A 57,671-nucleotide genomic window follows, 5' to 3' on the forward strand; every position below is an offset into this window, starting at 1 on the left:
TGGACCAAAGGTTGGCCCGAGTGGTGGACCTGGTGGCTTAACCTGCCGATCTGGGCATGAGGGGAGACTGAGATATGGCTACCTATCAAAACATCTTCACTCAGGTTCAATTGAACCATCCGCCAGAACTGGGTGTTCCGCTACCTGACGGGCAACACGAGCCGCGTTTCAACAACACTTTCATCAACCGCTGGATGGGAATGATCGGCCACGCGCAGATCGGCCCTTTCTACCTTGGCTGGACAGGCATCGGTGCGCTGACATTCGGATTGCTCGCTTTTGCGATTATCGGGATGAACATGTTTGCATCAGTGGGCTGGGATCCGATCCAGTTCGTCCGTCAGCTGTTCTGGCTGTCTCTGGAGCCGCCAGGCCCGCAATATGGTTTCTCGCCATTTGTGCCGCTGGCCGAAGGGGGCTGGTTTATCCTGACCGGTGCATTCCTGACCATCTCGGTACTCCTCTGGTGGCTCAGGACTTACCTGCGCGCGAAAGAGCTGGGCATGGGTATGCACGTCCCTTGGGCATTTGCTTCGGCGATCTGGCTGTTCCTGGTGCTGGGCTTTATCCGCCCGATGTTCATGGGATCATGGGCCGAAGCGGTTCCTTATGGCGTTTTCTCTCACCTTGACTGGACCGCAGCGTTTTCGATCCGGTACGGGAACCTGTTTTACAACCCGTTCCACGCGCTATCGATTGCATTCCTATATGGATCGACCCTGCTCTTCGCGATGCATGGGGCTACGATCCTGGCGGTCGGACGTTATGGCGGCGAGCGGGAGATCGAGCAGATCACCGACCGCGGCACCGCATCCGAGCGTGCGGCGCTGTTCTGGCGCTGGACCATGGGTTTCAACGCAACGATGGAATCGATCCACCGCTGGGCATGGTGGTTCGCAGTGCTGACAACGCTGACTGGCGGCATCGGCATCCTGCTGACCGGCACAGTCGTCGACAACTGGTACCTCTGGGCTCAGGAGCACAGCTTTGCCCCGGCCTATCCGGATACCGGAACCATTGATCCAGCGGCTGTAGCCGCAAGTGCAGGGGAGTGAATAGCATGAGACGCTCAATCAAACTGATTGCATGTGCTGCCGCACCACTCGCGCTTGCTGCTTGCGAGATCGGGCCCAAGGTTTCCGAGCAGAATGGCTATCGCGGCACTGGCATGAATCATGTCACGCTTACCTCAGTGGCCAATGCGGAACAGGATGTACCCGCGCCGCCATATGAGCTGACTGTGTCCAGCGATCAGACAGCTGGCGAGGTCTATGAGAATGTGCAGGTGCTGCAGAATGTCTCGGTTGACGAGTTCAACTACATCATGGCGGCAATCACCGAATGGGTCTCACCTGAAGCAGGCTGCAATTATTGTCACAACCCGGCCAACATGGCTTCTGATGAAGTCTATACCAAAACGGTCGCGCGCAGCATGATTCTGATGAACCAGAACATCAATGCCAACTGGAAAGATCACGTTGCGGACACCGGTGTGACATGCTGGACCTGCCACAGGGGCAACAATATCCCTGAAGCGATCTGGTCGATGCCCGACAATGAAGACCAGCGTTTCACTGAACGGTTGCGGCGCGGGCAGAATCAGCCGGTGGCTGAAACCGCTTATTCGTCATTGCCGGTGAATGCCGTTGCCCGTTATTTCGGTGATCCGGAAAGTGCGGACAAAATCAGGGTGGCCTCCACAGGGCTTTATCCCAGCGATGCCAACACCACTTCGACGATGGAAACCGAGTATACCTATAGTCTGATGATGCATATGTCTGACTCGCTCGGGGTCAACTGCACGTTCTGCCACAACACGCAAAGCTTCGGTGCCTGGGACCTCAGTCCTGCGCAGCGCGCGACTGCATGGCATGGCATTCGCATGGTTGGTGACATCAACAGCGGTTACATTACGCCGATCACTGCGGTGTTCCCTGATAACCGGTTGGGTGATGCTGGAGATCCTTACAAGGTCAATTGCACTACATGTCACCAAGGCGTGAACAAGCCAATGGGAGGTGCGCAGATGGCGAAGGATTATCCATCGCTGCTAAGCGCGCCGGTTGGTGACGTGATCGCAATGGAGCCAGAAGCGGAGGATGCCGGCGAAGAAGCTACGAGCTGACAGGCCGGTTTCCGCAGACCGGGCTTTTCGGGTCTGCCGGACGCAAATATGGACGGAAGTGATTGAGCGTGGCCTATCGGGGGTCGCGCTCAATTTTTTTACGGCGTCTAAGGTCTGCAAGGTGTGCAGGGAAGGCCAGAGCCAGCGGCGCTACGATCCATATCCAATGTGTATCAAGAATGGCAGCGCGCACCGCAATCAATATAAAGGCTGCAGGTAACAGCAGCACCAAGGCGTCATAGAACTTCCATCCGTTACGACATAGGATGACCAGTTCGATCGCCAACACACAAAGTACGACATCGACTGCCAGACCGCTGCTGACGAAGCTCTCCATCAGTTGTTCGAGATTGCTCACCCGAAGGGGCCGTTAAGCTCGATCACTTGCCAATTGAGCGCGCCAGCCACGCTGACCCAAATGAGATAGGGCACCAGCAGCAAGCCTGAAAGTTTGGAGATCCGTGAGCAGAAGACGACCAGCAACAGGATCGAAAGCCAAAGCAATAGCAGCTCGGCGAAGGCAAGATCGGGGCGCTGCAAACGGAAGAACAGCAGGCTCCACAAAATATTGAGGAAGGCGTTCAATGCAAACAGGCTGATAACCCAATCCCGTTGCGCAGGAGTGGCGGCTTTCTCCCAAGCAGTTACGGCGGAGGCGCAGGCGAGAGCAAATATCGTGGTCCAGGCAATCGGAAACACAACGTCTGGAGGGTTCCAGCCCGGTTTTTCGAGCGATTGATACCACGGGCCCAGATCGGTGATAGTTGCGCCAAGGAATGCGACACCCATCGCCGCAATTGCGGCAACGACAAATGGAATAACCCAGTTCTTGCTCATTCAGTGACCGGCCTCAGTCCCAACAGATGGGCGGTATCCTTCAGGAAAATTTTTATATGCGCAAGCGGCTTTGCCCGTACCAGCCGCTTGTTCATATAGGCCTGCCAGGTGAGTTGCTGGACGTCCATGTCGTCGCACATGTCCACAAAACGCTCACGCCGCTTGTCGCTTGAATACCAGAAATACTGCATCATCCCCAGAATCCAGAACACGCGCCCATGCTCTTTCATGAAGCGCTTTCTCGCCTGTCTCAGAGCCGCAGGCTGACCGCTCAGCACGAATTCATTCGCGGCCTCAGCCGCAATCCGCCCACATGTCATTGCATAGTAGATGCCTTCACCCGAAGCTGGCGCGACGACGCCAGCTGCATCGCCAGCAACCAATACATCGCGGCCATTGTCCCAGCGCTTAAGGGGCTTCAAGGGTATCGGCGCACCTTCCTTGCGAACGGTTTTACATGCATCAAGACCCAGCTCGTCACGCATGTCCGAAACGGTTTCGCGCAGTGGAAAGCCCTTGTTCGCACTGCCTAACCCGATGCTGGAAGTGTGCCCGTGCGGGAATATCCAGGCATAGAAATCAGGCGATAGTTTGCCTTGATAGAAGACGTCGCAGCGTGCCGGATCAAACCCCAAATCATTAGCCGGCGGGCTCTCGATAACCTCGTGATAGGCAAAGACGCATTTCATCTTTTCTGCGTCTTTGATGTTTTGTCGGGCAACCTTTGATCGTGCGCCATCTGCACCAATGACCAGCTTTGTCCGGACCTTTTGAAGCTCTGCACCTCGTCGCGCGCGATAGCAGACGTGCGTGCCTGCACCATCGCGCTCAACGGACTCGAAAATACCCGTTCGCCTCTCCGCCCCGTCGCTCGCGGCGCGTTCACGCAGCCACTCGTCGAAAACATCGCGATCGACCATGCCCACATAACCAATCTCTCCAACCGGCATGTCCACTTTGCGCCCTGAAGGTGCGATCATTCGCGCAGAGCGGGCTTTGGCGACCAACAGCGATTGCGGTATGTCGAAGTCCTCAAGCATGCGAGGCGGTACCGCGCCACCACATGGTTTGATCCTTCCATCGCGATCAAGTAACAGGACGTTGCGGCCTTCCTTGGCAAGTGTGCTTGCGGCAGTCGCGCCTGCCGGCCCACCGCCGACGACTACGACATCATACATTGTCTCGCTCATGTTCTGGCTACCTCCCCCTGAAAGCCCGCACTTCGCTTGGTCGCTCGTAAAGCGAGAATGGCGGCGAGCACGAATGCTGCAGCTTCGATTGCGAAGATAAGCTGGAACGCGGCCGCATCATTACCGCCAGACCGGCGCGCGAAGTCGACGCCCAGTGCGCCAAGCAACCCGCCCATGCCGAATGCGATGGCTTGTGATGCCCCCCATACTCCCATGCGCACACCTTCGCGGGTGCGCTCGCCTGACCCGGCAAGCCCCATCATCGCGCCGATGGCCGCGACTGCGAATGCGCCATTGCAGAATCCAAGTGCGAAGACATTGGCCTGTAATGGCCATCCCGGTCCGCTCACAGCGCCGAGAGCCAAGCCAACCAAAGCCAGGGCTGAGCCAATGCATCCTGTTACGATCCAGGTGCGGAGCTCCACAGGCATTCGGCCTTTGAAAGCGCTGCCGCCAACTCCGGCAGCGATCATTCCGGCCAAGACACCGCCATGCTGAATACCTGCGAGCGAGGTTGATTGTCCGGGCGTCATTTCGAAAACGAGCCCGGCAAAAGGCTCCAGGATCAGGTCTTGCATGCTGTAAGCCAGCATCGAGACGAAGATAAAAAGTGTAAAACGCCGCGCGGCTTGCTCATGCAAGATTTCGTCGATCGCTTCACGGAAGCTGGGCGCAGGAGCACTGCGGGTTTCAGGTGCCTCTACCAGCGCCTGACGCTCAAGCCGGTAGGTCGCAACGATTGTAAGGATCAATGCGAACAAGATTACGCCACCAGAGACAAGCGCGAGCCTTTGCTCGCTGAACGGGTCGAGCAATGCGCCAGCTGTTGCAGCGGAGACAACGATCCCCGCCACCATCATGATCCATGTCACCGCAGCTGCAGCTGCGCGGCGCTCGCGCGCCACACCGGATGCCAGCAAGGCCAGTAATGTTGTACCGGATGCGCCAACGCCGATACCGATCATTGTGAAAGCGATCACCGCGAGAATCCCACTCCAGATGGGCGATCCCGCTATCATCACGGTTGCATTGACCGCCATCAATGCGCCCAGCGCGAGCACTGCCATCCCGCCGATGATCCACGGTGTTCGCTCCCTGCCTTTGTCAGAGCCGTGGCCCCATATTGGACGCGATAGCTGGACGGCATAATGCCAAGCCACGAGTCCGGCAGGGATCGCGGCGACAAGGCCGTATTCGACCACCATGACACGGTTAAGCAATGACGTAGCGAGCATAACGATCGCGCCGATCGATGCCTGCACGGCACCCAGCCGGACAATTGCGAACCAACTAAACCCCTTGCTCATACAAGGTATCCCCCCAGTCCCAATGCCGCTGCCAACATGCCTGATACGTAGAGCGTAACACCGGTGGCGCTGTACCAAGGCGCGTGGCGTTTCGGATCGCTGATCAGCCGCGGCATCAGCGCGATTTGGGCGAGCAAGACGACACTGACAATCGCAGCGGACCAGATCATATCGCGACTGATAAGGAGCCAGATGACCGCAATCTGCGGCAAGGTCATGGTAGCGCAAGCGAACTTTGCTGCCCGATCTACTCCCAGCGTGACTGGTAGCGAACGCAGTCCGGTCGCGGCATCTCCTTCAACTGCCTTGAAGTCATTCAAAGTCATAATTCCATGCGCGCCAAGACTGTAGAGCCCCAGGACAATCAGCACATCTGTGGGTGGCAAAGACCCCAGCATGACGGCTGCTCCAGTAAACCACGCAAGACCTTCGTAGGTGAGACCCACAACCGCCGGACCTGTCCAACCGCTGCTTTTGAAGCGGAAGGGCGGGGCGCTATATCCCCAGGCACAAGCGAGGCCAAAGATGGTCGCGGCCAAGACCCATGGCCCTGTGGCCCATGCCACCAGCAATGAAACCAGTGTCCACAGAATTGCGATTCTGAGCCCCCAATTCCCAGCGATACGTCCGGACGGGATTGGGCGGTGCGGCTCATTTATGGCGTCGACATGCCGGTCGAACCAGTCATTCACCGCTTGGCTGGTTCCGCAAACCAGAGGCCCGGTAAGCGCGATCCCTGCGATCAGAAACAGCCAGCGACCATCCACTGTTGCCCCTGATGAGACAACGCCACACATAAATGCCCACATCGGCGGGAACCAGGTGATCGGTTTGAGAAGCTCGACAATATCGCGCAGGGCCGGAATCGGCATATGTGTTGTCGAGGCGGCGGACTCGGCCATTTGTGCAGGCTATGCCTGACACCCCTAACCGTCAATTTATTTTGACACTTTCTTGTGTCCAGAACGTCAGTCTGGCTCTGAAACCAAATTCCCAAGATTATACCGGTGCAGCTTGGAGTAGAGGCTCTGACGGCTCAGTCCCAATATCTCAGCGGCTGATGCACGATTGTCAGAGGTATGAGCGAGAGCGGCTTCGATACAGAGACGCTCAATCAGGTCTGTACTCTCGCGAACGATATCCTTCAGCGACATCCGACCAACGAGTTCTGTCAACTGCTCGACCGAGCGCGGCATGTCACGCGGCGTAGGCGGCAGATCGCGCAAACGCCGCGCAGTTGGGCGGATGACCAATCCATAGTGCGCATTGTCCTCACCGGTAACTACAGCGGAAAGTTCGATAGGTTCGCCTTCAGACCCCTCGCCGGCGCCGATCACGCTGCTGACATTTCGGGCAAACCCCTGCTTTACCAGCTGATTCTGGATCAGTTCGAGGTCAATTCCTGGCCGACCGACAAATTCCCCTAGCCTTCTCCCACGCACTTGATCGATGCTGGCGGCGCCTATCATCTCCGCAAATGCAATATTTGCGGTAACGATCGACCAGTCTTCATCAGTCAACACGAATGCATCTGGCATGCTCTCTACGATGCCAAGTGTCGCGCTCGTCTCATCGCTTGTCGGAATTTCACCCGCATCCAGACGGACCAAGGCATACAGCTTGCCGCGCTGTCGGAAGCCATTGGCCGTAAGCCAGAGCTCCTCCTCGTCATCTGCAAGCCGAACATTCAACGGCGAAACTTTGCTCGCAGAGATCGCCCCGCCTAAAAAGCCGATCAGATCCTCGCGGGCACCTCGATGGAACAGGGACAGGAACTTGGCGCCAACAAGTGTCCCGGGCTTTGCATTGAGGATTGCGTGCGCGGCGGGATTCGCTTCGACGATGCGCCGGTTTTCGTGATCAATGATCAAGACCGGCTCACCGGACATGTCGAACAGCAAGCGATAGCGAGTCTCAAGCTGCCGAAGTCGTAAATAGTCGCGCTCAAGCGATTGCTGGGCCTGCAATAAACGCTGCTGAAGCGCCGCGGCTTCTCTCAGATCGCGCCCGATCGCCAAGTGGCCTTTACCGCCACCAAGATCAACCAGGACAAAGCTGACCGGAATATCTCCGTTAGGTCCGATCAGATTAACCTGCCGCGGATGCATGGCGTCGCCAGATCTGGCCGCTTCCAGCATCGCATCGATCTTGTTCTGGCTTTCAGGAGTGACGATATCACGCCAGTTCTTGCTGACCCAACCGGGGACCTCGGGAATGGCCTGAAGATCGGCCGACCCATCGATGACCTTGCCATCCGCATCCAGCACCAGAACCAGATCGCCCGCGCTCATGGCAAGCGCAGCCGCGCTATCCGCCTCTATAGATCCAAAAAGCGAAGCCGTATCGGTGAAGCTTTTGTGCTCCGCGATACTGCGCTTCTTGGGGGGCATGCGCTTCTCCAATTCAAGTGACAGGCGTGCCGGCGAGCTCCGTTTGCGCGACAAGGCTGTTGGCGAGAGCGAGTGCGGATCGTGCGTTTGGCGCGGTCCCGTCTGCTCCGGTTTTGACTGCGATGGTCTTGTCCCCATTTACGAACCGACCGCCGATGAGGACATGAACTTCAGGATTCTTTGAAACACTTCTTATTGCCGTGATCAGTTCAGAGATTTTTTGGCTAGGGTAATCACAGCTGATGGTCAATCCAACGACATGAAAGATTCGTTCGGCAAGCAGATGCAGCAGTTCGTGCCGATTGGGCTCAAGCAACACCTCAGTTTGCCAGCCTGCATTCGCAAAGACCTCCTCAAGCATCAAGGCGCCGAAATTGTGCTGGTCACCAGGCATGGGTGTAAATAGCGCCGAACTTGGGGCACCTTTCGATTCGGATTCTGCAATGGAACGCAAGGCGCAGTCCCGCATAACCTCCTGCAGGCGCCAAATGCCAAGCGTGACTTCTACGAAATCACACTCGTCATCTTCCCACATCTGGCCCAATCGCCGTGCAGAGGCGGCCAGCAAATCAACGAAAATGCTCTCGGTGCTGACACCCGCCCGCCTGAGTCTTTCCACTTCCGCCAGCATGAAATCCGCTTCATTCGTAAGGGGGAGCTCAGCAAATTTCTTCGCCTCTGCTTCTTTGGCCCGGCGACCCTGAAAGAAATCGGTGCGTGCGCCGTCAATCGAATGAGACATCAACAGGCGAGGAATAACTTCCTTTTGAATCAGGCTATTAATCGGGCTTTGCGCGTTGTCATTGCCCGCTTTTGAACGGCTGGTAGCTCCAGCCGTTTTGCGCGCAGGCGACACGTCGCTGCCCGCACTTTTTGAAACCGTTCTGCCAGCGCCAGATTTACTAGTCATATCAGACCCCCTCAGTCTGCATGTGGCGCATTTCGCGCCGCCCAAGCTTACTCGGCTGCAATCTTCGAGTCGCTTGGATTCATAAGGAGTACGCCTATCGGAGGCCTTTAGCAAATGCAGTTGTCAACTTTGCCTGTCGTCAAGGCAGATTGACACTTGGGGGTGTCAAGGCGTACGCTCCTCCTCAGGATCAAGTGGAGTCGCAAAGGCTCTGCAAAACCGAGGGGATACAAGAATGCCCCATACCGCAGCAGCATTTGGCGGAAACGGGTATCAGGGGAGTGCGCTCTACACACCGGAAGAGCGCAAGCGTCGTGATGAAACATATTGGACTGTCGTCCAAGGCATCTTGGCGCCAGTCCAGTTCTTGGTGTTTGCGATCAGTCTCGTACTTGTTTCGCGTTATCTGATGACCGGCTCAGGCGAGGTGTCCGCCGATGCCTCGATCGTCTTCAAAACGCTCATTCTTTACACCATAATGGTAACAGGCTCGATCTGGGAAAAGGTCGTGTTCGGCAAATGGCTGTTTGCAAGACCATTCTTCTGGGAAGATGTCTTCTCAATGCTGGTGTTGGCACTGCACACCGCATATCTGATCATGCTGTTTGGCGGCATAGGCAGCACGCGGGAGCGGATGCTGATCGCGTTGGCCGCTTATGCAGCCTATGTGATTAACGCCGCGCAATTCCTGTTGAAGCTACGCGCTGCGCGTTTGCAGGCAAGCCAGGATCTGGCGGTGACCGGGTGACGGGTTCCGCACCTGCCGGGCTAAAGTCCATCGAATGCGTATCTTCGCAGCGTGAACCTATACTCCGGCAGCGGGGTCAGCGCGAAGTCTTCTGCGGCCTCACAGGTATCATATGGCTACATAGGAAGATGCAGGACGCGTTCTTCCTGGTCGTTGGCTCAAGGACTTGCGCGCATTTGCTGCAGTCTGCGGCGGGCGTAATGATTTTCGCGGAACCGCGCTTTGCGACGGCTATCATAGAAGAGCGCGATCTGGCCGGGATGGCGGATTGCCATGAAGAGCTGGAACGGGTGGTTGAGCGGTTGCTTTCTCGCCGACCAGAAATCAAGACGCTCTTTCTCGTGGGGTCCTGCCCCTCCGAAGTCATCAAACTCGATCTTGCCAAGGCCGCCGAAAAGCTGGGCGCGCGACACGCAGGTGATGTGCGTATCCTGAATTATTCGGGCAGCGGGATCGAAACAACTTTCACACAAGGCGAGGACGCGTGTCTTGCTTCGCTCGTTCCAGAGATGCCAGCAGCAGCTCCGGATGCTGCTCCGGAGTTGTTGCTGGTCGGATCGCTTCCCGACATTGTTGAGGATCAGTTCCTGCGCCTGTTTGCGGATCTGGGTATTGAGCGTGTGGGCGTTCTTCCCGCACGAAAGTCAAGCGAATTACCGGCAGTGGGCACCAATACCCGGTTCCTGCTGGCGCAGCCGTTTCTTGGCGAAACCGGGCTTGAGTTGGAACGTCGCGGCGCTGTGCATTTGCCGGCTTTGTTCCCCTTTGGCGCGGAAGGAACCACCGCTTGGCTAAAAGCGGCAGCTGACGCGTTCGGAATTGATGAAATGCATTTCAATCGCGTGATCGCGCCCGGACGGGAACGGGCGAAGCGCGCGCTTGCCTCATTGAAAGAACGCCTCGATGGCAAGCGCATATTCTTCATGCCTGACTCGCAGCTGGAAGTTCCGCTGGCGCGTTTTCTTTCCAATGAATGCGGAATGCAGCCGTTAGAAATCGGCACGCCTTATCTGCATAAAACCCATCTCGCTGACGAATTGATCGCCTTGCCGGAAACTGTCCGGCTCAGCGAGGGACAGGATGTCGACAAGCAGCTTGATCGGGTACGTGCTGAAAAGCCCGATCTGACTGTTTGCGGGCTGGGCCTTGCCAATCCTCTGGAAAGCGAAGGCCTCTCCACCAAGTGGGCAATCGAACTCGTCTTCTCGCCAATCCATGGTTTTGATCAGGCGGCCGATCTTGCTGAACTCTTTGCGCGACCGCTTCGGCGGCGTGATGTGCTGGAGGTATAGCGATGCAGCTGGCCGTCTGGACATATGAAGGACCACCGCATGTCGGTGCGATGCGCGTGGCGACTGGCATGAAGGACATGCATTACCTGCTGCATGCGCCGCAGGGCGATACCTACGCTGATCTGCTGTTCACCATGATAGAGCGGCGGGGCAAGCGCCCGCCCGTCACCTACACGACATTTCAGGCGCGCGATCTGGGCAAGGATACAGCGGAACTCTTCCAGCAGGCGGCACGCGACGCGCTGGAGCGGTTCAAGCCGCAGGCGCTGATGGTTGGTGCGTCTTGCACCGCAGAGCTGATTCAGGATGATCCAGCCGGATTGGCCGACGCCATGCGGCTCGATTGCCCGGTTATTCCACTCGAACTGCCTAGCTATCAGCGCAAGGAAAACTGGGGCGCAGCTGAAAGTTTCTACCAGATTGTGCGCAAGCTCGCCGATCAGAGCGTTCGCCCGCGCGGGCATGAGCGCAAGCTTGCAAATATCCTTGGGCCTACAGCTCTCGGCTTTCGCCACCGCGATGATGTTGTCGAGGTCCGTAAGATCCTTGAGGCGCTGGATGTCGAGGTGAACCTAGTTGCGCCCATGGGCGCTACACCGGCCGACATTACACAAATCGGTCGTGCGGATTTCAACATCGTGCTCTATCCCGAGATTGGTGATGAAGCAGCGCGCTGGTTGGAGCGGACATTCAAGCAGCCGACAATACGCACTGTGCCGATCGGCGTCGGCGCGACGCGCGAATTCATCATGGACATCGCAACCATTGCAGAGGTTAATCCGGGGCCACTGCTGGCTGACACCAATTCGCGCATGCCATGGTGGAGCAGATCGGTCGACTCGACATATCTGACAGGCAAACGCGTCTTCATCTTTGGTGATGCAACACACGCTGTGGCGGCTGCCCGGATCGCCAGCGAGGAGCTGGGTTTCGAAGTCTGTGGTCTGGGTTGTTACAACCGCGAATTCGCGCGCGAAGTTCGCGAGGCTGCAAAAAAATACGGTGTAGAACCGTTGGTCACGGACGATCATCTGGCGGTTGAAGAAGCCATTGAAACCGCTGCACCGGAGTTGGTGCTTGGCACACAGATGGAGCGTCACATTGCCAAGCGGCTGGGTATGCCGTGTGCCGTGATCAGCGCTCCTGTGCATGTGCAGGATTTCCCCGCACGCCATTCCCCGCAAATGGGGTTCGAGGGGGCGAATGTGATCTTCGACACCTGGGTCCATCCGCTGGTGATGGGTCTGGAAGAGCATTTGCTCACCATGTTCCGTGAGGATTTCGAGTTTTCTGATGAAGCGGGGCCATCGCATCACGCCGCGCATGCACCCAAGGTTCAAGTTACGGCAGTTGCTCCTGCCGATGGCCCGGTCGGAGCCGCTGAGGCGCACTGGACGGAAGAGGCCGAGCGGGAGCTGAAGAAGATACCATTCTTTGTACGCGGCAAGGCACGCCGCAACACGGAGGCCTTCGCAGTGCAGCAAGGACTGGCTGAGATTGACCTTGAGACGCTCTACGACGCGAAGGCGCATTATGCACGGTAGGGGACGGCCTCCGGTGCGCGTCGCGATTGTGACGCTGGACAATCACCTGAAAGGGGCGGTTGAACGTGCGAACATTGAGCTTTCGCAGGACAATATAGCGGTCAGCCTTCATGCAGCGTCCGATTGGGAGCGAGAAGACGGAGCATACGACCGGACTCTGGACGCGATCGGGCAGGCCGACATCATCATAGCTACGATGCTGTTCCTTGATGATCACATCCGCATGATTCTGCCGGCGCTAGAAGCCCGCCGCGATCAATGTGACGCAATATTAGGCCTCATGTCTGCAGGCGAAGTGGTGAAGCTGACCCGTATGGGCGGCTATGACATGAACAAGCCTGCCAAGGGCATGATGGCACTGCTGAAGAAGCTTCGCGGCTCAAGGAAGGCAGGGGCAAGCTCTGGTGCCGGGCAGATGAAGATGCTGCGTCGCCTGCCCAAAATCCTGCGCTTCATTCCAGGCACCGCGCAAGATGTGCGCGCTTACTTCCTCACCCTTCAATTCTGGCTGGCAGGATCGGACGAGAATGTTGTGGCCATGGTGCGCAATCTGATCGGGCGATATGCTTCTGGTGACCGACTGACACGTCGCGGCATGATGGAAGTCGATGCGCCGATCGAGTACCCGGAAGTCGGTGTCTATCACCCGCGGACCAAGCAACGCATATCTGAAAGTCTGCGATTGCTGCCGCGTAAGAAGGGTGAGCATGGAACAGTCGGATTGCTGCTATTGCGATCCTATCTGTTGGGCCGGGATGCGGGCCATTATGATGCCGCAATCGATGCGTTCGAAGCGGCTGGACTCAAGGTTGTTCCGGTCTTTGCAAGCGGGCTTGATGCGCGTCCGGCAATCGAGAAATTCTTCGTTGATCGCAGCGGCAAACCAACCGTTGATGCGATCGTCAATCTGACCGGCTTTTCGCTGGTAGGTGGACCCGCCTACAATGATGCTGAGGGTGCGGTTGACGTTCTTGCCAGCCTCGACATTCCTTACATCGCTGCGCACGCTCTGGAATTCCAGAGCGTGGAGGAATGGCGCGGGCGACATCAAGGATTGTTGCCGCTTGAGACCACCATGATGGTCTCGATCCCCGAACTTGATGGCGCGATAACGCCGAGCATCTATGGCGGTCGGTCAGGCAAAGGTGCAGAGGTTTGCGACGGTTGTGATCGCAAGTGCCAACTGCCGGAAAGCAACGGTTTGCGCGCGATGCAAGGCTGTCCGGAGCGCGCCGAAGCGCTGGCCGCGAAGGTCGTGAAGCTGATTGGATTGCGTCGCTCGCAGCGTGCAGAGCGCAAACTTGCGATGGTGCTTTTCAACTTCCCACCTAATGCGGGGGCGACCGGCACAGCGGCTTTTCTGGCGGTATTCGAATCAGTGCATGCGACGCTGAAACGGCTGGCGGCTGAAGGTTACTCGGTTGATGTGCCGGAAAGCGTTGAGGCGCTGCGCGAGGCCATCATCAATGGAAATTCAGAACGTTTTGGCAGCGATGCCAACGTAGCCGGCAGGATCAATGTGGACGACTATGTTCGCACGGAGCCGCACCTCGCCGAAATTGAGGCCCAATGGGGACCCGCACCTGGCAAGCAGCAGGCAGACGGATCGGGTATTCAGGTGCTGGGCGCGCATTTTGGCAATATATTCGTCGGGATTCAGCCAGCCTTTGGGTACGAGGGCGATCCGGTGCGGCTGCTATTCGATGGCACATTCACACCGACACATGCATTTGCTGCCTTCTATCGTTGGATCCGTGAAGATTTCGGTGCGCATGCCGTACTGCATTTCGGCACACACGGCGCGCTGGAATTCATGCCTGGCAAGCAATCTGGAATGTCGGGCGATTGCTGGCCGGAACGCCTCATAGGCGATCTGCCAAACTTCTATCTTTATGCGGCCAATAACCCTTCAGAGGGGATTGTGGCGAAGCGCCGCTCTGGCGCGACATTGATCAGCTATCTAACGCCGCCTCTCTCTCAAGCTGGACTGCACAAAGGCCTTGGCGAACTGAAGGCCAGCCTTGAACGCTGGCGCGGTATGGAAGCCGGCGAGGAACGTAAAAAACTGGAAGCCCTGCTGGCGGAGCAGGCGGAAGATATCGGTATCAGCCACGTTGCACCTGAACAGATGGCTGAAGCACTCTATGAGCTTGAGACTGCTCTCATTCCCAACGGCCTGCATGTCTTGGGTCAGCTGCCGACCGATACGGAAATAGGCGATTGGGAAGCTTCGCTGACAGAATTCGATTCTGAGGCCGATACACAGGAATTTACCACGCGCCTTAAAGCGTGTGACGAGATTGGTGGACTTATCCATGCATTGGATGCCGGATATGTTTTACCAGCGCCCGGCGGTGATATCCTCACCAACCCCGAGGTTTTGCCGACCGGGCGCAATATTCACGGGTTTGACCCATTCCGCATTCCCAGTCGATTTGCGTGCGAACTGGGCGCCACGCAGGCAGAAGAACTGCTCGCGCGTCATGCCAGCAGAGGCGGGGCTTTCCCGCAGAGTCTCGCAATGGTGTTGTGGGGCGCGGACAATCTCAAGAGTGAAGGCGTGCAGATAGGGCAGGCGCTTCGTCTGATCGGCGCGCGGCCACGGATGGACGGCTATGGCAGGTTGGCTGGAGCTGAGCTCATCCCGCTCGAAGAACTGGGTCGCCCGCGCATCGACGTGGTAATGACATTGTCAGGCATCTTCCGCGACCTGCTTCCCCTGCAAACCCGGATGCTGGCCGAAGCCGCCCTGCTGGCCGCGCAAGCTGAAGAACCGCTTGAGATGAATTTCGTGCGTAAACACAGCCTGGCACATCAGGCCGCGCACCAATGTGATTTTGAAACCGCCAGCTTGCGTGTCTTCTCCAATGCCGAAGGTGCCTATGGCGCCAACGTTAACCAGATGATTGACGGCGGCGTCTGGGCCGATCCGGACGAGCTGGCCAATGCTTTCGAGACGCAAAAGGGCTTTGCTTACGGGGTCAAAGGGCAGCCTGTCGCACGCCGTGCATTGCTGCGCAGCGCGCTGGCGGACGTCGAGCTGTCATACCAGAATCTCGAGAGCGTCGAAGTCGGCATCACCGACCTTGACCAGTACTTTGACGGGCTGGGCGGTATCAATCGGTCTATAACGCGTGCGCGCGGTAGCGAAGCGCCGGTTTACATCGTCGATGCGACGCAAGGCCGCACGAAGGTGCGCACCTTGTCTGAACAGATCGGGCATGAAACGCAGACCCGGACGCTCAATCCCAAGTGGTTCGAAGGCATGCTGAAGCATGGCTACGAAGGCGTGCGGCACATCGAGGGCCATGTCACCAACACCATGGGCTGGTCTGCTACGACCGGCGAAGTTGAGCCTTGGGTCTACCAGAAAATCAGCGAGACCTTCGTGCTCGACAAGGAGATGCGGGAGCGTCTTTCCAAACTCAATCCGAAGAGCTCCGCGCGCGTTGCCAACAGGCTGATCGAAGCCTGTGAGCGGCGTTTGTGGGAGCCCGATGAAGAAACACTCGAAGCGCTGCACGAAGCCAGTAACGATCTTGAGGACCGCCTTGAAGGCGTGATCCCGGCTGAATGAGGATTATGACATGAACCTTCTCGACCCAAAATCCTCGTTCAGCCCACCCGATGGTGAAGGCTCGGTACAGGTGCAACTCGATCCGCGCGACGAGATCAAGGGGGCCAAGGTCTTTGCAGTCTACGGCAAGGGTGGGATTGGGAAATCGACAACCTCGTCGAACCTTTCCGCTGCATTCTCGAAGCTGGGTCACCGCGTACTGCAGATCGGCTGCGATCCCAAACACGACAGCACCTTTACGCTGACAAAGAAGCTGATGCCGACAGTAATAGACGTGCTTGAGACGGTCGAGTTTCACGCCGAAGAGTTGCGCCCTGAGGATTACATGTTCGAAGGCTATAACGGCGTAATGTGCGTTGAGGCCGGCGGCCCACCCGCAGGTACAGGATGCGGCGGCTATGTGGTTGGTCAGACGGTCAAACTGCTCAAGCAGCACCATCTGCTCGAAGATACCGATGTTGTGATCTTCGATGTCTTGGGAGACGTTGTGTGCGGCGGTTTTGCGGCCCCGCTACAGCATGCCGAACGCGCGCTGGTTGTTGCCGCGAATGACTTCGACAGTATTTTTGCAATGAACCGGATCGCGGCCGCGATCAAAGCCAAATCCAAGAATTACGACGTGCGGCTGGCAGGCGTTATTGCCAATCGCAGCCGTGAAACCGACGAGATCGATCGCTTCGCTGATGCGACCGGCCTTAAGCGGCTGGCCCATTTCCGCGACGTCGATGCGATCCGACGCTCTCGCCTCAAGAAATGCACGCTGTTTGAAATGGACGAGAGTGACGAAGGCGTTGCCGAAGCGCAGGCAGAGTATCTTCGGCTGGCACAGATGCTGTGGGACGGGGTTGATCCATTGGAAGCGGACCCGATGAAAGATCGCGACATCTTTGATTTTCTGGGGTTTGAGTGATGGCGACGCAGGCTCCCACCAATTACGACGCGCAGCGCGAAAAGCTGGCCGAGTATTTCGACCGCACTGCGCGCAAGGCATGGATTGATCTGACCAGCGATGCCAAGGTCAGCGGGATCCGCGCGACGGTGCGCGCCGGGCGCGAGCGGATGCGTGAAACCCTTTTGAGCTGGCTGCCCGAAGATTTGCGTCGTACGCGAGTGCTCGATGCTGGCTGTGGTACAGGCGCGCTGAGCGTCGCAGCAGCCTGTCGCGGCGCTGAAGTCACCGGGGTCGATGTCGCCGCTGGGCTTGTCGATATTGCGCGTGAGCGCACACCAAGCTTCATCGGGCATGGGCGGATCGATTGGCATGCAGGTGACATGCTTGACCCTGCATTCGGGGAGTTCGAGCACGTCGTGTTGATGGACTCGCTGATCCACTACCCGGCGGAAGATATCGTAGCGACGCTTGCGAAATTGTCCGAGCGATGCGGGAGGTCCATCGTATTTACCTTTGCCCCGCATACCGCAGCACTGGGGGCGATGCACAAGATCGGTAAGATATTCCCGCGCTCTGACCGATCACCGGCGATTATCCCTGTCGCAGAAGCTGAATTACGCCAGCGCCTGGCGAGTATATCCGGCTGGCAAGCCAGGCGGACAGAGCGGGTCTCCAGCGGTTTCTACACCTCGCAAGCGATGGAGTTGGTGAAGCTCTGATGGCAGCAAGCGATCCTCTTTTCCTGAAATGGAGCCGGGTAGCGATGACCTGGCTTCCCTTTGCCGACGCGGCGAGCGCTGACCTGCCGTTGTCGCGCTTGCTTCGGCTGGCGCTGTTCCAGGTCAGTGTGGGCATGGCAACTGTCCTGCTTAACGGAACACTCAACCGCGTCATGATTGTTGAACTGGGTGTACCGACCTGGCTTGTCGCATTGCTGATCGCGCTGCCGTTGCTGATTGCGCCGATGCGCGTGTTGATGGGGCACAAGTCTGACACCCATAGATCAGCCATCGGGTGGAAACGCGTGCCATACATCTGGATCGGCACCACGCTGCAATTCGGTGGCCTTGCAATCATGCCATTCGCGCTGGTGCTGCTTAGCCGGCCTGACACTTTCCCGATTGGTATCGTTGCCAGTATCGCTGCCTTTATCCTGACCGGTACGGGCATCCATATGACGCAGACCGCAGGGCTCGCGCTGGCCACCGATTTGGCTGAGCCTGACAAGCGCCCGCGCGCTGTTGCGCTGCTTTATGTCATGCTGCTGGTGGGCATGATGTTCGCCGCGCTTGTGATGGGCGCCATGCTGCGTGATTTTACTCCGACTCGATTGGTCCAAGTTATCCAGAGTGCTGCAGTTCTAACCGCAGTCCTCAATTTGATCGCCCTGTGGAAGCAGGAAGGGCGCAGCGCTGCTGTAATTTCCAAGGAGACGCCTCGTCCGCCATTCAGGCAGATGTGGCGAGAGTATCTCGACCGCCCGGATACTGGCCGCCTGTTGCTTGCAATCGGGCTCGGCACCGCGGGATTCTCGATGCAGGATGCACTGCTTGAGCCGTTTGGCGGCGAGATACTTGGCATGTCAGTGGGTGCGACCACCAGCCTGACGGGGGCATGGGCGTTTGGCGCACTGTTGGGTTTTGCCTTGGCCGCCCGTGCGCTTGGCAAGGGCCGAAACCCGCTGCGCATGGCAGGGTTTGGTGCGGTCGCTGGAATTTCCGCTTTTGCAATGGTCTTGTTTGCAGCGCCGTTGGACGCGCCTGCTCTTATTTACACCGGTGCATTGGCGATTGGTTTGGGTGTTGGCTTGTTTTCGGTCGGCACTCTTGTTGCCTCGATGGCGCTCGCTCGTGATGGCGGCGCTGGCTTGGCATTGGGGGCCTGGGGCGCTGTCCAGGCCAGTTGCGCGGGTTTGGGTATCGCTGCGGGCGGCCTGATCCGTGACTTCACCACAGCGTATGCGATGGCAGACGGTTTGGGCGAAACACTTGCGGTTCGTTCAACCGGGTACGGCACCGTCTACGTTCTCGAGATACTCCTCCTCCTGGGCACCATCATTGTGCTTGGGCCACTGGTCGGGCGCGGCCGGTCGGAGGAGTTCCTGGGCCAGAAAGGCTCGTTCGGATTGCAAGAGTTTCCGACCTGACAGCGCGCGAAAGGAAGTTGTGATGACTGACGGCAATATTGTAGGAACGATCGATGCGGCGGAATTGGCGCTCGCTCTGTTTTTCCTCTTTTTTGTAGCATTGGTGTTTTGGCTAAGGCGCGAAGATCGACGAGAGGGCTACCCGCTCGAAGACGAGCTGACCGGCCTTGTTCACTCAGAGGGCGGCCCGCTGCACACGGCGCCGACGAAGACGTTCAAACTGCCGTTCGGCAAGGGCAGTGTGACTGCGCCTACCAAGGGCCGCGAACCAGTTGACATCGCTGCCAAGCGTTTCGAACCGCATGCCGGCGCCGGATTGATCCCGACTGGTAACCCGCTGGTCGATGGTATTGGCCCAGCCGCCTATGCTGAACGTTCGGATTTTCCTGACCAGTTTGCAGATGGGGCATTGCGGATTGTTCCGATGAAGAGCGACGATCATTTCTCCGTCGCAACATTCATGTTCAGCCGTGACCCAATTGGCATGAAGGTGATCGCTGCGGACGGCAAGGAAGCCGGCACCGTTACCGACCTTTGGGTCGACCGGGCGGAAAGTATCGCGCGGTATCTCGAAATCGATACGGGATCAGGCAGCATTCTGGCTCCGATCACCATGGCGGTGGTCCACAAAGACAATGTCGAAATCGATGCGATCAATGCGGCGGACTACGCCAATGCACCCAAGCTGGCCAATCCGGGCCAGGTCACCCGGCTCGAGGAAGACAAAATCTGCGGCTATTTCGGCGGCGGTTACCTCTACGCCAATGAGGCGAGGCAGGAGCCAATCATATGATGGAATACGATGCAGAGCCGATCCGCGGGCTTCCGGGTGAATTGCCCGAAGGTGAGCGGATCCTGTGGCAGGGCGCACCTGACTGGCGCGTCTTTGTCCGCAGCGCGCTCTTTGGCCGATGGATCGCAGGCTATTTTGCGCTGTTGGCGCTGTGGTCTGTCGCCAATGGTGGTTTCGGTGGTGCGATTGCGAGCGTGGTCGCGGGTTTTGTGACTTACGGTCTACTCGCGGGGTTTGCGGCTCTGGTCGGCAAGACAACAGTCTACACCATTACCAACCGCCGCGTCGTGTTGCGAGTTGGTATCGCGCTCAACAAATGTATCAACTTGCCATTGCCACTGATCGGCTCGGCCAATCTTCGTCCGCTTGGCGGGGAGCATGGCGATATTGCACTAAGCATGACGGAGCGTCATGGACTTGGTTATCTGATGCTGTGGCCGCATGCGCGCCCACTTCGTCTGTCGAAACCCGAACCTATGATGCGCGCCCTTCCAGACGCAACGGAGGCTGCGACAATTCTGGCTGATGCTTGTGCAGCTTTGATGCCGACCGAACACACGGCAGCAGATGCATTGCCTGGTCATATCGGAGGAGCTGCCGTCTGATGAGTCAGACCTTCACCCCGCCGCCGCTTCACGCGCATAGCCATGAGAATACAGTGCCGCGCCCGGCGCTGGCCATGGCAGGTGCGCTGGTGGTGCTCTCTTTGCTGCTGACGGCTGCTGTCACGTTTGGCTTTATGGACCGCGAAGCTGTGCCCAGCGCCGCGCGTAGTGAAGCAGCGATTGCTCCGGCTCAAACGCGCGCGCTGCGTTTTGCCGACACAGAAAGCGGCAATGTACGGGTGAGTGATGCGGATACTGGCGAGTTGATCTTGCTGGTCGAACAGGACACGCAAAGCGGCGGTTTCATTCGCGGCGTCATGCGCGGGATGGCGCGCGAGCGGCGTATGGCCGGCATCGGATCGCAACCATACTTCGAACTCACGCTTTGGCAGGATGGATCGCTGTCCTTGCGCGACAGCGCCACGGATCGCCAGATCGAACTCGGCGGGTTCGGGGCGGATAACCGCGCAGTTTTCATGACCCTTTTGCAGCAGGGAGGCGCCAAATGACGCGCAGAAAATTTGATGTTCCATGCGAGATTGCCGTCGAGCAGTCCGAAGACCATTTTCACGCGCACGTTGAACTTGCCGACGGCATCGAAATGGAGCCGGGCGACAAGGTTCTCGTGCATGGTGATCCCATCTCCATACCCTTCGGTCGGCGCGAGGTGTTTCATCGTACCGCAACCGTGACCAGAGCCCTGCCGCTGGAACGCGCGCTGACGCGCCTCGCGGCCTATTTCGACCTCAAGGAACTTTACGAGGTCAGCTTCAACCCAGGGAGGATCAAATGAACGCGCCTGCAAAAATCAACCCTGCCCACACTGACGGGATGATGACCAGCGAGGAAGCAATGGCCCTCGCGACAAAGGACACTGTGCTGACGCCGCGCTTCTACACCACTGACTTCGATGCGCTTGATGCAATTGATGTGTCGCCGGTGCGCGAAGAGTGGGACCAGCTGATCGCGGACATGGTTGGCGATCCCAACAAGACACACTTTCGCCACAAGAACGACTTCGCCGGCATCATTGAAGGACTTGAGCCTGAGCTGCGTGCGGAATTTACCGATTTTCTCGTCAGTTCGATGACCTCCGAATTTTCCGGTTGCGTGCTCTATGCCGAAATTGCGCGCCGGACGAAAAACCCGGATGTGAAGCAGCTGTTTAAGTTGCTCGCTCGGGATGAGAGCCGCCATGCCGGCTTTATCAATGAGAGCCTGAAGGATGCTGGGATCGGGGTTGATCTGGGCTTTCTCACCAAAACCAAGAAGTACACTTACTTCAAACCGAAGTTCATCTGGTACGCGGTCTATCTTTCAGAGAAGATCGGATATTCGCGCTACATCGCGATTTATCGTCACCTTGCTGCGCATCCCGAGAATAAGTTCCACCCAATCTTCGATTGGTTCGAGGAATGGTGCAATGACGAGTTTCGCCATGGTGAAGCTTTTGCGATGCTCATGCGGGCCGACCCCAAGCTACTGAAAGGTCACAACAAGCTTTGGATCCGGTTCTTCCTGCTTTCGGTCTACGCCACGATGTATGTGCGCGATCATAGCCGCCCTGTGTTCCACAAGGCTTTGGGTGTCGATCCGACCGAGTATGACTACAAGGTCTTCTCGATCTGCAATCAGATTTGCCGCCAGGTCTATCCGGTCGAGCTCGACATCGACAGCCCGAAGTTCCGGGCCAGTATGGAAGCGTTACGTCAGGCTGCGCTGCGGATCGAGGAAGGTAAGGCACAAGGTGGTATCAGCGGCTTTGCCAAACGTCTGAGCGGCATGGCAGGGGCGGGCTTTAACTTTGCGCGCATGTATTTCCATCGGACAAAGCGCAATACGCTGCCTGCAACAATCCGGCTGCAACCTGCATGGTAAGCTGGCAGGGTCATATCCTGCCGGTGATCGTAACCGTGGCGGTCTGGTTTCTTGCAACCGGGCTGATAGCTTGGCTCGATAACCGCCAGCGCGCTACATTCCCGCGGAGCCTGTTGTTATCAGGTGCAGCGGGTCTGGCTGGCTTAGTCGCAATACTGGTCGCGATGCAATATGCTCAAGTTTGGGCGGTATATCTGGCGTTCTTGGGAGCGTTGTTGGTGTGGTCATGGCAAGAGATTGCATTCCTGACCGGGGCTGCAACCGGCCCCCGCCGAGAGGAAATCTCGCCAGGCATTACCGGGTGGCAACGTTTCACGGAAGCAAGCGCCACGGTGATCCATCATGAAATTGCGTTGGTACTGTCCGCCCTCATGCTGATCACGCTGACGTGGTTTGCGCCCAATCAGATTGGCGCGATGACATTTGTTCTGCTTTATGCGCTGCGCCTGTCTGCCAAGCTCAATATCTTTGCCGGAGTGCCCAACTCGGCCACCGATATTTTGCCGGCACACTTGGCCTATCTTAAATCGTATTATGGCCCAAGGCGGCTGCGGCCAGCGCTGATCGTTTCAGTTGCGGCGATTTGCGCCTTTGCCATTTGGACCGGTTCGCGCGCGATGGAAGCGCCCGCTGGCAGCGCCGAAGCAGTGGGTGCAAGCCTGCTCTTCGCACTCGCAGCGTTGGGCGCGATCGAACATCTGTTTCTTGCGCTGCCATTTCGCGATGGCGCGCTGTGGGGCTGGGCATTGCCCAATAGAATTACGCTGGAAGAGGAAAGTTAAGCCATGGATTTCGATGCCTTTTTCAAGGAGCAGCTTGACGAGATTCGCGAAGACGGGCGTTATCGCGTCTTTACCGATATCAAGCGGCACCGTGGGTCTTTCCCGCATGCAACACGCTTTATCGAAGATGAAACCCAGGCTGTAACTGTTTGGTGCTCGAACGATTATCTGGGCATGGGGCAGCATCCGGTCGTGCTCGAGGCGATGCACAGTGTGATTGATGAATGTGGCGCTGGCGCTGGCGGCACCCGTAATATCTCAGGCACCAACCATTACCATGTTGAATTAGAGCGCGAGCTTGCCGATCTGCACGGCAAGGAAAGCGCCCTGCTGTTCACTTCGGGCTATGTTTCGAACTGGGCAGGGCTGGGCACGCTGGCATCCAAGATTCCCGGCTGCGTGGTGTTCTCGGACGCTCTGAATCATGCTTCGATGATCGAAGGAATTCGCCATAGCCGTGCGCCCTACAAGATATGGAACCACAACGATGTGGAGGATCTGGATCGCAAGCTGTCTGACTTCGGACCGGACGTGCCCAAGCTGGTTGCATTCGAAAGCGTCTATTCAATGGACGGTGATATCGCGCCGATCGCGGAAATCCTTGATGTGTGCGAAAAGCATGGCGCGATGAGCTACATCGATGAAGTTCATGCAGTAGGCCTTTATGGTCCGCGCGGCGGGGGTGTCGCTGAACGTGAAGGTTTGATGGACCGGATCACTGTCATTGAAGGTACGCTGGGTAAGGCTTTTGGCGTGATGGGCGGCTATATTGCTGCGTCAGCAGATCTGGTTGATTTCGTACGCAGCTTCGCAAGCGGTTTCATCTTCAGCACAGCGTTGCCACCTGCGGTTGCTGCGGGTGCGGCGGCAAGCATCCGCCACCTGAAAAACAGCGATGAAGAACGTGAACAACAGCGTGAGCGGGTTGAAACGGTGCGGCGCAAGCTCGACATGCTGGGAATCCCGCACTTGCCCAATCCCAGTCACATAATTCCGGTTATGGTTGGCGACGCCAAGAAGTGCAAAATGATCAGCGATTGGCTGATGGACAACCATGGCATCTATGTACAGCCGATCAACTATCCGACAGTGCCAGTTGGAACCGAACGGCTGCGGCTCACCCCGTCGCCAGTGCATAACGATGGTGACATCGACCGCCTGATCCATGCATTGAGCGATATCTGGTCTCAGTGCGAGTTGGCACGGGGCTCAATCGCCGCCTGATACGCAACTCAATCATGCAAAGAGAAAGGGCGCGCTCCCATGTGGAACGCGCCCTTTTCTTTCGATTGGTGCTGAACTTAGTTCGCTTGCAGATATGCAATAATGTCTGCGCGGTCCTGTCCATCCTTCAGACCCGCAAATGCCATTCGCGTACCCGGAATCACCCGCTGCGGGTTTTCCAGATACTGGAACATCTTTTCAGGGGTCCAGGTGATGCCGCTGTTCGCGTTCGCATCGGTGTAGTTAAAACCTTCAACAGAGCCAGCGGTGCGACCAACAATACCCGCGAGCGATGGGCCGACACGGTTCACGCCTTCATCAAGCACGTGACAGGCCTGACACTGAATGAAAACCTTCTCACCAGCCGCTGCGTCGCCGGTAAAATCTGCCAACGTAGTGCCGTCAACGGTTGCCACATCGTCAGCTGCAGGAGCAGCTGGCGCTTCTTCTTCAGCTGCTGCTTCAGTGGTGGTTTCTGCCGGTGCTTCGGTTTCTGCTGCCGGTTCTGATGCGTCATCGGTGGCACCGCCACCGCACGCGACTAGGAGAAGCGCAGATGCGCTAGCTGCCAGACCAAGGTGAAATTTCTTCATCATAATCCCCTTTCCAGTTCGCCGGAGGTAACCCGGATACAACGCTGCAACGCGTGTACTCAGGTTTTGTGCCCGATGGGAAGAAATTTAAGCAGATAACTTGCGAGTTGAAAGCCGGGGTCGGTAAGCGTGGGGGAAGGGCATTTGGAATTTCGTATAAGGCATTGATACCAAGCGATATTCTACCCCCTTTTGATGCATCCTGATCTGGCTCAGCGACATTGCTGATGGTTTGCCTTCAAGAGTTTTATCTCTCAGAGTCGCCGCAAAGTCGATCAAACCGGAATTTAAGCTCGGTGAGCTACACCCGGCAATGCTGCAAGACGCTATGGTGATCTCCGGGCTCATCCACGGCAACTCCCGTGAAACTAGTCAGCAAAGCCAATTTGGCTCAACAGGCGGTTGAACTCCGGATGATCCCGTAGAGGGTCGAGCAGCGGATCGTTGTTGATTTGCGTCAGCCCCGCATCACGAACGCGCCACGCCTCATTCATTGCAGCGAGGGCCGCCTCCCTCTCGCCAAGTTGCGCGTGTATTTGCAGATACTGATAATTGCTCTTGTCTTTCTGTCGGTCCTTTAGCTCGGCCAGGTGCGCTCTCGCTACCGACTCATTACCTAGTTTCGCCTCGACCACCGCAAGGCCCGTCTTGTTCCAAACAAAGAAATCTTCCGCCTCGAAGTTTCTCTTTGCTTTTCCAAGATCACCCATCGCCAAATGCGATAATCCGACAAGATAATGAAAGCTGGATAGCGGATTTTGAAGTGCTTGCGCGTTCTCGTAACTGCGGATTGCAGCTTCATAATTACCAGAGCCGTATTCGATGTTGCCGAGAAAGCGGAACACGCGGGCGTTCAAAGGATCAAGGCTGATCGCGGCGTTGATTGCTTCTCGAGCCAAAGCAAACTGCCCGCATCTGCCACAGAAGTTGGCATATCTGCTGAGAATATCCGCGTCACCGGTGCCCAGTTCGAACGCGCGTTGGTAAGGTTCCTTTGCAGCTTTCACGTCCAGTTGGCGGTTGAATCGGATAAAACCCAACACCGCATAACCATCGGCAAACCGGGGAGCGATTTCTATCGCACGCTGCGCTGACGTAATCGCTTGATTGAACACTGTATCGTGATCATCCGGACTGCCATAGAGATTGCCGATCAAGCCCAAGGTACGGCCGCGCATTGCGAATGCAGCTGCATACTCGGGATCAAGCCTGATTGCATTTTCGAATTCTGCGAGTGCGGCGCGGTCTGTCGCTTCGCTTGTGCCTGCTTCGTAAAGTTCTCGCCCACGCAGAAAAGCATCATAAGCCGCGACGTTTGTCGTCCCACCCGTTTCTGTCTTGGAAATGCCGGCATTCTTCGCGCCTGACAATCGCTCAATGATTTGCGATGCGATCGATTGCTGAATTGTAAGAAGGCTGTCTAAAGGAGCGTCGATATCAAAGGGCCGGACAATTCGCTCGGCCGCACCCTCGGCCAGTTCAGCGCTTCCTACAAGTCTGCCTCCCGAGACGCCGATATCGCCATTAAGAAGATAGTCGACGTTCAGTTTCTCGCAAATCTCGCCCGCTGTCGCTGTTTGGTCGCGAAAGGCATCCGATGAAACCCTGGCCGCGACATGTAATAGCGGATTGCGTGCCAGGATTGACCTGATTTCAATCGCGAACCCTTCGGCCAAACGGCTTTGTGCAGCCCCGTCGCCGATCACGCGGAACGGCATAACCGCCAGCCTCTTGCTTTCCCCGGTCCCGCCGATCAGTCCTGAAGACCACATCGCGTAGCCGCCCGCTGCGATGACCAAGCTTCCAACCCCGCCCATGGCGAGCGCACTTCTGCGCGAAATGCGCTGGGTTGGGATCGAACGGCTCTGATAGGGAGCTTCAGCCCCACGATGCGCAAATGCGTCGAGCAGTTTTTTCCAGCCTTCGGAATTGTCACCATTTCTGGAGATCCGGATTTGCTCGCAGTGGAATTGGTTGAACGGAAGGGGCGGCAACGTCCCATCAATGCTCGCTTGCACGAGCTTCTTGTTATGACGTGCAAAGTCGGCTTCCGCTCTGACCCATTCCGACGCAGCAGCGTCCTTTGACCAAAGGACCAGCACCATATCCGAAGCGTCAAGTTGCTCTTCGATTGCGTCAGAAAACGACCTGTTGGCCAGTAGATGACGATCCCACCAGACATCATAACCCGCACCTTCCAGCCAGCCGACAACAGTCCGTACTTCAGCCTCGGCCGAGCGCGCATAGCTTATGAAGATCTGCGGCATTTCATCTCCTGCATCCGGGCAAGATGTAACTGCAATCAGATTGAGTTGAAAGGCTGATCAACCTTTTACGCAAAACGTAGACTCATCGTTGGCTTGGAGCAGCAAAAGGCAAAGGTATGCTCTTGTGCCGGACACAAAGTTTTTAGTGACTGTCGACGCGAGTTTCATTCGCGGCTTCTCAAGCTCTTGAGGTTAACGGTCTGATTTGCCAGCGGCAAATCGCTCGACTGGCCTTGCAAAACCATTTTCGAAAAGTACACTCGTTAGCGGGGACGCTTAATTTTGGCTTGGGGCTGGGAATGACAAAATATTTGGGTGCAGCAGTAGCTTCGCTGGCGTTGGCGGGCTGCGGTATGAGTGTGACCCGCGGAATTGAAGATTCGACCGAAAGGCTTGAAAGCTATTTCGAAGCCAAGAATGATTTCGCGAATGCCCTTCAAGAATCGATTGGCGGCAGCTCTGGTACCAACTCTTATCGTTTGGTCGCCTTGAACGGACCGGCCTATCCGGTCGGCTCACTCATTTCAGTAAACAACAGTCTGGACCTTGAATCACGCGATTGCGTGATCCCGGAAGATGAATTGCCCGCTCCTGAAACCTGGGGCGGTATGCCGAGGTGGCAAAGCAACAATACGCTTGATGTCGGCCTCGGCCTGCCCAGCATTTGGCAATCGGCCATTTCTGGGGGTGAGAGCTCGCTTGATGCCGGCATTTCAATGGAGAAAGAGAGCATCTTCCAGATCGAAGATATCTCTCAAATCGTGCTGTCCAAAGGAGAGGTGCGACGCGCGCTGGCCAATCGCGAGTGTCAGGAAACCTTTGCATATATTCCGGATGACAGCGTGGTTTTCGTCAGAGGGCTTGTCTACGGACGCGAGACATTGCGGTCAGCGAAGTCATTCGGGATTGGGGCCGATGTCACAATCATAAAGGAAGACTCTGCAGACTTTTCGTTCTCCTACAGTTCGGACGGTGCCTTCGAATTGCAGGAAGATCAGATTCTTCCGAAGTTTGCGATCGTGAGCTTACTGTCCATCTCTGACTCCGATACGGCCGACCTTCGGACCGGTACGGATGACCGGACCGGAACCGACGACAGGTTCTTTGATTTTGTCGCACCGAGCGATGACGACCTGCGAATGCTGGAGGCTAAGGAGCCGAACTAGTGGGTCTGGTCTGCATGCGATCTCGGTTCCGTGCTCTCGCGAAAAAGGTTGGGCAAGTCATATCGGTGCTTGCCTGCGTGCTTTACTTGCAGGCGCCAGCAGCCGCTTCGTCAGAACCACGCATTCATGCAATGTTTGTGGGCATAGCTGATTACAAGCACGGCGAAAAACGGGAAGAGGGCGGGCCAAGGCCGGTTTTTGAAGACCTTGCAGGCGCGCCCGCTGATATAGCGGCAATCACCTCTGCGTTTGAATCCCGTATTACCCTTGCCCAGTCGAAAGTGCTTCTTGACGAACAGGCAAGCCGCGAAGGAATTATATCCACCTTCAACACGCTGGCCACCGATGCAGAACCAGGGGACTTCATCCTGTTCTACTACAGTGGGCACGGCGCGCAGGTCTATGACCTTTCGGGCCAGCAGCTGAGCGGTTACAGCAGCACTATTGTGCCATGGGATGCGCGCGATCCGGGTCTTCCAATGAGCGCAGCAGGCGACATCCTGGACAATGAACTGCGCATCTTGATCGATTCAGCGCGCGCGCGTGGAATCAACGTGGTTACAATCTTCGACAGCTGCAATTCAGGCACTGCAACACGGGACCCTACATTCGACAGCACCATGATACGTAATCGCGGCGCGCCTGCCTTGCGCGTGGAAAACCCGATTGAGCCCAATGTAAAGACGGTAGCGGCAATGGCGCGCTCTGCCGGTGCGCCTGTCGCACAAGGTTACAGTGTGCACCTGGCTGCTGCGCCTGATGGAGCCGAGGCGCTAGAAAGATACGTAGATGGCCGCTGGCGCGGAGATTTTACCGAAGCGCTCACGAACGCGCTCGATGAACTGTCTGCCAATGCGACATATCGTGATCTGCTTGATGCCGTCCGCTTCAATCTGCGCAAGTGGCTTCGTTCTGATGGCAACGGGCGGGTAATGTTGGACATCAGGGGCGAAGGCGACCTTGATCAGCAGTTTCTCGGTGCCTGGGACCCGATTCGACTTCTGGACGGGTCTCGCGATGAAGATGGTTCATGGTCTCTGCAGGCTGGAACCTTGGCAGGCGTCACAGTTGGTTCGCGATTTGCCGGATACGCTAGTGGCGGAGATGCACGTAGCGACAACAAACAGCCCCTTGCCGAAGCCGTCGTGTCAGCGACTTACCCGTCTTATTCCGATTTGCAGGTGGATATTGCTTCGTCGGCCAGCGCAGTTCCGGGCATGCTGGTCTGGCGCGAAACTGCGCGCGGAGCCGGTCAGACCGATCTACTGAAAGTTGCTCTACCTGCCACCGGAACACAATTGCCGGAGCCCGCAATTTCCACCTTGAGGGGCCTGCAGTTTGTAGAGCTGGTTGAAAAGGCCCCTGATCTGCTTCTTCGGAGGCGCGCAGACGGCCTGCTCGAGGTCGCGCGATGGGAAGACGATACAACGATTACTGCTTTTGACGTTTCTGACACCGGTCAATTGAAGGACGTTTTGACCCAAATCTCCCGCTATCGTCAGGTGCTGGGTTTGATTGGGGCGGGTAACAAGATTGATATCGATTTCAGGATTAGCAGCACCGATTGCTATGGCGGCAACCCAGTTCCCGAAATTCAGTATGAAGATGGAGAGCCTAAGTTCATTGTGGGTGACCCTGAGCGTTCGCAGTTTTACTTCACACTCTCGCATCGGGGGGGCGGCAGCTTGTATCCGCATCTGATCAATCTGACGGCAAATTACGGTATCGCCCTGGTTGGAACGACTGGCCAGAATGCCGAAGAGGACAAGCTTCCCCCTGGTGCCTGCTGGAATTACGGGCCTGCGAGCATTAGCGGCGACGGGCGCGAGCATATGCTGCTGGTTATTGCGGATCGGCCCTTGCCGGGGCTGTACAATCTCAATGCGACGGATCTCATTGCGCGCAATATTACCGATCCGCTTGACAGAATGCTCCAGAACGCAGCGCGTGGCACCCGGTCTGCTGCAACAAACGCGCCTGGGGGTATCTGGTCAGTGCGGGCAATTAGTTATGTTATCGAAGGAGAGAATTGATGGGGCAATTGAAACTACGGACGGGCTATCATGCATTCTCAGGCGCGGTGCTCGCTGCAGCTATGATGATGCCGACTGTCGCGCTGGCCGATCATCATCAAGATGAAGAGGTCTCGATGGCTGATGACCGTCAATCAGATGAAGAGGCGACAGAAGCGAGCGAGGTTTGGTCTGATCCGCGTGCGGAAGAGGGACAGATCGCAACTAGAATCGTGAACGGTATTGAAGCGCCTCCTGGTCTGTTGACCTGGCAAGTCTCACTTTTTTCAGCGGCATTCGGTCATTACTGCGGTGGAACAAAGGTCAGCGACGAATGGGTTATTACCGCAGCACATTGCATCACCCCTCAGGACAAGCGCTCGCCACAATTCTGGGTAATGCATGGGACGAATTCACTCCTGGACGGCGGCGTCGTCTACGAAGTCGAAAAAGCCATTCCTCACCCGCAATATAGCTACAATGGCAACATGCATGATATTGCGCTGATCAAGATCGTACCGGGCACTGCCGTGCCGCGCTCAGCCGCAGAACGTAGCAATCGGGCGATGGGGGAAAAAACCATTTCACTGGCAACCGAAGCAGACGAAGGCAACAGAACTGTCTATCCGGAGAGAGTGACCATCAGTGGCTTCGGCCGGACCAGAGAAGGCGGAAGAATTTCTGCAAAACTGATGATGGCAGAAGTGCCGCTGATTTCGAACGCGGATTGCAACGCACCTAGCGTCTACAATGGCCGTATTGCGTCGAGCATGTTGTGCGCCGGGCAACTGCAGCCTGATAGCCAAGGCGACATCGTCGACTCATGCCAGGGCGACAGCGGAGGGCCGCTTGTCTCAGGTGTGAGAGGAAATCCAAAGCTTGTTGGCGTAGTCAGCTGGGGCCGCGGCTGTGCACGTCCTAACAGCCCGGGGGTCTACACTCGCGTAGCGTCATATTACCCTTGGATCATGGAAACCATGCGCCAGGAACAGCAAACTGCACCTCAGGGGCAGTGATCCGTCAACAGGAAGCGGGAGCCGGTCCGAGACTGTAGAACGTAGGCGCTTCAAGCTTGGAAAATTGGGGATACTGAAGATGATGCTTCGGATGCTCGGCAAGATTTTTGTTGCCGCAAGTTTGCTTTTTGCACTGTTACCGACCGCTGTGACCGCGCAGGAAAAAATGGCGCTGCTCATAGGCAACTCCAACTATGAGCAGCACCCTGATGGATACAGTTGGAGCGCCCTTCCGAATCCTGTGAATGATGTTGAGGTTGTTGGGGAAGCGTTAGAGGCCATCGACTTTACAGTCACTGTGGTATCGAACGGGACAAAGGCAGAGATGTCTGAAGCGCTGGATCGATTTAGTGCCGAAAGTGCCGATGCCGAAGTGGTTATTTTCTATTTTGCCGGTCATGGATTTGAATATGATCGGCGAAACTTTCTGGTCCCGATCGATGCGCCAATAAAGGTCGGTGAGCACGAACTAGAAGAAGAATTCGTCGACTTTGAAAAGCTTGCTTCGCGCCTCTCGCATGCAGGCACAATGCTTTTCATTCTTGATGCTTGCCGGACAGGCAGCGACTTCGTGGGTCCTGGTCAAGGGGTAGAGGATTTCCAGCCCACATCCCGCAGCGCACCAACACCGATTGTTATGACGCGAGCCACAACTCTGGGTGGAGGCCAGCCTATTCAGCCCGCTTCGGCAGGAGTTAATGACTACGACTTTCCTCCCGGAGCCAATGTTGCGGTTCTCTTTTCCACTGGGCGCGGAGTTCCTGCCTATGACGCCGCACCTCCGCCAACCCATCTCAGTCCGTTTGCGCTGGAGGTTTCTCGTTTTATTGGCCTTCCCAAGATCGAAGTCAGCAGCACTTTCAACGCAATCCGGCAAGGTGTGTATGACCGGACCAAAGTGTTTTCGCCGCCTCAGGCGCCCTATACTTACAACTCGCTCCCCCCCCGGGTCTATCTGAGCGAAAACGATGCCCGAAACCGCAATATCGATCTTGAGCAGACGGAAGGATTGAACGTCACGCTTGAGGAAATGGCGAGAACTGACGAGAATATCCTGATCTTGCGGGTTCTGGCTGAACATACAGTCGAGGAAATTCAGTGGTTGGCGGACAATAACGATCCAGTTGCCACCTATTTCTTGGGCTATATGCAGGAATTTGGCATCGGGGTGCCGCGCGATCTGGAAAAAGCCCGCGCCACACTGGAAAAGGCGGCTGCGTACGAGACACCCTATGGTGAGCTTGAACTAGCCTACTTCCTCCATCACAACGGCAAGAACGCAGCAGATCGGCAACGCGCAGTCAGTCTGTATGAATCGGCTGCAGGCAGGGACTTCGCCAAGGCGCGAGCCCACTATGCGCGGGTCTTGATGGCTGGTGTTCTTGTTGAACAATCGCCAGAGAACTACCTCGCGGGTCTGGAACAGCTCAAGCAAGCGACCGAGAGCAAGTATCCATATGCATTCTATGCTCTTGCTCTTGCTGATGGCGCGGAGAACCAGGCCAAATGGATTGGCAGCCTAGAAGCGTTGCGCCAAGACGGCGATGTCGATGCAGATCATTGGTTATGCGTCTTCAATGTTCAGAAAACTAATTATGACATCGCCTTACCGCTTTGCGAAAACGCGGCAGAGGCCGGGTATGCGGATGCGCAGGCCTATCTTGCCCGCGCAAACCATGAGGGGTGGGTTTCAGAACCATCTCCACGATTGGCAAAGCACTGGATGAGGCAGGCCATTTCCAGCCCCGACTTGCCAGCCGGCCTATGCGCGCAATTGCTGACTATGCAGATGGAACTCGGCGATGTTGGCTTTGAGACGCCTTGCTCGCGTAGTAGCTGATCGGTTCTTGCCGGGCTATACTCTACTCGGCTGCCGTCAAAGCGTAGGGATCGACGTTAACTGCTGCCAGAATTTTTGGCTGCTGATTCTTGGCTCCCGTCAATTCCGGCACTCTTGAGACCACATAGTTCTCAAGTTCCTTTACATCCACAAAACCGTTCGCTTGCGCGTTGCGACCACCAGCAAGCCCGTCTGCCCGGCCTTCCAGCGCCTCAAGGACTGCGGCGGTAAACGCGCCGTGGCCGCCATTCCCATAGTCAGGGGCTTCATAAGCTGGCGCAGCGCCAGTTGACGCGGAGAACACGATCGTCCCGCTGCCATCCAACTGAACCGCGACGTCTTCCGCTGTCACTTGAGATGCGCCGCCCAAAGTGGTTGTGCGTGCGCCTTGATTGATGAACTGCAACGTACCCGAACGACACATGTCCATGAACAGAATCGCCTTTTGTGATTGCGGCCTGCGCCTGAGGTAATCCGCAAAGATCGACATTTTGAAACCGGTAAATGGCCGGTCGAAATCGGATTCATGCGTCATCAGGAACAATTCACCATTGCGATGCTGCGCCCCATGACCGGCGAGATAAATGATGATCACATCATTGGGTGAGGCATAGTCTAGGAATTCGTATATCCCGCGCTCTTCAATATCGTCCTTCTTCGCATCTGCATTGGTCAGGATCAGTTGACGGACTTCACTGAACACAAGGCCTTCTTGCCGCTCGAGCATCTTCGCGACTTCAGTTACGTCTTTATCTGCGAAATTCAGGTCCGCTTCGTCCTCAAGATAGTCTGATATTCCTACGCCTAGGAAGAACAGTTTCGGCTTTTCCGCAGCGCGCCTTGCCATGCTTGCCTGATCCGCTTGATACGTCACGGAAACGCTTACCGGTTCAAATCTGGCACCGCGGTAAAGTATCTGCGCCAGGATGGTATTGTTGCCTGGCGCCAGTTGGAAAGAGCGGTTGAATGTGCCATCCGGTCCTACCTTGCCGGCCACATTTTCGGGCGGCAGCACGCGGCCATTGATCCAGAATTCGATAACCGGTTCTGCCTCGCCCTCTTCGGCAATGTCTAGCTTGTATGCCAGTTTAATTGTCTCGCTGGAAACCCTTGGCGGTATCGCGCTCGCGGCCGAGAGAATAAAGGGAGCCGTGTACGCGCTTGAACGCGCCCTGACTTCAGCAGCTGCTATGAAATTGCCGGTTTCGCCGCTGCGAACGCTTGCAAGTTTTTCAGCCACGAATTCGCGCGATTCTAAGCTACGGTTGTAGGCTTCGAGTGGACGGACCAATGATCCGAACGACAGACTGGCACTCTTAGCCCCTTCAAGCGATGCGGCGTATAGACCGCTTGGCGAATAGGCCAGCCATTCCGAGCCACGCAAAGCAGCGATGGTTAAAGCCAGTTCCCCCGTTTGCAGGTCGTGGAACGTGAAACTGTTATCCTTGCGCGTAGAGACAAGCAGGTTAAGGTCTGGAATAGCGTGATAATCCAGAAGGTTATCTCCCACATCGACGCGAATTGGCGGCTTCTTGTCACTCAACCAATCTACTTCAAGCGTTCCGGTCCCAACTCTAACAAGCGTGAACTCCTGCCCATTTCGCGAAAAGCGCTGCTTGTTCTCGCCGCGATCAAACCGCGAAACATACTGTCCAGCGGCGTCATAAAAATTGGCAAATGGGCCGCGCGATATGATGAAACCGTCCTTGCCATCGCGGTTGGCAAATCGAGCAGAGTCGATCTCTCTATTGGGCCTCATGCTGAATGCCAGCGATCCATCGTCGATATCGAAAACCCTGGCTTCCTGAGCTGTCCTGTCCGCATATTTGATGTGTTCACGCCAGCGCGTGACAGCGACAACTTGCCTGCGCTCGTTATCTAGATCCAAGTCGACGATCTTCGCCCGGTACGTGCCGCCAAAACGCCTCGCTTCGGTCACAACTGGAAAGGTGATCCGCTTGACGAGCCGCGTGTTTCGCAGGTTCTTAACCTCGACTACCGCTTCATCGATGCCTTCTCCCCGTATCCCGCCAATGGCCAGTATATCTCCGTCGACCCGCACCAATTGAGGTGTGCCCAATCCCTGAAACGCCGGTCCAAGATCTTCCGTCGTGAAATCGGTCAGATCGAATCTGATCAGACGCTCTTCCACCAACCCAATCATCGATCCGTCGCTGGGGTTGGCAACAAGGCTCTCAGCCAATTCTGCGAAGCGATGTCGTTTGCGTCCAGTGGAAGCATCCCAGACATGAACGCCGTCGGCATCTTTAGTCGCGATGCATGCGCAGCCATCCGGGGCAATACTAAAATCCAGCCCTGTTGACGGCAGGGGCATACTTTGTGCCAGCTCAAGCTTGTCGGCTTGCCACAGTTCTATCTCATCACGCCCAAGCAAGACATGTTTGCCGTCATGGGAAAATGCAAAGCTCTGCCGATCGAGCGGCAGGCTGTCAGCTATCTCCATCGCCTGCAGGTCGATCTTTAGAAGTTGTAGGGTGTCTTCGGTTTCAGAACTCCGGCTGCCAACGTGGAGAAAGGCGAATTTTCCAGATGGATCAATCTCGAGAGTACGGTTGGGATGCAAGGGCAATCGCATCTGAACACGATTACCTGTCGCGACATCCCAGCGGTATAGGATGTACTGATCATCGGCCGAATAGACGTACTTGCCATCCGGGGACCAAGCCATTGCCCTGACCCATGACCCACCTTTTAGCTGATTAAGCAGCGCTCCCGTTTCCCCATCGAGCAGAGCCACATAGTCGGCTTTGGAATATCCGACGGCTATCGTTTTGCCATCGGGCGACCAGCCAACCCGGGCAGAGATGTAACTCTCAAAAGCTCGCGTCACCCATGAAAGCTTGCGAGTGGCCAGATCATAACGCATGATCGCGCCGCCATCATCTACGAACACCAATGCCGTGGAATCGGGCGACCAGGCATAGCTGCCGCTGTCGATATTCTGAGTATCGAGTTCGATTGAATGTACGCGCAAGCCTGTAACAGAGTCATATATGTAAAGTCCCCGCGATACGTGCCCACCGGTCTCTTCCCATGCAGACTTCATCGCGATCAAACGGCCATTGGGGGAGAACCGTGGGTATATGCCCCGGCCCAATTGCGCACGCACCCGGCCAGTTGCCAAATCAAAGATACGCGGCGATTGCCCAACCAGCGCAAAACGCCCGTTCGGAGAAAGGCCCAGAGTGGTGTCCGATCTTCCTATGGGCGCTATAACTTCTGGATTTCCGAATGCGAAAAGAGGCGTGACTGTTACTTTGCCTTGGTTGTCAGTGCCAACGGCGATCGTCGGTGCCGCAGAAGCAACGACAGTAAATCGATCTGCCGGTAGACCGCTGCGTTCAATCAAGGCTGCTCTTACCGACTCTGCTCTGCTGAGTGCCAAGGCATCCGAGTTAGGCTCTTCAGGTGACGCGAACCCAGCGACCTCAACCACTTCGAATCCATTGCCGCCTCGGCCCAATTTTCTGGCCATTTCCGCGATATTGGATTTTGCCGATGATGATAGCTCGGCGGAACCCGAAGCAAACTCTACGGCTTTTTCAGCCGCGCCAGTTCTGGGTACTGCAGCTCCGCTCCACAGATCAAGAAAATCAAGGAATTTAGAGGTTTCCTGAAGCGCATCTCTATTCTCAAGGGATCGCGCAATTCTGCCACGATACGCCTCAAGAAATGTTTCATTGGCGGTGCCGGCTTCATCTGAAGTTTCAAGATATCTTTGCGCGGAGTCGAGGTCACCAGCGCGGAACCTGTTGCGCATCAACCCGCGCGCCACGTCATCCTGATCTGCTCCATATGCCTGACGCAATTCAAATGCCCGGTCCCAATCCCAGGCATAAGCTTCCAGCAAAAACGCGTAGTCTTGCGCGATTTCACGACGTATCCTGTCTGAAGCCAATCGCGGAAGAGCATCTTCATAGATCCGGCGGCCCGTCTCTATGTCGAGCTCGTAAGCCATTTCATAGCGCGCAATTTGAGCCGACACATAAGGGTCATCAGGCAATACTTCCTGTGCTAGCTGCAGAAACGGCCGTAGCCGGCTCGGCTCAAGAGTGGTGATGCGCGCGTCCTTCACAAATTCGGGCCGGGGCTCAGCGCGAAAGCCTTGCATGTAGAGCTCGGCGTCTTGTCCCCGCGCGCCCATTTGCCGCACAAATTTCGCTAAATAATCATACGGATCGCCATCATTAGGGTGAGCATTGAGATAATTGACGATTGGAGCGATTATCCGCCTTTGAGCTACTCTGTCTTTCTGCAACAAAGCAGGTGAAACCTTGGCACGTCGTGCATTAGCGAGCCGTTCAACGACGCTAAATTCATCCGCTCCGTTTGCTAACGACTCCTCGAATAGCTCGATGGCAACATCTAGATTTCCGTTGGATTGTTCCACAACACCACGGGCGTATGGTAATTTCCATCCTTTGCCTGTTTCCACTAATTCCGGAGAATATTTTTCGTAGAGTTCCAAGGCTGTCGACTCAGCAGGTTCTGGCAACGCCAGAAAAGCAGAATACAAGTTAGTGAATACATTCGAATCAAAGCGATCAGGACCTGACATGGCACCAAATATAATACTGGCGCGATCCAAAGCCGTTCTGTCTGTTCTGCCAACGCCAGCGATGTAATTTGAAAGACACCAATGAAATTCGGGATACTCTGCTAGACAGTTCAGATAGAGCTGACCTGCTTCTTCCGAGTCACCGTCACGGTTCGCTAACCAAGCAATGGCGAACAGCCCCTCTGCCGTTCGTGGAAAATTTTTGGCGAGGTAAAGTCGCGCCCTCTCCTTGTTTATTTGGCTACCAGAATCCCAAGATTCTAGAAAGATTTCTTCAGCGCTTTTGCCTTCAAAGGAAGCTTGACCAGCAGCTGGAGAAACTGCGAGGAGGATTGCAAACGTCGCAGCTATGGAGCAGAGCGACGCTCGAAGAGACTTCATCATTTTTGTGTGCCCCGTTGCAAATCGCTTGTCCATACAAAGGAAGATTTTAGCTTCGTCCTTTTACGTTATTCAAGGCTACTCTTGTATACCTAACTGAGGTGGCGCCGCTCACCACTTTGGACAGTATAGAATATGAATTTGGGAACTTGTGCAACTCTTGCAGTGCAGGTTCTTGGGCGAAATTGTTTTGTGTTTGGGTCTTAAGTTTAGGTCTCTCGGTAATCCGTGGTCCCGGGCGGATTTCCCTTTTTTTGAGATTGACTTAAGTACTTAATCTGCGGTGTTTCTTCATCTTGTTAATTGCTGCCTGGGATTGAGTTGGAAATCGGAAAAACCAGCTCTTCGAACCACTTCCCTTAACGCAAAAGTATTGGCAATTTCCAAGATCTAGTTTGGAACAGCCCGATAAGGGGTAACTTTTGCCTAACGCGAATAGAAAGTATTCTCTGCGGTGATGATACACCAGCGAAACACCAATCCTCGTTTGAAAAACAATCAAAGAAAATCAAATGAGCACACCCGCCTAGGGAGATGCTATTAGGACACCCTTTAGGGCATCAAGGCCCATATCAGTCTAAAAACTGTGTCTTTTCAGAGATGGGTGGCGGAGACGGAGGTGGCAAGCGCAATCGCATAAGTACTTGTGGAAGCAAGGATCGGCAAGCGGTATGGCAAGGCGCTCCCACAATTACTCCCACAAAACTTTGAATTGTGCAGGTGGCTTTCTCGCCCTCAGTGGCCTCACGAATAGTTTCGAATAGATGAGGCCACATGCACGTGCTCAGTACATTTGAATCTTTGGGATGGAATCCCGACGTTCCGAAACGATTTTGATGGATCATGAAACAGCCTTTCGTCTGCCCGACGGACTTGGCTCTTGTTGCGAAAGGGCATGAAAAAGTTCAATCGTGAACAACTCGCAGCCAATCGGAATTTTATGTTTTGATTTCAATGGGCTATGGTGAAATGAGTTGCACACGGATCAGCGCAAACCCGCTCTACTCGTAGACGGGTTGATTCCGCCCAAAACAGTATTTCATAATGAAATCAGATTGATAGATCCCGAATTCGCGGGGTACGGTGTGCTCCTGTTTCCAGCCACGGTCAACGATCCAGAAGAACCGAGAAAAGATGCTGATGGGACAAACCCATTTCATGCAGATGGATTTTGAGCCAAGCTGGCGTTTGAGGCTGTTTCTGGTCAGTTTGCAGACCGTCCGCTTATGGAAGTGAGCGCTGTGAAAGCAGACCTCGTGGCTGCATAATTGAACTCAGCGCTGTCCCATGCTCAACATAGCGCGAAGATCGTCCGGTATATCCATATGAGCGAAGGCGCTCACATCGGAGCGACCAGTGTTGCCGATCGGGAGACGGCCCGTCAGATTGCCAAGAGGTGCGAGCGCTACGCGCATCAGCTGACCGAGAATCTCGCGTCCGTCCCGTGTCTTTGCTGCAAGGACAAGCATGCGCCAATGGGAATAGAGGTGCGGCACTAGCATCCCTTGAGCGACAATATGCGCTCGCTCCAAATGTTGCCATGCATCTTCGATTTTCCCAGTGTTGGCTGCATTGCGCGCGCTAGCATATTCGCTTTCGAGAAACGCAGTGATGCGAGCGTGATTGGGATTGGTCATCGCTAGGTCCTTCCCGATTACTTTGCCGAAAGTGTCAGACGCACGAACACCTTGAGACCGGTTTTAGATGTCGACGTGTTCTATGCTCCTGTCCGGAAGTCCGTCAAAACCACGCTCGGACTCCGAGTAGTATTTTGACTCCATCCGGGTCCTCGCCAGCGGCGCGCGCAATGTCGGCGGTCTCTCCAAGTGCAGCCTCATATTCGATCCCGACATAAGGCGCGAATTCGCGCTTAATCTCGTAGCGTAAGCGCACCCCGGGCTCGACCGACGTGATCCCTTCGCCGAGACCACGTTCCGGAATTTTCTGCGCGGCGAGTTCGATTTCTACGCGTGTCTGAACGATCATCCGCTGGGTGATGCGCTGGTCATATTCTGCCTCTATCCTTGCAGTCAGGTCGCCGCGATCGGACAAGAACAGGGCGGAATCGAGCTCAAACATGTAAGGTGCGAGGCCCTGGACACCGATGACGAAGTGGCCCCGGGTATCTGGTTCCGGGTCGAAGCGAACGCCTGCCTGAAAGTCGAAAAACGGACTGATCGCTCGGCTGTAGAGCGCCTGGAGTTCTGCTTCTTCGAGCGCGCCGCCGAACTCGCCTTCGCCTTCGGTCTTTAGAACGAAACGGTTGATGTCGCCGCCATAGAAGGCTTGAGCGTCCCACAGATAGCCGTCCTCGCCTCCTTCAACAGGTATGCGCGCTTCTAGACGTTCGAGCATCACCATGCCTGTGCGCATGCCGCCATTCTCACGCGCGAGTGCTTTGCGGCTCGGGGCCATTGTATTGGCTCCCCAGATCGCGTCTGCGGCATGGCGCGGCCCTTCGAAGGCGCGGTCCGGGACAGCGCTTTCGGGCGCAGAGCCCGGAGCCGACTTGTCCTGCGTGGAGCCATGCGAGCTATGATCCATTTGCGAGTGATCCATCTGCGCCTGGTCCATCGCGTCATGCCCTGCATCCTCTTGATTGGGCGGGCATTGGTCGGGCGGCAGATGTCCCATCGCGCAGTGGTCCACCTCTTCCGTCGTCTGTGGGGCGGATTCATGGGTCTGCTGCGCGCCGTGCGCCGAGTGGTCTTGCGCGGCAGTGGGGGCGGCAACGAGCGCCGCACCTGCAAGCAAAGCCAAGCGCATCAGGACAGGGCGCCTTCAGGGAACGGACGCACGGTGACGACCTGCATCATGCCGGCATGCATGTGGTAAAGCAGATGGCAGTGAAAGGCCCAGTCGCCCGGCTCGTTTGCAGTCAGGTCGAAGGTCGCGGTGCCGCCCGGCTGCACGACCATCGTGTGCTTCAAGGGCTGGTGCATGTGATCCGCGCCATTGACCATCTCGAAGAAATGACCGTGCAGGTGGATCGGATGCGCCATCATGGTGTGGTTGACCAGCTTCACGCGCACCCGCTCATTGTAGCCGAAGCGGATCGGGTCATCGGTGACGCGGGTAAACTTCTTGCCATCGAAGCTCCACATATAGCGTTCCATGTTTCCGGTGAGATGGATCTCCATCTCGCGGTCCACTTCGCGGTGCGGGTTCATGTGCCTAGCCTTAAGGTCGGTGTAGCGCAGCACGCGGTGCTGCACCTTGTCGAGGCCGAGGCCGGGGAAGTCCATGCGGTCCGTTGGCATCGGTGCAACCATGTCGATACCGGGCCCAACCGTCACGTCATCGGGCAGTTTTGAGGTGTCCCGCATGTCGTGATCCATACCGCCCATCGCGCCCATATCGTGACCCATGGCAGCGTGATCCATCATGCCCATGTCGGTCATGGTCAGCGTCGGAGTCTCGCGCAAAGCGGGCGGCGTTGCGATATGGCCCCTATGGCTGGTGAGGCTTGCAACCCCCATGCCGCTGCGGTCCATGGCCTCGGCGACTATCGCGTGGCTGCCATCGGAGGGCGCAACGATCACGTCATAGGTTTCCGCAACACCGATCTGGAACTCGTCCACCTCGACCTCGTCCACGTCCTGACCGTCGGCCTGGATGACCGTCATCGGCACGCCGGGGATGCGGACATTGAAGAAACTCATTGCGCTGCCATTGATCACGCGCAGCCGCACGCGCTCACCGGGACGGAAGGCAAGCTGGAGGTTGTCGGAAGGGCCGTGACCATTGATAAGATAGGTGTATGTCGTTCCGGTCACGTCGGAGATGTCGCGCGGGTTCATCCGCATCTGTCCCCACATGCGGCGCATCTCGCCCGACATGTCGCCTTCGCTGGCGGTCTGCATTTGGCGCTGGAAGTAGTGCTCGCCGACCTTCAGTAAACGCATGATCTGGTGCGGGTGGATCGGAGTGAACTCCGAGAGGAGCACCACATAGTCGCGGTCATAACGAGGGTCGGGATCGGCGCTTTCGATGATGATCGGGCCATAGTGCCCCGCCTGTTCCTGAAGCCCAGAATGGCTGTGCCACCAATAGGTGCCGTTCTGCCTTACGGGGAATTCGTAGGTGAAGCTCTCGCCGGGCTTGATACCGGGGAAGCTGACACCGGGTACGCCGTCAAATTGGAACGGGAGCAGCAGGCCATGCCAGTGGATCGAGCTGTCCTCGTCGAGATTGTTGGTTACGTGCAGGCGGATGTCCTGCCCTTCGCGCAATCGGATCAGCGGCCCCGGCACGGTGCCATTCACCGCGAAGGCATGGCCCGAACGGCCACCGGTCATGAAATGCGCATTCCCTATCGAGAGATTGATGTCCTCACCGGAAAGCTCGCCAAAGCCCTTTTGCGCGTGGGCTAGCGAGCCTCCCCGCGCCCATGCAGGCATGGGAACTGCGGCAGCGGCAGCAAGAGCGGCGGTGCTTGAAATGAAGGCGCGGCGGGATGAATTGAGAGTCATCGGGTCCGTGGTTGTTGAATTGCGCACTAGCAGATACTATACCCCCCTATAGTATGTAAAGAGGTGTGTTTGCTATGAAAGGTGCTGACAAAATCAAACGATTGAATCGCATTGCAGGCCAAGTGCGCGGTGTTGCGCAAATGGTCGAAGACGACCGCTATTGCATGGATATCTTGAACCAGATTGCTGCAATCAAATCGGCTCTGGCGAAGGTTGAAAGCCAAGTGCTCAAGGATCACGCCGCCTGCTGTGTCGCGGAAGCCATTGCCAGCGGAGATGAGGCGGAACAGCGCGAGAAGTTCGAGGAACTGGTCGAGCTGCTCGAACGCACCCGCAAATAGGAAGCGTCCCTATGAAGCAGCCCAAGACAGCCAAGCTCTACCGCATGGTCATGGAGAACCATGTTTGCCCGTACGGTATCAAGTCCAAGTGGCTAATGGAGCGCCGCGGATACCAGGTGGACGATCATCACCTTACCACCCGCGAGGAAACCGACGCTTTCAAAGAAAAGCACAGCGTCAAGACAACGCCGCAGACATGGATCGGTGGCGAGCGCATCGGCGGCTACACCGACCTCGCGGCGCATTTCGGGAACCCCGTAGAGAAAGAGGGCACGAGCTATCAGCCGGTTGCCGCTCTATTCGGCATGATGGCGGTGATGGCACTGGGCGCGGCATGGGTCGCCACAGGCCAGCCACTCTCGATCCTGACCGCGGAGTGGTTCGTCAGCTTCTCGATGTGCGGTCTTGCCTATCTCAAGCTGCGCGATGTCGAGAGTTTTTCGACGATGTTTCTCAATTATGACCTGCTAGCCAAGCGCTGGGTGCCATACGGCTACATCTATCCGTTCGCGGAGGGCTTAGCAGGAGTTTTGATGACAGCGCAGATCTTGAACGTGGTTTCCATCCCCGTGGCGCTTGTCATCGGCACGATCGGGGCGGTCAGCGTGTTCAAGGCGGTCTACATCGATAAGCGCGAACTCAAGTGCGCCTGCGTGGGCGGAGACAGCAATGTACCGCTTGGGTTCGTCTCGCTCACCGAAAACCTCTTCATGATCGGGATGGCGATCTGGATGCTGGTAAAGTCATCTGTAGTCTGAAGAAACATTCTTGGGCCGGTTCGGGTTTATCTGGTGTTGAACGGAAGTCGTGCGAAAGCGGACCGACTGGTCACGACCCAATTGCGGGCATAAGTGGTCAAGCGGCAAAATTGCCACCGCTTCTCGGGGATGGCACCAAATCCAGCTGACCGTGTGACCTTCTCTTCGGGCGAACGTCCCTCCCGTCAGGCATCGCCCAAATTGCGCTGCATTGTGGTCAAGGTAGACTTGAATGCTTCCAAGTCCTCGCCCTTTATTCCCTCAAGCAAGCGCGCATAGACGTTGTCGGCCTCAACCCGCATTTTTGGAAGCAAGTCGATTGCAGCGGGCTGCAGGTGCACCTGCCAAACCCGCCGGTCGTTTTTGGCGCTGCGCCGTTCGACCAGATCCAGTTCTTCCAGGCGGTCGATCGCCTGGCCAATGCTGGCACGTTCCAGTTCCAGTTCTCGCGCGAGTTCAGTCTGTGTCATTCCCGGCGTGCGATAGAGGTAGGCCAACGTACGCCACTGGGTACGGGTGAGGCCAAACTGTTCGACTGAGGTGTCGAAGGTGCGACGCAATCGTCTTGTCAGCTCTTCCAAGAGAAAAACCAATCGGTCTTGATCGGTCAGGAAGGCTGCTGCCTTTTCGTCGGCATCATTGTCGAGCTTGGTTGCCATGCAGAGCACCTTAACACAGCTCCGATTTAGATAAAGTCATTTACTGTAAGTCAATTTACAATATAGTGGTTCGCGATATGGAAAGCGTGACCACCAAAATCGAGGGATCGGGAGGACTCTCCCTTGCCGCAGAAGTGGTCGGTGACGACAGCGCGATGCCCGTCCTGCTCGCGCACGGCGGTGGGCAGACTCGCCGCGCTTGGAAGCGGGTAACTGGTGATCTGGCCACGGCTGGCTACCGCGCGATTGCCATTGATATGCGCGGTCATGGCGACAGCGATTGGTCTCGTAGCGGAGCATACGAAATGCGTGACTTCGCCTCCGATCTCGTTGCTATCGCTTCGAAGCTAGATCGCAAGCCAGCCCTCGTGGGTGCCTCTCTTGGCGGGCTTTCCGGGATTATTGCCGAAGGACACCTCGCCCCCGAAAGCTTTGCATCGCTAACCCTTGTTGACATTGCTCCGCGCATGGAGGCGGGCGGCGTGATGCGCGTAGTGGGCTTCATGGAAGAACATGTCGACCGGGGCTTTTCTTCACCTGAAGAGGCGGCAGAAATTATCGCCCGCTACATGCCCCATCGCCAAAAACGCGGTGCAGGCGAAGGTCTGCGCCGCTATTTGCGGCAGAAGGAAGATGGCCGCTACTATTGGCATTGGGACCCTGCGTTCATCCGCAATATCATGACCGCCAAGCGAAGCGATCCGACCCATCAGGAACGGCAGTTCGATATGCTGAGCGATGCAGCAAGTCGGCTTTCCTTGCCGCTTCACCTCATTCGCGGCGGATCGAGTGATCTGGTTTCCGAAGACGCAGTGACACATCTGCGCGGTCTCGTTCCGCACATGGAATACACCGACATCGCCGATGCGACCCATATGGTGGTGGGTGATGCGAACGATGCCTTCTCGATTGCTATCGTCAATTTCCTGATGCGCCAGCACAGCCCCGAAGGGCCGGTTTCATGAATCAGAATCATGTCCCGATTGATCGTGAGCGCCTTGATGAGATGTTGCGGATTGCCCCGTTTCACCGATGGCTCGACCTGAAGATTCGGTCCGTTACGCGCGATCAACTCGAGATCGAAATGCCCTGGCGTGACGAGATTGTTTCCAACCCGATGATCGGTTCGGCTCATGGAGGGGTTCTCGCGTCATTGATCGACCTCACAGGGCTTTATGCCCTGCTTGCGCACGGTGTGACCGCGAAGGCGACCGCTGATCTGAGGGTCGACTATCATCGACCGGCGACCTCTGGACCGCTGATCGCGACTGGTCAGGTGGTAAAGGCCGGAAGGCAATTCTCGGTTGCCGAGACCAGTGTCACAGGGCCCGATGGCAAGCTGCTCGCCAGCGGCAGAGGTGCCTACATATGCTAGCGCGCCTTGCTCTTGGTGTGTTGGCTGTGTTTGCGCTGACTTTGGCTGGCTGTTCAGGCAAAACTGAGGGGGATGAGACTGCGCCAGAAGCTCAGGCAGAGCCGCGCGAAGTTACGACGGCGATGGTCGAATCCCAACCGTTCGCTGAACCAGTTAAGGCATTCGGCACGATTGCAGCCCAACAGCGCAGTGCAATTGGTGCGCTTACCGAAGGGCCGGTGGAACGAATTTTCGTCAAGGTCGGCGACAGGGTATCTCGCGGACAAGCGCTGTTTCGTATCCGCCAGGCCGACTATCAGCGTCGCGTAGTTGAAGCACAGGCAGCAGTCGATCTGACAAATGCGCAAGCGATTGAGGCTGAAAGGCGTTACGAGCGCGTTATGGCCCTTGCCCCAAAGGGGTTCGTTTCGAAAGCCCAGGTTGACGCAGCTGAGACGGAGCTGGCTGTAGCGCGGGCGCAGAAGGCACAGGCTCAGGCGGCCCTCGGCACCGCACAGCAGGCATTGGCCGACACAATCACGCGCGCGCCATACGATGGGGTAGTAACCGCGCGGATGGTCGATGAAGGTGTATACCTCAACAATCGCTTTTCGATGGGAGGGCAATCAGCCGCGCTGGAATTGCAAGAGCTCGGGATCGTTGCCGCCATCGTCAACGCGCCGCAAGAATATGTCGATGCGTTTCGACGCAACATGCCAGCGCGGGTCTACATTGAAGGATTCGAGCAGCCATTCGACAGTACCGTGTACATCATCAACGACCGGGTCGATCCTGAAAGCCGGATGGTCGAACTGCGGCTGCCGATCCGTAATCCCGATTACCGCATCAGTTCAGGGCTGGCAGTCAGAGCCGAGATCTCGGTGCCGCCAGTGCAAGCGATCGTTTTGCCCCGCCCGGCAATACTCGGCGACAGTGCTGCAGCCTACGTCTTTGTGGTCGTAAACGGAAAGGCACAGCGCCGGGAAGTTGCGTTCGAGAGTATCGATCTCGATCAGGTGCGTATCCGTTCAGGTCTGGAACCCGGAGACGAGGTTATTCTCGATCCTCCGGCCACCTTGCGGAATGACGAGCCGGTCAAATCACGCCGAACCCGCGGCGCAAGCTGATATGTGGCTTGCAGACGTTTCGATCCGGCGACCGGTATTCGCGACGATGCTGATCGCTTCGCTCGTCGTACTTGGCTTGGTCTCGTTCAACCGGCTCGGGGTCGACCTCTTTCCTGAGGTAGAGTTTCCATACGTCTCTGTAACAACCGCTCTTCCCGGCGCTTCTCCGGGCACCATGGAAACCGAAGTAACCGACGTCATAGAGGAACAGCTCAATACGATCGCCGGCTTGCGCCAGATGCGATCGATTAGCGCCGAAGGTGTAAGCATCGTCAATCTCGAGTTCGAGCTGGAGGAGGATGCCGACCTCAAGGCGCAGGAAGTACGCGACAAGATGTCGCGGCTCGCGGCCGATCTGCCTGACGATTCCGAACCGCCGGTGATCGAGAAGGTTGATCCCGATGCCGCGCCGATCCTGTCGGTTCTCCTGTCAGGCGACATGCCCATCCGCGACCTGACCACTTTTGCAGATGAGGAGGTGAAAGAGCGATTGCAGCGCGTGCCCGGCGTCGGTTCGGTCGAGCTGGTTGGCGGGAGAGAACGCGAAATGCGCATATGGCTCGATGCGGCTACGATGCGCGCGCGTGGAGTAACGGCAGACGATGTGCTCGGCGCGATCCAACGCGAGAATGCTGAGCTGCCGGGCGGGCGCCTGGTTACCGAGGGGCGTACGCGCCAGTTCGGCATCCGCACCCTTGCCGAAGCACGAACGGCGGCGGAATTTGCCGCAATACCCATCCTTTACCGGCCCAATGGACAGACTGTTCGGATCGGCGATGTAGGGCGGGTCGAGGACTCCATTGAGGACGAGGAGAGCTATGCCCAGCTCGATGGGGAACCGGGCGTTGTTCTCGAAGTCCGCAAGCAAAGCGGCGAGAACACGGTCGCGGTGGCAGAACAGATCCGCGCAGAAATCGAAAGCATCCGGACCACCGCTCCCGAGGGCGTCAATTTCATCATCGCTCGCGACACATCTCGCTTCATTGAACAGGCCATTGGCGACGTGCTGTTCGACCTCTTCATTGCCGTGGTGTTGGTGGTGGCGGTGACATTCCTGTTTCTCCTTAGCTGGCGCGCAACTGTCATCGTGCTGCTCGCCATTCCGACCTCGATTGTCGCAACCTTTGTTGCCTTCGCGGCTTTCGATTTCACCGTTAACATGGTCACGCTACTAGCTCTGACTGTCGCTATCGGGTTGTTGGTCGACGATGCCATCGTTGTGGTCGAGGCGGTCCAGAACGACGTCGATGAAGGGAAAGATGCGACCGAAGCCGCCCACACTGCAACCAGACGAGTGGCCTTGGCTGTGCTGGCTGGCACATTCGCGACGCTCGCGGTTTTTGTGCCGATCGCCTTCATGGAAGGAATTGTTGGTCGTTTCTTCTTTCAATACGGTCTGGCAATCGTCTTTTCGGTCAGCGTGTCGATGCTGGTCGCCTTCACGCTCACACCAGCACTATCGGCAAGGTTGCTGCGCCCCGAACATGCGGAAAGTGGCTGGCTCGGACGCATTGAACGGTTCCATATCGGGATGCGTCAACGCTACGAAAGGCTGGTCTCTTGGGCGATCAACCGCCGTTATCTCGTGCTTGGGGGCGCGCTCGCTAGCGTGCTGATCGGCGGATTTTTTGCCGCGCTCGTTCCAAGCACCTTCATGTCCACCACGGACCGATCCGAGTTCCTTGCGACGGTTAAGCTCCCTCAGGGCACAGGGGTTTCCGAGGCGAAGAAGGCGGCAGAGCAGGTCGATTCCTCGCTGCGCCAGAATCCGGAAGTCGAACTCGTTTTCGTGAGTGCAGGCAGCGGAACCAATCCGAAGATCAACGAGCTGGATGTCTATATCGGGCTGAGCCCCAAGCGGTCGCGCGAGGCGACGCAGGACGACGTGATGACCTTCGCGCGGAACGAGATACTGGGAGATGTTCCGGCCGCACGGGAGGTGTCCGTGGAGGAGGTTCCATGGGTATCGGGCGCCGGGGTCGGACAGACTGCAATTGAATTGATCATAACCGGACCTGACACCGCAGCCATCAACGAATACGCGCGGTGGCTGGAGGGCGAGCTGGCCGCACGATCCGAATTTGTCGACGTACGCTCGTCTTACGAAGGTGGCAGGCCGGAACTGCAGATCGTCCTCGACCGCGACCGAGCCGCCGATCTCGGGATTTCGGCGCGCAGCCTGGCCGCCGCATCGCGAACGCTGGTTGGCGGAAGCGATGCAGGCACGTTCGAGGCTGATGGACGTCGCTATGACATTCGCGTTCGTTTGGAGGAAAGGGAACGACAGGGGCTTGGCGATGTCGAGGCAATTCCGCTCAGGACCGGACAGGGCACGCTAGTCGATCTGGCTGCCATTGCCGATGTTGACGTTGCGTTGAGCGCTGCGGAAATCGAGCGCATCGATCGATCGCGCCAGATTTCAGTGCTCGCCAATACGGCTCCCGGTGTGGCGCTGAGCGTTGCCGTGGCTGATGTGGAAGAGTTGCTCACCGCCAATCCGCCACCTGCCGGCTTGGCGACGCGAATGGAAGGCACTGCCCGTCGCCTCGCCGAAACCAGCGAGGCGATTATCTTTGCATTCGCGCTCGCAATCGTCGCGCTCTACATCGTGCTCGCCAGCCAGTTCAACAGCTTCGGGCAACCCATCATTATTATGCTTACGGCACCACTGTCGTTCTCCGGCGCCTACTTCCTGATGTGGGCGGCGGGCCAGGAAATGAGCCTGTTCGCACAAATCGGCATGATCGCTCTGATGGGGATTGTGATGAAGAACGGTATCTTGCTGGTCGATCTCGCCAATCGGTATTGCGAAGCTGGTAAGGATGCGGCTTCTGCAATGCGCGACGCCGCGCCAGAACGCTTACGACCCGTCCTCATGACCGCGCTTGCGGCCGTATTCGGGATGCTGCCAGTAGCGCTGGCGCAGTCAGATGCAGCCGAGTGGCGCAATGCTATGGGCTTCATCATCATCGGCGGGTTGACCACTTCGACTTTCCTGACGCTGCTGGTTGTCCCGGCTGCCTACGCGGCAGCCTCGGACTTACGAAGTGTCGTGACCAATTTCCGATCCCAGTTTTTGCAGAGACCTTCGTAGGAAGGAGCGCTGGCTTCGTCGTTACCATTTTTTGTGATCAGCGCGCGGTCGAACAGATATTGTCCGCTTTCCACCCTCATTATGAGACGTTGGCGATCTATCAGAATGTCCGCTATCAGGATTGCGCAGAAGCTATCTTAATGTCTTAAATGAGGGCGCAAATCGGAAGCACCTTCTCGGCAGGACTGGTTGCTCACGCTCTGATTGTGGAGTGGGCAAATGCTTCCCTAGATCAGTCAGTGCATTCGACTGGCACCACTCGTGCACATTGGAACTTGACAGGCACACCGTACGCAGTAGCACTGCTGTGTTTTGGGAAAAAGTGCAATAAAATCAGTGCGCGAAACGCTCAAGGTGCTCGGTAGAGAGGGCGCTATTGAATGCCGCCCGGTCCCCGCAAATGACAGTATTTCCAAGGGTTCCGGGGGCAGTTTGGACAGGGGCGAATGCCATATGGTCCCCAAACGTCGAATGTCTGCGCGCAGAGCGCTTCTTGATGGCAATTTTGCCCGTCGCAAATTGCCGCTGCGCGAGCGCGAATATTGCATCTGGGACACCGAACTTGCAGGCTTCGGTCTGCGCGTGAGGCCGAGCGGGAATTACTTCTGGTTCGTTCGCTTGCGCCATCGCGGTAAGCATCGCCGCATCACCCTTGGCCGAACCGACGAGCTTGAGGCGGAGCTGGCGAGGGCGCAGGCCCGTCGCATCCTTGCCGAAGCCGCGCTCGATGGATTGCCCAAGCGCGCAGTGGTGAAGGCCACTCCGACGATGACGGATTTCGTTGAGGCCAATTGGGATGATCTTTCGCGCGTCTGGAAGCCATCGACCACAAAGCGGAACTGGAATGCGTGGCGGCTCACCATCAAGCCCACATTTGGTGACACGCGCGTAGCGGACATCCTCCCACCAGACATCCACCGCTGGCGCGATGGATGCGCGGGAGAGAGCGAGGTGAAGTTCAACCGCGCCGTGCCCGTTCTGTCAGCGCTGTTCAAATATGCCGAAGCGCTCAAGATGCGTCGGCCAGGTTCGAACCCCTGCCGAGGCATGCCGCGCTACAAGCGGCAAAGCGTCGAACGTTATTTGACGCCAGCCGAGTATCGCAGGATCGGAGCGGCATTGCGTGAGGCTGAGGAAGACCGACCGGCAGAGGTCGCAATCGCTCGCCTGCTCTTGTTCACCGGCGCGCGCGTGGGCGAAATCGAGAATCTGCGCTGGGAGTGGGTGATGCCGCCCCGACTGCTGCTGCCAGACAGCAAGACCGGCCCCAAGGTGATTTGGCTCAACACGCAGGCGCAGGATGTCCTTGCCGGGATCGAGCGGCGCGAGGATTGCGAGCTGGTATTCCCGAACCGTACTGGCAAACGCCCGCTCAACTTCGATACGTGGTGGTACAGCTTTCGGCGGCGATGCGCTTTGCCTGACGTTCGCATCCACGACCTGCGCCATAGCTTCGCTTCGACCGCGATCATGGACAACGTGCCGCTATCGACCATCGGCAAGCTGCTGGGCCACAAACTGGTCGAGACAACCGCCAAATATGCGCATCTGTCCGATGACGTGATCGGCGAAGCCGCCGAGCGGGTATCAGGCTCGCTGGCGCAGGCGATTGGCCTAAGGCCATGACCGCCGCCAGTCTCAAGAAGATCGTCGAGGAGGCGCTTGCCGAGGTTGGGGCAACCGTCAACTTCAAGCTCGTTCCCAAAGGCAAGGCGCGCACCACGACCTGGCTCGGTGTCGAGCACGGCTTTGGCATCCGCCACTATCCGAGCGGTCGCAATGTCTACATCGTCCAGACCCGCATGGCAGGTCGTATGCGCACCGTGACAATCGGGCCTGCGTCGGTCCTCACGCGCTACCAGGCGCAAATGGTTGCGCGCCGCGTAATCGCTTACGCGCAGGTCGGTCGCGATCCGGCGACCGAACGTCAACGAATCCGGTCCGCTCCGAGCTTCGCCGAATTCGTGACCGAGTATTGGGATCGCTGGGCACCACGCTGGAAAGCATCGACCCTGGAAACGCACACCGGCTACCGCCGCCGCTATCTCGATGACGCCTTTGCTGGGGTCTACATCGACGAACTCAACGAGGGCCATGTGACGAGCTGGTTTGCGGACCTCAACAATCGGACCGGGCCGGGAGCGTCAAACCGAACCTTTGAAATCCTCAAGCACATGCTGAACAAGGCCGAGGAATGGGGCTACCGGCTCGAAAACACCAACCCGTGCCGCTCCGTCCGGCCCAACCGCAAGCGCCAGTGCGAGCGCTTCCTTACCAATGATGAGCTGGCCCGTCTGGGTGCGGAGTTGGCGAAGCTGCGATCATCGGACGACCGCACGAAGCAATGCGCGGGTGCGGCTATCACGCTGTTGCTGCTGACAGGTTGCCGGAAGAGCGAAATCCTCACGCTCGAATGGAGCGACATCAAGGGCAACCGACTGCACTTGCGCGACAGCAAGACCGGACCACGAACGGTATGGCTGGGCTCGGCAGCCCGCGAAGTAATTGGCACGCTACCGCGCTTCGAGAGGATTCCATACCCGTTCTGGAATTACAGCTACCGCAAGCCGCTGCGGTGCGTGAATGGATTCTGGCGCAGGCTCAGAGACGAAGCCGGACTACCCGGCGTTCGCATCCACGACCTGCGTCACACCTATGCCAGCCACGCGGCGATGAACAAGGAAACCTTGCCGATGATCGGGCGTCTGCTCGGCCATGCCAATGTGCAGACGACTGCTCGATATGCTCACCTCGATGACGAGCATTTGCTTGATGCAGCACAGAAAATAGGAGATGCGATCAAAGACATGCTTGCGCGCGCCTAGATAAAGTCAGATTGAAATCGCTATGAATACTATAGCCCCGTACAAGTAAGTCAAATCGTTGCCTCTCAAGTCACCCGGGCCGGCTAACGAAATCGAAGCGTGATCTGGCTTTCCGCCGAGAGCCTCAGCTGGTTGATCGAGAGCTTGTTTTCCGGAAGGTCGCCAAGCGTTGACCGAACTTCGCCGGAGACCGCTTGCTGAATTGCATAGGTACCGCGATAGCCACGACCGGCAAGGTCGCTGGCCATGGTGAGCACGTCCTCCTCGTCAAGCAAGTCGCTGTGTACGGTCGTGCGCACCTCGAATGGGACCGTGTTCTGGCTGCACAACAGGTCCAGCGTCGATGAAAACCGGGAACAGCCTTTGACGCCGGTCACACGCTGAAACTTGGTAGGCGGCGCCTTATAATCGAGCGCGATCCAGTCGAGCAATCGCGCTTCGAGCAATCGGGCGACCACATCGGGACGCAGACCGTTGGTGTCGAGCTTGAGGGCAAATCCCATCGCTTTGACCTTCACCGCGAAATCGAACAGCCCGCGCCAACTCGTCGCCTCCCCGCCGGAAAGCACAACGCCATCGAGCAACCCCCGACGTCTGGTGAGGAACGCAAAAATTTCCTCCTCGCCTATGCTGCCTTGTCCCAGCACGATTTGAGGGTTGTGGCAGTATCCGCAACGCATGTTGCAGCCTGCAACCCAGATGATACAGGCGACCCGGTCCGGAAAATCCAGCATCGTAAAGGGGGTCAGCCCGTGAAACGGGACGGCGGCACGCCTTTCGACGTGCCGTCTGCCCTCCGGCAATGTTGCAACCGATTCCATCTCAGTGCGGTGATGCAAAGAGGTCGCCGATCATCGCGGCAGCTTCGGTGAAATGGCGGCGCTCGCGGTGTTCGCCGCTTTTGCCCTTGTTGAAGCTGTCCACGGGACGGAAGTATCCCATCACCCGGGTCCAGACTTTAGTCCTTTCACCGCATTTGGGGCATTCCGGTTGCTCGCCCTGCAAGTAGCCATGTGTGTCGCAGACCGAGAAAACCGGCGTCAGCGTGACGTAAGGCAGTCGATAATTGGTCAGCACCTTCTTCAGGAAGTTCCGCGCGGCATCGGCACTCGACAGTTTCTCGCTCATGTAGAGATGGAGCACCGTGCCTCCAGTATACTTGCACTGCAGGTCATTCTGTAGCTCGAGCGCTTCAAAGGGATCGTCGGTGTGATCGACCGGGATCTGCGACGAATTGGTGTAGTAGATGTTCTCCCTGCCGCCTGCCTGCAGGATATCGGGAAACCGCTTCTGGTCTTCTTTGGCAAAACGATAGGTGGTGCCTTCGGCCGGGGTGGCTTCGAGGTTGTACAGATTGCCGGTCTGTTCCTGATATCCGACCAGCTTCGCACGCATATGGTCGAGGATGTCCAGCGCCATCTGTATCCCATCCGGCTCGGTCAGGTCAGAGGCGTCCTTGGTGAAGTTGCGCACCATTTCGTTCATCCCGTTGACCCCGATGGTCGAGAAATGGTTGCGCAAGAAGGGCAGATAGCGGGCGGTGAAGGGGTACAATCCCCGATCGTACATCTGCTGGACGAAAGCGCGCTTCTTCTCGAGCGTTGACTTCGCGATATCCATCAACCGGTCGAGTTCATCCATCAGGGCTGGCAGATCGCCTTTGAAGCGATAGCCGAGTGCGGCCATGTTGATGGTCACGACGCCGAGCGAACCGGTCATTTCAGCCGACCCGAAGAGGCCATTTCCGCGTTTCAGAAGCTCGCGCAGATCGAGCTGGAGGCGGCAGCACATCGATCGCACCGCGCCCGGCGAATAGGCTTCGGGGTTGGGGCGTCGCTCCCCGGTTTCCGGATCACGGATATACTGGCTGCCGATGAAGTTCTGAAAATAGGAGGATCCGACCCTCGCCGCGTTCTCGAAGATCGCGGTGGCTACCTTGCTGTCCCAGTCGAAATCCTCGGTGATGTTCACGGTTGGGATCGGGAAGGTAAAGGGTTGGCCGGTCGCATCGCCTTCGGTCATCACCTCATAATAGGCGAGATTGATCAGCTCCATCTCCGGAGCGAAGTGGGAAAACGTCATGTCTTCCAGCGATCGCAAACCCATGTCCCGGGCCTGTGCCCGTGCAAGCAGGGTGTCATCCTCGATCCCGGCGAAGAGGTGGCGATCCCGATAGGTCGGATAGAGCCTGCGCAAGTCTTCGGGCACCACGATGTCGAGCGTAATGTTCGTGAACGGAGATTGCCCCCAACGCGCCGGCACATTGAGGTTGTAAACGAACTGCCGGATCGCCTTTTTCACTTCGGCGAATGTCAGATTATCGTAGAAGACGTAGGGCGCCAGATAAGTGTCGAAACTCGAAAACGCCTGCGCGCCGGCCCATTCCGATTGCAGGATGCCGAGGAAGTTGCTCATCTGGCCAAGCGCTTCGCGGAAATGTCGTGGCGGGCGAGACGAGACGCGCCCGGCTACACCGTTGAACCCGTCGTTCAGCAGTGCGCGCAATGACCACCCGGCGCAATACCCGGTCAGGCAGTCGAGATCGTGGATATGGATGTCACCCTGCCGGTGCGCCAGGCCCTCCTCGGGCGCGTAGACTTCGTCGAGCCAGAAATTGGCGATCACCTTGCCCGCGACGTTGCTGATGAGGCCGGCGTGCGAATAGCCGACATTGGCGTTGGCCTTGATCCGCCAGTCGGCACCCGAGATATACTCACCGACGGTTTCGGAGCAGTTGATTTCGCGGCCACCCCGGAGTGCGTCACGAATGCCTACTTGGTCATACGAACGATCATTCGCTGCATGCGCTTCGCAAGCACTTTCGTTCTTCAGTTTCAGCGTCATGGTTCCATTCTCTCCCTGATCCGAACCAGCTCTTGGCGAGCGGCTTAGACACAACATGTAGTGTTAGTTATGGAATCCTAGGCACAAGATAGGAAGATTGGATTGATAAATGTCAAACCGATGAAATTTTCTCGATGGAGCGTTTCGGGCGAGTTTCGCGGCATCAAGGAATAGTCATGCGATCCCCAGATCAGGCCCGGGTGCCCCCCCTTATGGTAGGATCGCATTCTTGATTTCGGTCAAAGCCTTAGCCGTATCGCTGACCTATCCGCGCGGCACATGTGACGATGCCTCGCGCTTTGGGCGCGCATCGTGGACCTGCGGAGAAACGGATTGTCGGAGACAGTGGCGACGGCGTTGCTCAAGGCGCTCAAGGATCGCGGAGCGGACCGGGTTTTCGGAATTCCCGGTGATTTTGTCCTGCCTTTCTTTCGCGCCATCTCCGAGACCGACATTCTGCCTCTGCACACGCTGAGCCATGAACCCTCGGTCGGTTATGCGGCGGATGCCGCCAGCCGGATCGGGAGCAGTTTGGGCGTTGCGGCTGTCACCTACGGTGCCGGTGCCCTCAACATGGTGAACGCCGTGGCTCAGGCCTATGCTGAGAAATCGCCCCTGGTGGTCATTTCGGGAGCGCCGGGCGCGCAGGAGGGGGTCTTGGGGCTGGGCCTGCACCACCAGGTCAAGAGCCTCAACTCCCAATTCGAAGTTTTCCGCGAATTGACGTGTGCCCAATGCACTCTCGACGATCCGGCAATCGCACATCAAGAGATCGCGAGAGTGCTCGACACCGCCATCAGCCTGTCGCGACCGGTCTATATCGAGTTCCCTCGCGATCTTGTCGACATGCCGTGCGCATCAGTGCCTCCAATGCATCTGCCGCCCCCTGACCTTGATAGTGCGCGAACCTGCGCCAGCGAGATCATCAGCAAGCTACGGGCGGCTTCGTCCCCTGCAATCCTCGTTGGCGTTGAAGCGCGCCGATACGACCTCGAAGACAGGATCGCCGAGCTATGCCGGACCCTGTGCATTCCGGTTGCGACAAGCTTCATGGGCAGAGGGCTGTTTGCAACCAAGGAATTGCCACTGCTCGGCACCTATCTTGGTTCTGCCGGAGATCCTGAGGTTGCCGAAACAGTTGAAGGCGCAGATTGTCTGCTGATGCTGGGGGTGATTGTTTGCGACACGAATTTTGGCGTGTCCGGCCGCGAGATCGATATGCGGGCATCGATCCGCGCGCTCGATCGCACTGTGGTGTTCGCTCACCACATCTACCCAGACGTCACACTCGAAGCACTGATCGACGCGTTGACCGAAATCGCCGAGCCGATCGGGGCGGCCAGATCGGCGAGCGGTGCATCCTACGTGGTTGGCTTGCCCGACGACGCGACGCGGCTGGCACCGTCGCATATCGCCATCGGCATCAACGACCTGTTCGAAACTCATGGGCCAATGCCGATGGCCGCCGATGTCGGAGACTGCCTGTTCATCGGCCTGGAAGTCGCCGATACCGAATTGGTTGCGCCAGGATACTACGCTTCGATGGGAACGGGCGTCCCCGCGGGGCTTGCCATCAACGCTGTGACAGGTCGTCGCCCGATCGTGCTCGTCGGCGATGGCGCATTCCAGATGACCGGCTGGGAACTCGGAAATTGCCAACGCTATGGCTGGTCACCGATCGTTATCGTTCTCAACAATCAGGGCTGGGGGATGCTCCGCAGTTTCGCGGCAGCCGACGCTTACACCGACCTCGCCGATTTCCACTATGCCGATCTGGCGCAATCGCTGGGCGGGAAGGGAGACCGGGTTGAGACCTGCTCCGAACTCGCCGAGGCGCTGAAGAGAGCGGTCGAAGAAGAGGGCGGCTTCTACCTGATCGAAGCGATGCTGCCGCGTGGCAGCACGTCTGCTGCATTGCAACGCTTTACGCAGGCCATAAGGCGGATTTCGGCGCTGGCGAATGAATAGCGGCCGCCGCGCCATCGCGCCTCGTTGCATCAGCCGATTGCTGGCTTTGCCCGTTCGAAAATGACGCGTGAGTCGATAACGGCGTCCGATCCGCCATAGGCCAGCGATGGGCTCACAAGCCGTAAACGACAGAAC

At 57.1% G+C, this 57,671-nt stretch carries 47 protein-coding genes (2 of these 47 only partly in view); 30 read left to right on the top strand and 17 right to left on the bottom strand.

What is annotated here, in order from left to right; translation table 11 throughout:
* The 3 genes in view from pufL to pufC are tightly spaced (at most 14 nt apart) and all read left to right on the top strand, a layout consistent with a single transcriptional unit that may run on beyond the window.
* A protein-coding gene (gene pufL / locus A6F69_RS04795) for a photosynthetic reaction center subunit L (protein WP_067598068.1) crosses the window boundary here: on the top strand, nucleotides 1-60 show its 3' end. Its footprint begins 765 nt before the window's first position; only the last 60 of its 825 coding nucleotides appear in the window; its start codon lies beyond the left edge, outside the window; the stop codon is at nucleotides 58-60.
* A gap of 14 nt (nucleotides 61-74) precedes the next feature.
* Entirely contained in the window at nucleotides 75-1,055 is a 981-nt protein-coding gene (gene pufM / locus A6F69_RS04800) for a photosynthetic reaction center subunit M (protein WP_067598071.1), read from the top strand.
* Nucleotides 1,056-1,060: 5 nt separating this feature from the next.
* The gene (pufC, locus tag A6F69_RS04805; protein ID WP_211352820.1) at nucleotides 1,061-2,125 is read left to right on the top strand and encodes a photosynthetic reaction center cytochrome PufC; all 1,065 of its coding nucleotides are present in this window, start codon (nucleotides 1,061-1,063) and stop codon (nucleotides 2,123-2,125) included.
* Between the two features lie 73 nt (nucleotides 2,126-2,198).
* On the opposite strand, the gene A6F69_RS04810 is transcribed toward pufC, so the two are convergent.
* From A6F69_RS04810 to A6F69_RS04840, 7 genes are all read right to left on the bottom strand, one after another.
* Nucleotides 2,199-2,483 (bottom strand): hypothetical protein, encoded by a 285-nt coding sequence (locus tag A6F69_RS04810; RefSeq protein ID WP_245638291.1) that lies wholly within the window; start codon nucleotides 2,481-2,483, stop codon nucleotides 2,199-2,201.
* Nucleotides 2,480-2,962, bottom strand: coding sequence for a TspO/MBR family protein (locus A6F69_RS04815; protein WP_067598076.1), 483 nt, complete (start codon nucleotides 2,960-2,962; stop codon nucleotides 2,480-2,482). Before A6F69_RS04815 ends, A6F69_RS04810 begins: the two co-directional genes overlap by 4 nt.
* Nucleotides 2,959-4,152 (bottom strand): geranylgeranyl diphosphate reductase, encoded by a 1,194-nt coding sequence (locus A6F69_RS04820; RefSeq protein WP_067598079.1) that lies wholly within the window; start codon nucleotides 4,150-4,152, stop codon nucleotides 2,959-2,961. Before A6F69_RS04820 ends, A6F69_RS04815 begins: the two co-directional genes overlap by 4 nt.
* Complete coding sequence (locus A6F69_RS04825; RefSeq protein ID WP_067598082.1) at nucleotides 4,149-5,459, bottom strand: BCD family MFS transporter; 1,311 nt, start codon at nucleotides 5,457-5,459, stop codon at nucleotides 4,149-4,151. Before A6F69_RS04825 ends, A6F69_RS04820 begins: the two co-directional genes overlap by 4 nt.
* A complete protein-coding gene (gene chlG, locus A6F69_RS04830) occupies nucleotides 5,456-6,361 on the bottom strand; it encodes a chlorophyll synthase ChlG (protein WP_067598085.1) in 906 nt (301 codons plus the stop codon). The genes A6F69_RS04825 and chlG overlap by 4 nt, the downstream gene beginning before the upstream one ends.
* A gap of 66 nt (nucleotides 6,362-6,427) precedes the next feature.
* On the bottom strand, nucleotides 6,428-7,849 hold the full coding sequence (gene ppsR / locus A6F69_RS04835; RefSeq protein ID WP_067602501.1) for a transcriptional regulator PpsR: 1,422 nt from the start codon (nucleotides 7,847-7,849) through the stop codon (nucleotides 6,428-6,430).
* A gap of 13 nt (nucleotides 7,850-7,862) precedes the next feature.
* Nucleotides 7,863-8,759 carry a cobalamin B12-binding domain-containing protein gene (locus tag A6F69_RS04840; RefSeq protein WP_144573735.1) on the bottom strand — a complete coding sequence of 299 codons (897 nt, stop codon included), beginning with the start codon at nucleotides 8,757-8,759 and terminating at the stop codon, nucleotides 7,863-7,865.
* 235 nt (nucleotides 8,760-8,994) lie between these two features.
* Here A6F69_RS04840 and bchF point away from each other — a divergent pair, with 235 nt between their 5' ends.
* The 14 genes from bchF to hemA are packed head-to-tail and all read left to right on the top strand — an operon-like array spanning nucleotide 8,995 to nucleotide 24,240.
* Nucleotides 8,995-9,507 carry a 2-vinyl bacteriochlorophyllide hydratase gene (bchF, locus tag A6F69_RS04845; RefSeq protein WP_067598088.1) on the top strand — a complete coding sequence of 171 codons (513 nt, stop codon included), beginning with the start codon at nucleotides 8,995-8,997 and terminating at the stop codon, nucleotides 9,505-9,507.
* Nucleotides 9,508-9,536: 29 nt separating this feature from the next.
* On the top strand, nucleotides 9,537-10,799 hold the full coding sequence (locus A6F69_RS04850) for a ferredoxin:protochlorophyllide reductase (ATP-dependent) subunit N (protein ID WP_067602506.1): 1,263 nt from the start codon (nucleotides 9,537-9,539) through the stop codon (nucleotides 10,797-10,799).
* A gap of 2 nt (nucleotides 10,800-10,801) precedes the next feature.
* Nucleotides 10,802-12,343 carry a ferredoxin:protochlorophyllide reductase (ATP-dependent) subunit B gene (gene bchB, locus A6F69_RS04855; protein ID WP_067598091.1) on the top strand — a complete coding sequence of 514 codons (1,542 nt, stop codon included), beginning with the start codon at nucleotides 10,802-10,804 and terminating at the stop codon, nucleotides 12,341-12,343.
* Nucleotides 12,333-15,920 (top strand): magnesium chelatase subunit H, encoded by a 3,588-nt coding sequence (locus A6F69_RS04860; RefSeq protein ID WP_067598094.1) that lies wholly within the window; start codon nucleotides 12,333-12,335, stop codon nucleotides 15,918-15,920. The genes bchB and A6F69_RS04860 overlap by 11 nt, the downstream gene beginning before the upstream one ends.
* A 10-nt stretch (nucleotides 15,921-15,930) precedes the next feature.
* Nucleotides 15,931-16,830 carry a ferredoxin:protochlorophyllide reductase (ATP-dependent) iron-sulfur ATP-binding protein gene (gene bchL, locus A6F69_RS04865; RefSeq protein WP_067598097.1) on the top strand — a complete coding sequence of 300 codons (900 nt, stop codon included), beginning with the start codon at nucleotides 15,931-15,933 and terminating at the stop codon, nucleotides 16,828-16,830.
* Nucleotides 16,830-17,531, top strand: a complete 702-nt coding sequence (gene bchM, locus A6F69_RS04870; protein WP_067598100.1) for a magnesium protoporphyrin IX methyltransferase — start codon at nucleotides 16,830-16,832, stop codon at nucleotides 17,529-17,531. Before bchL ends, bchM begins: the two co-directional genes overlap by 1 nt.
* A gap of 44 nt (nucleotides 17,532-17,575) precedes the next feature.
* Nucleotides 17,576-18,958 carry a BCD family MFS transporter gene (locus A6F69_RS04875; protein ID WP_342669872.1) on the top strand — a complete coding sequence of 461 codons (1,383 nt, stop codon included), beginning with the start codon at nucleotides 17,576-17,578 and terminating at the stop codon, nucleotides 18,956-18,958.
* 22 nt (nucleotides 18,959-18,980) lie between these two features.
* Complete coding sequence (puhA, locus tag A6F69_RS04880; protein WP_067598106.1) at nucleotides 18,981-19,751, top strand: photosynthetic reaction center subunit H; 771 nt, start codon at nucleotides 18,981-18,983, stop codon at nucleotides 19,749-19,751.
* Entirely contained in the window at nucleotides 19,748-20,356 is a 609-nt protein-coding gene (puhB, locus tag A6F69_RS04885; RefSeq protein ID WP_083984694.1) for a photosynthetic complex putative assembly protein PuhB, read from the top strand. The genes puhA and puhB overlap by 4 nt, the downstream gene beginning before the upstream one ends.
* On the top strand, nucleotides 20,356-20,865 hold the full coding sequence (gene puhC, locus A6F69_RS04890; protein WP_067598111.1) for a photosynthetic complex assembly protein PuhC: 510 nt from the start codon (nucleotides 20,356-20,358) through the stop codon (nucleotides 20,863-20,865). The genes puhB and puhC overlap by 1 nt, the downstream gene beginning before the upstream one ends.
* Nucleotides 20,862-21,149, top strand: a complete 288-nt coding sequence (locus A6F69_RS04895; RefSeq protein ID WP_067598114.1) for a hypothetical protein — start codon at nucleotides 20,862-20,864, stop codon at nucleotides 21,147-21,149. Before puhC ends, A6F69_RS04895 begins: the two co-directional genes overlap by 4 nt.
* Nucleotides 21,146-22,234 (top strand): magnesium-protoporphyrin IX monomethyl ester (oxidative) cyclase, encoded by a 1,089-nt coding sequence (acsF, locus tag A6F69_RS04900; protein ID WP_067598117.1) that lies wholly within the window; start codon nucleotides 21,146-21,148, stop codon nucleotides 22,232-22,234. The genes A6F69_RS04895 and acsF overlap by 4 nt, the downstream gene beginning before the upstream one ends.
* Entirely contained in the window at nucleotides 22,228-23,016 is a 789-nt protein-coding gene (gene puhE / locus A6F69_RS04905; RefSeq protein ID WP_067598120.1) for a putative photosynthetic complex assembly protein PuhE, read from the top strand. Before acsF ends, puhE begins: the two co-directional genes overlap by 7 nt.
* Nucleotides 23,017-23,019: 3 nt before the next feature.
* Nucleotides 23,020-24,240, top strand: a complete 1,221-nt coding sequence (gene hemA, locus A6F69_RS04910; protein WP_067598123.1) for a 5-aminolevulinate synthase — start codon at nucleotides 23,020-23,022, stop codon at nucleotides 24,238-24,240.
* A gap of 77 nt (nucleotides 24,241-24,317) precedes the next feature.
* Here hemA and A6F69_RS04915 read toward each other — a convergent pair whose 3' ends face one another.
* Complete coding sequence (locus A6F69_RS04915) at nucleotides 24,318-24,836, bottom strand: c-type cytochrome (RefSeq protein WP_083984695.1); 519 nt, start codon at nucleotides 24,834-24,836, stop codon at nucleotides 24,318-24,320.
* 365 nt (nucleotides 24,837-25,201) lie between these two features.
* Nucleotides 25,202-27,100 carry a TIR domain-containing protein gene (locus tag A6F69_RS04920; RefSeq protein WP_067598126.1) on the bottom strand — a complete coding sequence of 633 codons (1,899 nt, stop codon included), beginning with the start codon at nucleotides 27,098-27,100 and terminating at the stop codon, nucleotides 25,202-25,204.
* Between the two features lie 299 nt (nucleotides 27,101-27,399).
* Here A6F69_RS04920 and A6F69_RS04925 point away from each other — a divergent pair, with 299 nt between their 5' ends.
* The 4 genes from A6F69_RS04925 (at nucleotide 27,400) to A6F69_RS04940 (ending at nucleotide 33,134) form a co-directional block, all read left to right on the top strand.
* Nucleotides 27,400-28,266 carry a hypothetical protein gene (locus A6F69_RS04925; protein WP_067598129.1) on the top strand — a complete coding sequence of 289 codons (867 nt, stop codon included), beginning with the start codon at nucleotides 27,400-27,402 and terminating at the stop codon, nucleotides 28,264-28,266.
* Nucleotides 28,267-28,352: 86 nt separating this feature from the next.
* Nucleotides 28,353-30,299 (top strand): caspase family protein, encoded by a 1,947-nt coding sequence (locus A6F69_RS04930; protein WP_170245184.1) that lies wholly within the window; start codon nucleotides 28,353-28,355, stop codon nucleotides 30,297-30,299.
* Nucleotides 30,299-31,294 carry a serine protease gene (locus tag A6F69_RS04935; RefSeq protein WP_067598134.1) on the top strand — a complete coding sequence of 332 codons (996 nt, stop codon included), beginning with the start codon at nucleotides 30,299-30,301 and terminating at the stop codon, nucleotides 31,292-31,294. Before A6F69_RS04930 ends, A6F69_RS04935 begins: the two co-directional genes overlap by 1 nt.
* Nucleotides 31,295-31,385: 91 nt before the next feature.
* The gene (locus A6F69_RS04940) at nucleotides 31,386-33,134 is read left to right on the top strand and encodes a caspase family protein (protein ID WP_218916042.1); all 1,749 of its coding nucleotides are present in this window, start codon (nucleotides 31,386-31,388) and stop codon (nucleotides 33,132-33,134) included.
* Nucleotides 33,135-33,156: 22 nt separating this feature from the next.
* On the opposite strand, the gene A6F69_RS04945 is transcribed toward A6F69_RS04940, so the two are convergent.
* The 4 genes from A6F69_RS04945 to A6F69_RS04965 form a co-directional block, all read right to left on the bottom strand.
* Nucleotides 33,157-37,623, bottom strand: coding sequence for a caspase family protein (locus A6F69_RS04945; RefSeq protein ID WP_169816553.1), 4,467 nt, complete (start codon nucleotides 37,621-37,623; stop codon nucleotides 33,157-33,159).
* 1,745 nt (nucleotides 37,624-39,368) lie between these two features.
* Entirely contained in the window at nucleotides 39,369-39,731 is a 363-nt protein-coding gene (locus tag A6F69_RS04955) for a DUF3703 domain-containing protein (protein WP_067598144.1), read from the bottom strand.
* Between the two features lie 103 nt (nucleotides 39,732-39,834).
* Entirely contained in the window at nucleotides 39,835-40,860 is a 1,026-nt protein-coding gene (locus A6F69_RS04960; RefSeq protein ID WP_083984696.1) for a copper resistance protein B, read from the bottom strand.
* On the bottom strand, nucleotides 40,860-42,566 hold the full coding sequence (locus tag A6F69_RS04965) for a copper resistance system multicopper oxidase (RefSeq protein ID WP_067598150.1): 1,707 nt from the start codon (nucleotides 42,564-42,566) through the stop codon (nucleotides 40,860-40,862). The genes A6F69_RS04960 and A6F69_RS04965 overlap by 1 nt, the downstream gene beginning before the upstream one ends.
* A gap of 74 nt (nucleotides 42,567-42,640) precedes the next feature.
* Here A6F69_RS04965 and A6F69_RS04970 point away from each other — a divergent pair, with 74 nt between their 5' ends.
* Together A6F69_RS04970 and A6F69_RS04975 are read left to right on the top strand one after the other, a co-directional pair.
* Nucleotides 42,641-42,907, top strand: coding sequence for a metal-sensitive transcriptional regulator (locus A6F69_RS04970; protein ID WP_067598153.1), 267 nt, complete (start codon nucleotides 42,641-42,643; stop codon nucleotides 42,905-42,907).
* 11 nt (nucleotides 42,908-42,918) lie between these two features.
* Complete coding sequence (locus A6F69_RS04975; protein ID WP_067598157.1) at nucleotides 42,919-43,665, top strand: glutaredoxin family protein; 747 nt, start codon at nucleotides 42,919-42,921, stop codon at nucleotides 43,663-43,665.
* A 185-nt stretch (nucleotides 43,666-43,850) separates the two neighbouring features.
* Here A6F69_RS04975 and A6F69_RS04980 read toward each other — a convergent pair whose 3' ends face one another.
* The gene (locus A6F69_RS04980; RefSeq protein ID WP_083984697.1) at nucleotides 43,851-44,324 is read right to left on the bottom strand and encodes a MarR family winged helix-turn-helix transcriptional regulator; all 474 of its coding nucleotides are present in this window, start codon (nucleotides 44,322-44,324) and stop codon (nucleotides 43,851-43,853) included.
* A gap of 77 nt (nucleotides 44,325-44,401) precedes the next feature.
* Between A6F69_RS04980 and A6F69_RS04985 the strand changes: the two genes are divergently transcribed.
* The 6 genes from A6F69_RS04985 to A6F69_RS05010 all read left to right on the top strand — a co-directional run bounded on the left by A6F69_RS04985 (nucleotide 44,402) and on the right by A6F69_RS05010 (nucleotide 52,724).
* On the top strand, nucleotides 44,402-45,289 hold the full coding sequence (locus A6F69_RS04985) for an alpha/beta fold hydrolase (RefSeq protein ID WP_067598160.1): 888 nt from the start codon (nucleotides 44,402-44,404) through the stop codon (nucleotides 45,287-45,289).
* Nucleotides 45,286-45,699 (top strand): hotdog fold thioesterase, encoded by a 414-nt coding sequence (locus A6F69_RS04990; RefSeq protein ID WP_067598163.1) that lies wholly within the window; start codon nucleotides 45,286-45,288, stop codon nucleotides 45,697-45,699. The genes A6F69_RS04985 and A6F69_RS04990 overlap by 4 nt, the downstream gene beginning before the upstream one ends.
* Complete coding sequence (locus tag A6F69_RS04995) at nucleotides 45,693-46,805, top strand: efflux RND transporter periplasmic adaptor subunit (protein ID WP_067598166.1); 1,113 nt, start codon at nucleotides 45,693-45,695, stop codon at nucleotides 46,803-46,805. Before A6F69_RS04990 ends, A6F69_RS04995 begins: the two co-directional genes overlap by 7 nt.
* A 1-nt stretch (nucleotide 46,806) precedes the next feature.
* The gene (locus A6F69_RS05000) at nucleotides 46,807-49,899 is read left to right on the top strand and encodes an efflux RND transporter permease subunit (protein WP_245638292.1); all 3,093 of its coding nucleotides are present in this window, start codon (nucleotides 46,807-46,809) and stop codon (nucleotides 49,897-49,899) included.
* A gap of 471 nt (nucleotides 49,900-50,370) precedes the next feature.
* Nucleotides 50,371-51,525: a site-specific integrase gene (locus A6F69_RS05005; RefSeq protein ID WP_245638293.1), complete on the top strand. Its 1,155-nt coding sequence runs from the start codon at nucleotides 50,371-50,373 to the stop codon at nucleotides 51,523-51,525.
* Complete coding sequence (locus A6F69_RS05010; RefSeq protein ID WP_067598176.1) at nucleotides 51,522-52,724, top strand: tyrosine-type recombinase/integrase; 1,203 nt, start codon at nucleotides 51,522-51,524, stop codon at nucleotides 52,722-52,724. Before A6F69_RS05005 ends, A6F69_RS05010 begins: the two co-directional genes overlap by 4 nt.
* 83 nt (nucleotides 52,725-52,807) lie before the next feature.
* Here A6F69_RS05010 and A6F69_RS05015 read toward each other — a convergent pair whose 3' ends face one another.
* A complete protein-coding gene (locus A6F69_RS05015) occupies nucleotides 52,808-53,545 on the bottom strand; it encodes an anaerobic ribonucleoside-triphosphate reductase activating protein (protein ID WP_067598179.1) in 738 nt (245 codons plus the stop codon).
* 1 nt (nucleotide 53,546) lies between these two features.
* Nucleotides 53,547-55,568, bottom strand: a complete 2,022-nt coding sequence (locus tag A6F69_RS05020) for a ribonucleoside triphosphate reductase (RefSeq protein ID WP_144573739.1) — start codon at nucleotides 55,566-55,568, stop codon at nucleotides 53,547-53,549.
* A 333-nt stretch (nucleotides 55,569-55,901) separates the two neighbouring features.
* Between A6F69_RS05020 and ipdC the strand changes: the two genes are divergently transcribed.
* A complete protein-coding gene (ipdC, locus tag A6F69_RS05025) occupies nucleotides 55,902-57,536 on the top strand; it encodes an indolepyruvate/phenylpyruvate decarboxylase (protein WP_067598183.1) in 1,635 nt (544 codons plus the stop codon).
* A 29-nt stretch (nucleotides 57,537-57,565) separates the two neighbouring features.
* Here ipdC and A6F69_RS05030 read toward each other — a convergent pair whose 3' ends face one another.
* Nucleotides 57,566-57,671, bottom strand: partial view of an acyl-CoA dehydrogenase family protein gene (locus A6F69_RS05030; protein ID WP_245638294.1) — the end only. It continues 1,472 nt past the right edge of the window; the window shows 106 of its 1,578 coding nt (coding positions 1,473-1,578); its start codon lies off the right edge, out of view; the stop codon is at nucleotides 57,566-57,568.

It is taken from the genome of Altererythrobacter ishigakiensis, assembly GCF_001663155.1.
In the GTDB taxonomy this organism is placed as follows: domain Bacteria; phylum Pseudomonadota; class Alphaproteobacteria; order Sphingomonadales; family Sphingomonadaceae; genus Erythrobacter; species Erythrobacter ishigakiensis.

What these genes read in the sequence shown, in the direction of transcription:
- pufM (WP_067598071.1), top strand. Translation starts at nt 75, where the DNA reads ATGGCTACCTATCAAAACATCTTCACTCAGGTTCAATTGAACCATCCG.
- pufC (WP_211352820.1), top strand. Translation starts at nt 1,061, where the DNA reads ATGAGACGCTCAATCAAACTGATTGCATGTGCTGCCGCACCACTCGCG.
- A6F69_RS04815 (WP_067598076.1), bottom strand. Translation starts at nt 2,962, where the DNA reads ATGAGCAAGAACTGGGTTATTCCATTTGTCGTTGCCGCAATTGCGGCG.
- A6F69_RS04820 (WP_067598079.1), bottom strand. Translation starts at nt 4,152, where the DNA reads ATGAGCGAGACAATGTATGATGTCGTAGTCGTCGGCGGTGGGCCGGCA.
- A6F69_RS04825 (WP_067598082.1), bottom strand. Translation starts at nt 5,459, where the DNA reads ATGAGCAAGGGGTTTAGTTGGTTCGCAATTGTCCGGCTGGGTGCCGTG.
- chlG (WP_067598085.1), bottom strand. Translation starts at nt 6,361, where the DNA reads ATGGCCGAGTCCGCCGCCTCGACAACACATATGCCGATTCCGGCCCTG.
- ppsR (WP_067602501.1), bottom strand. Translation starts at nt 7,849, where the DNA reads ATGCCCCCCAAGAAGCGCAGTATCGCGGAGCACAAAAGCTTCACCGAT.
- A6F69_RS04840 (WP_144573735.1), bottom strand. Translation starts at nt 8,759, where the DNA reads ATGACTAGTAAATCTGGCGCTGGCAGAACGGTTTCAAAAAGTGCGGGC.
- bchF (WP_067598088.1), top strand. Translation starts at nt 8,995, where the DNA reads ATGCCCCATACCGCAGCAGCATTTGGCGGAAACGGGTATCAGGGGAGT.
- bchB (WP_067598091.1), top strand. Translation starts at nt 10,802, where the DNA reads ATGCAGCTGGCCGTCTGGACATATGAAGGACCACCGCATGTCGGTGCG.
- A6F69_RS04860 (WP_067598094.1), top strand. Translation starts at nt 12,333, where the DNA reads ATGCACGGTAGGGGACGGCCTCCGGTGCGCGTCGCGATTGTGACGCTG.
- bchL (WP_067598097.1), top strand. Translation starts at nt 15,931, where the DNA reads ATGAACCTTCTCGACCCAAAATCCTCGTTCAGCCCACCCGATGGTGAA.
- bchM (WP_067598100.1), top strand. Translation starts at nt 16,830, where the DNA reads ATGGCGACGCAGGCTCCCACCAATTACGACGCGCAGCGCGAAAAGCTG.
- A6F69_RS04875 (WP_342669872.1), top strand. Translation starts at nt 17,576, where the DNA reads ATGACCTGGCTTCCCTTTGCCGACGCGGCGAGCGCTGACCTGCCGTTG.
- puhA (WP_067598106.1), top strand. Translation starts at nt 18,981, where the DNA reads ATGACTGACGGCAATATTGTAGGAACGATCGATGCGGCGGAATTGGCG.
- puhB (WP_083984694.1), top strand. Translation starts at nt 19,748, where the DNA reads ATGATGGAATACGATGCAGAGCCGATCCGCGGGCTTCCGGGTGAATTG.
- puhC (WP_067598111.1), top strand. Translation starts at nt 20,356, where the DNA reads ATGAGTCAGACCTTCACCCCGCCGCCGCTTCACGCGCATAGCCATGAG.
- A6F69_RS04895 (WP_067598114.1), top strand. Translation starts at nt 20,862, where the DNA reads ATGACGCGCAGAAAATTTGATGTTCCATGCGAGATTGCCGTCGAGCAG.
- acsF (WP_067598117.1), top strand. Translation starts at nt 21,146, where the DNA reads ATGAACGCGCCTGCAAAAATCAACCCTGCCCACACTGACGGGATGATG.
- puhE (WP_067598120.1), top strand. Translation starts at nt 22,228, where the DNA reads ATGGTAAGCTGGCAGGGTCATATCCTGCCGGTGATCGTAACCGTGGCG.
- hemA (WP_067598123.1), top strand. Translation starts at nt 23,020, where the DNA reads ATGGATTTCGATGCCTTTTTCAAGGAGCAGCTTGACGAGATTCGCGAA.
- A6F69_RS04915 (WP_083984695.1), bottom strand. Translation starts at nt 24,836, where the DNA reads ATGATGAAGAAATTTCACCTTGGTCTGGCAGCTAGCGCATCTGCGCTT.
- A6F69_RS04920 (WP_067598126.1), bottom strand. Translation starts at nt 27,100, where the DNA reads ATGCCGCAGATCTTCATAAGCTATGCGCGCTCGGCCGAGGCTGAAGTA.
- A6F69_RS04925 (WP_067598129.1), top strand. Translation starts at nt 27,400, where the DNA reads ATGACAAAATATTTGGGTGCAGCAGTAGCTTCGCTGGCGTTGGCGGGC.
- A6F69_RS04935 (WP_067598134.1), top strand. Translation starts at nt 30,299, where the DNA reads ATGGGGCAATTGAAACTACGGACGGGCTATCATGCATTCTCAGGCGCG.
- A6F69_RS04940 (WP_218916042.1), top strand. Translation starts at nt 31,386, where the DNA reads ATGCTCGGCAAGATTTTTGTTGCCGCAAGTTTGCTTTTTGCACTGTTA.
- A6F69_RS04955 (WP_067598144.1), bottom strand. Translation starts at nt 39,731, where the DNA reads ATGACCAATCCCAATCACGCTCGCATCACTGCGTTTCTCGAAAGCGAA.
- A6F69_RS04960 (WP_083984696.1), bottom strand. Translation starts at nt 40,860, where the DNA reads ATGCGCTTGGCTTTGCTTGCAGGTGCGGCGCTCGTTGCCGCCCCCACT.
- A6F69_RS04965 (WP_067598150.1), bottom strand. Translation starts at nt 42,566, where the DNA reads ATGACTCTCAATTCATCCCGCCGCGCCTTCATTTCAAGCACCGCCGCT.
- A6F69_RS04970 (WP_067598153.1), top strand. Translation starts at nt 42,641, where the DNA reads ATGAAAGGTGCTGACAAAATCAAACGATTGAATCGCATTGCAGGCCAA.
- A6F69_RS04975 (WP_067598157.1), top strand. Translation starts at nt 42,919, where the DNA reads ATGAAGCAGCCCAAGACAGCCAAGCTCTACCGCATGGTCATGGAGAAC.
- A6F69_RS04980 (WP_083984697.1), bottom strand. Translation starts at nt 44,324, where the DNA reads ATGGCAACCAAGCTCGACAATGATGCCGACGAAAAGGCAGCAGCCTTC.
- A6F69_RS04985 (WP_067598160.1), top strand. Translation starts at nt 44,402, where the DNA reads ATGGAAAGCGTGACCACCAAAATCGAGGGATCGGGAGGACTCTCCCTT.
- A6F69_RS04990 (WP_067598163.1), top strand. Translation starts at nt 45,286, where the DNA reads ATGAATCAGAATCATGTCCCGATTGATCGTGAGCGCCTTGATGAGATG.
- A6F69_RS04995 (WP_067598166.1), top strand. Translation starts at nt 45,693, where the DNA reads ATGCTAGCGCGCCTTGCTCTTGGTGTGTTGGCTGTGTTTGCGCTGACT.
- A6F69_RS05000 (WP_245638292.1), top strand. Translation starts at nt 46,807, where the DNA reads ATGTGGCTTGCAGACGTTTCGATCCGGCGACCGGTATTCGCGACGATG.
- A6F69_RS05005 (WP_245638293.1), top strand. Translation starts at nt 50,371, where the DNA reads ATGTCTGCGCGCAGAGCGCTTCTTGATGGCAATTTTGCCCGTCGCAAA.
- A6F69_RS05010 (WP_067598176.1), top strand. Translation starts at nt 51,522, where the DNA reads ATGACCGCCGCCAGTCTCAAGAAGATCGTCGAGGAGGCGCTTGCCGAG.
- A6F69_RS05015 (WP_067598179.1), bottom strand. Translation starts at nt 53,545, where the DNA reads ATGGAATCGGTTGCAACATTGCCGGAGGGCAGACGGCACGTCGAAAGG.
- A6F69_RS05020 (WP_144573739.1), bottom strand. Translation starts at nt 55,568, where the DNA reads ATGACGCTGAAACTGAAGAACGAAAGTGCTTGCGAAGCGCATGCAGCG.